At 71.1% G+C, this 45,670-nt stretch carries 42 protein-coding genes and 1 pseudogene (1 of these 43 running past the window's edge); 24 read left to right on the top strand and 19 right to left on the bottom strand.

Annotation, left to right across the window (positions count from 1 at the left end; all coding sequences use genetic code 11):
* From XM48_RS12290 to XM48_RS12280, 3 genes are all read right to left on the bottom strand, one after another.
* On the bottom strand, positions 1 to 575 hold a 575-nt coding region (locus XM48_RS12290), incomplete at its 3' end, for an NAD(P)H-hydrate dehydratase (protein WP_304413617.1).
* Positions 572 to 2,335, bottom strand: a complete 1,764-nt coding sequence (locus XM48_RS12285; RefSeq protein ID WP_046456110.1) for a phospho-sugar mutase — start codon at positions 2,333 to 2,335, stop codon at positions 572 to 574. The genes XM48_RS12290 and XM48_RS12285, both read right to left, overlap by 4 nt.
* A gap of 200 nt (positions 2,336 to 2,535) precedes the next feature.
* Entirely contained in the window at positions 2,536 to 3,522 is a 987-nt protein-coding gene (locus XM48_RS12280) for a LacI family DNA-binding transcriptional regulator (protein ID WP_046456109.1), read from the bottom strand.
* Between the two features lie 144 nt (positions 3,523 to 3,666).
* On the opposite strand from XM48_RS12280, the gene XM48_RS12275 reads away from it, so the two are divergent.
* From XM48_RS12275 to XM48_RS12255, 5 genes are all read left to right on the top strand, one after another.
* Entirely contained in the window at positions 3,667 to 5,355 is a 1,689-nt protein-coding gene (locus XM48_RS12275; RefSeq protein ID WP_046456108.1) for an amidohydrolase, read from the top strand.
* Between the two features lie 65 nt (positions 5,356 to 5,420).
* Complete coding sequence (locus XM48_RS12270) at positions 5,421 to 6,326, top strand: ABC transporter substrate-binding protein (RefSeq protein ID WP_046456107.1); 906 nt, start codon at positions 5,421 to 5,423, stop codon at positions 6,324 to 6,326.
* Between the two features lie 21 nt (positions 6,327 to 6,347).
* Complete coding sequence (locus tag XM48_RS12265; RefSeq protein WP_084821162.1) at positions 6,348 to 7,322, top strand: amino acid ABC transporter permease; 975 nt, start codon at positions 6,348 to 6,350, stop codon at positions 7,320 to 7,322.
* Positions 7,319 to 8,083 carry an amino acid ABC transporter ATP-binding protein gene (locus XM48_RS12260; RefSeq protein ID WP_046456106.1) on the top strand — a complete coding sequence of 255 codons (765 nt, stop codon included), beginning with the start codon at positions 7,319 to 7,321 and terminating at the stop codon, positions 8,081 to 8,083. The genes XM48_RS12265 and XM48_RS12260 overlap by 4 nt, the downstream gene beginning before the upstream one ends.
* A 190-nt stretch (positions 8,084 to 8,273) precedes the next feature.
* Positions 8,274 to 8,657 (top strand): hypothetical protein, encoded by a 384-nt coding sequence (locus XM48_RS12255; RefSeq protein ID WP_084821161.1) that lies wholly within the window; start codon positions 8,274 to 8,276, stop codon positions 8,655 to 8,657.
* Between the two features lie 39 nt (positions 8,658 to 8,696).
* Here XM48_RS12255 and XM48_RS12250 read toward each other — a convergent pair whose 3' ends face one another.
* Positions 8,697 to 9,242, bottom strand: a complete 546-nt coding sequence (locus XM48_RS12250; protein ID WP_197074203.1) for an Lrp/AsnC family transcriptional regulator — start codon at positions 9,240 to 9,242, stop codon at positions 8,697 to 8,699.
* Between the two features lie 174 nt (positions 9,243 to 9,416).
* Here XM48_RS12250 and XM48_RS12245 point away from each other — a divergent pair, with 174 nt between their 5' ends.
* Genes XM48_RS12245 through XM48_RS12225 form a run of 5 tightly spaced genes read left to right on the top strand, consistent with a single transcriptional unit; the run spans position 9,417 to position 14,586 of the window.
* Positions 9,417 to 10,988, top strand: a complete 1,572-nt coding sequence (locus XM48_RS12245) for an ABC transporter substrate-binding protein (protein WP_046456104.1) — start codon at positions 9,417 to 9,419, stop codon at positions 10,986 to 10,988.
* Entirely contained in the window at positions 10,972 to 12,057 is a 1,086-nt protein-coding gene (locus XM48_RS12240; protein WP_231580876.1) for an ABC transporter permease, read from the top strand. The genes XM48_RS12245 and XM48_RS12240 overlap by 17 nt, the downstream gene beginning before the upstream one ends.
* Complete coding sequence (locus XM48_RS12235) at positions 12,054 to 12,965, top strand: ABC transporter permease (RefSeq protein ID WP_046456103.1); 912 nt, start codon at positions 12,054 to 12,056, stop codon at positions 12,963 to 12,965. The genes XM48_RS12240 and XM48_RS12235 overlap by 4 nt, the downstream gene beginning before the upstream one ends.
* The gene (locus tag XM48_RS12230) at positions 12,962 to 13,798 is read left to right on the top strand and encodes an ABC transporter ATP-binding protein (protein ID WP_046456102.1); all 837 of its coding nucleotides are present in this window, start codon (positions 12,962 to 12,964) and stop codon (positions 13,796 to 13,798) included. The genes XM48_RS12235 and XM48_RS12230 overlap by 4 nt, the downstream gene beginning before the upstream one ends.
* On the top strand, positions 13,795 to 14,586 hold the full coding sequence (locus XM48_RS12225; RefSeq protein ID WP_046456101.1) for an ABC transporter ATP-binding protein: 792 nt from the start codon (positions 13,795 to 13,797) through the stop codon (positions 14,584 to 14,586). The genes XM48_RS12230 and XM48_RS12225 overlap by 4 nt, the downstream gene beginning before the upstream one ends.
* A gap of 35 nt (positions 14,587 to 14,621) precedes the next feature.
* On the opposite strand, the gene XM48_RS12220 is transcribed toward XM48_RS12225, so the two are convergent.
* Entirely contained in the window at positions 14,622 to 15,872 is a 1,251-nt protein-coding gene (locus tag XM48_RS12220; protein WP_046456100.1) for an aldolase, read from the bottom strand.
* Positions 15,873 to 15,901: 29 nt separating this feature from the next.
* On the bottom strand, positions 15,902 to 16,636 hold the full coding sequence (locus tag XM48_RS12215; protein WP_046456099.1) for an aspartate/glutamate racemase family protein: 735 nt from the start codon (positions 16,634 to 16,636) through the stop codon (positions 15,902 to 15,904).
* 137 nt (positions 16,637 to 16,773) lie between these two features.
* Here XM48_RS12215 and XM48_RS12210 point away from each other — a divergent pair, with 137 nt between their 5' ends.
* Both XM48_RS12210 and allB read left to right on the top strand, forming a co-directional pair.
* On the top strand, positions 16,774 to 17,601 hold the full coding sequence (locus XM48_RS12210; RefSeq protein ID WP_046456126.1) for a bifunctional allantoicase/(S)-ureidoglycine aminohydrolase: 828 nt from the start codon (positions 16,774 to 16,776) through the stop codon (positions 17,599 to 17,601).
* Positions 17,598 to 18,941 (top strand): allantoinase AllB, encoded by a 1,344-nt coding sequence (gene allB, locus XM48_RS12205; RefSeq protein ID WP_084821160.1) that lies wholly within the window; start codon positions 17,598 to 17,600, stop codon positions 18,939 to 18,941. The genes XM48_RS12210 and allB overlap by 4 nt, the downstream gene beginning before the upstream one ends.
* A 45-nt stretch (positions 18,942 to 18,986) precedes the next feature.
* On the opposite strand, the gene XM48_RS12200 is transcribed toward allB, so the two are convergent.
* Complete coding sequence (locus XM48_RS12200; RefSeq protein WP_046456098.1) at positions 18,987 to 19,262, bottom strand: metal-sensitive transcriptional regulator; 276 nt, start codon at positions 19,260 to 19,262, stop codon at positions 18,987 to 18,989.
* 101 nt (positions 19,263 to 19,363) lie between these two features.
* Between XM48_RS12200 and XM48_RS12195 the strand changes: the two genes are divergently transcribed.
* A complete protein-coding gene (locus XM48_RS12195) occupies positions 19,364 to 19,549 on the top strand; it encodes a hypothetical protein (protein WP_046456124.1) in 186 nt (61 codons plus the stop codon).
* A complete protein-coding gene (locus XM48_RS12190) occupies positions 19,546 to 21,288 on the top strand; it encodes an FAD-dependent oxidoreductase (RefSeq protein ID WP_084821159.1) in 1,743 nt (580 codons plus the stop codon). Before XM48_RS12195 ends, XM48_RS12190 begins: the two co-directional genes overlap by 4 nt.
* Here XM48_RS12190 and XM48_RS12185 read toward each other — a convergent pair.
* From XM48_RS12185 to XM48_RS12175, 3 genes and pseudogenes are all read right to left on the bottom strand, one after another.
* Entirely contained in the window at positions 21,285 to 22,625 is a 1,341-nt protein-coding gene (locus XM48_RS12185; RefSeq protein ID WP_046456097.1) for an NAD(P)/FAD-dependent oxidoreductase, read from the bottom strand. The genes XM48_RS12190 and XM48_RS12185 overlap by 4 nt on opposite strands.
* A pseudogene (locus tag XM48_RS12180) lies at positions 22,622 to 23,938 on the bottom strand (flavin monoamine oxidase family protein); the annotation flags it as partial. The gene XM48_RS12185 and the pseudogene XM48_RS12180, both read right to left, overlap by 4 nt.
* A gap of 35 nt (positions 23,939 to 23,973) precedes the next feature.
* Positions 23,974 to 25,389, bottom strand: a complete 1,416-nt coding sequence (locus tag XM48_RS12175; RefSeq protein WP_046456095.1) for an MFS transporter — start codon at positions 25,387 to 25,389, stop codon at positions 23,974 to 23,976.
* 258 nt (positions 25,390 to 25,647) lie between these two features.
* Between XM48_RS12175 and XM48_RS12170 the strand changes: the two genes are divergently transcribed.
* From XM48_RS12170 to XM48_RS12130, 9 genes are all read left to right on the top strand, one after another.
* Complete coding sequence (locus XM48_RS12170) at positions 25,648 to 26,223, top strand: cupin domain-containing protein (protein ID WP_046456094.1); 576 nt, start codon at positions 25,648 to 25,650, stop codon at positions 26,221 to 26,223.
* A gap of 61 nt (positions 26,224 to 26,284) precedes the next feature.
* On the top strand, positions 26,285 to 27,409 hold the full coding sequence (locus XM48_RS12165; protein ID WP_046456093.1) for an ABC transporter substrate-binding protein: 1,125 nt from the start codon (positions 26,285 to 26,287) through the stop codon (positions 27,407 to 27,409).
* Positions 27,410 to 27,419: 10 nt separating this feature from the next.
* The gene (locus XM48_RS12160; RefSeq protein ID WP_052961492.1) at positions 27,420 to 28,304 is read left to right on the top strand and encodes an ABC transporter permease; all 885 of its coding nucleotides are present in this window, start codon (positions 27,420 to 27,422) and stop codon (positions 28,302 to 28,304) included.
* The gene (locus tag XM48_RS12155; RefSeq protein WP_084821157.1) at positions 28,301 to 29,107 is read left to right on the top strand and encodes an ABC transporter permease; all 807 of its coding nucleotides are present in this window, start codon (positions 28,301 to 28,303) and stop codon (positions 29,105 to 29,107) included. Before XM48_RS12160 ends, XM48_RS12155 begins: the two co-directional genes overlap by 4 nt.
* Complete coding sequence (locus tag XM48_RS12150) at positions 29,091 to 30,140, top strand: ABC transporter ATP-binding protein (protein ID WP_046456092.1); 1,050 nt, start codon at positions 29,091 to 29,093, stop codon at positions 30,138 to 30,140. Before XM48_RS12155 ends, XM48_RS12150 begins: the two co-directional genes overlap by 17 nt.
* Before the next feature lie 43 nt (positions 30,141 to 30,183).
* A complete protein-coding gene (locus XM48_RS12145) occupies positions 30,184 to 31,557 on the top strand; it encodes an FAD-binding oxidoreductase (protein ID WP_046456091.1) in 1,374 nt (457 codons plus the stop codon).
* A 14-nt stretch (positions 31,558 to 31,571) separates the two neighbouring features.
* Entirely contained in the window at positions 31,572 to 31,928 is a 357-nt protein-coding gene (locus XM48_RS12140) for a cupin domain-containing protein (RefSeq protein ID WP_046456090.1), read from the top strand.
* Positions 31,929 to 31,940: 12 nt separating this feature from the next.
* Positions 31,941 to 33,119 (top strand): FAD-binding oxidoreductase, encoded by a 1,179-nt coding sequence (locus tag XM48_RS12135; RefSeq protein WP_046456089.1) that lies wholly within the window; start codon positions 31,941 to 31,943, stop codon positions 33,117 to 33,119.
* Between the two features lie 101 nt (positions 33,120 to 33,220).
* On the top strand, positions 33,221 to 34,858 hold the full coding sequence (locus tag XM48_RS12130; protein ID WP_046456088.1) for an amidohydrolase: 1,638 nt from the start codon (positions 33,221 to 33,223) through the stop codon (positions 34,856 to 34,858).
* Positions 34,859 to 34,910: 52 nt separating this feature from the next.
* Here XM48_RS12130 and XM48_RS12125 read toward each other — a convergent pair whose 3' ends face one another.
* The 7 genes from XM48_RS12125 to XM48_RS12095 form a co-directional block, all read right to left on the bottom strand.
* A complete protein-coding gene (locus tag XM48_RS12125) occupies positions 34,911 to 35,885 on the bottom strand; it encodes a carbohydrate kinase family protein (RefSeq protein WP_197074202.1) in 975 nt (324 codons plus the stop codon).
* Positions 35,882 to 36,391, bottom strand: coding sequence for an ureidoglycolate lyase (locus XM48_RS17070; RefSeq protein ID WP_052961491.1), 510 nt, complete (start codon positions 36,389 to 36,391; stop codon positions 35,882 to 35,884). Before XM48_RS17070 ends, XM48_RS12125 begins: the two co-directional genes overlap by 4 nt.
* Entirely contained in the window at positions 36,388 to 37,149 is a 762-nt protein-coding gene (locus XM48_RS12115; protein WP_046456119.1) for a BtpA/SgcQ family protein, read from the bottom strand. Before XM48_RS12115 ends, XM48_RS17070 begins: the two co-directional genes overlap by 4 nt.
* A gap of 5 nt (positions 37,150 to 37,154) precedes the next feature.
* Positions 37,155 to 37,853 carry an amino acid ABC transporter permease gene (locus XM48_RS12110; RefSeq protein WP_046456086.1) on the bottom strand — a complete coding sequence of 233 codons (699 nt, stop codon included), beginning with the start codon at positions 37,851 to 37,853 and terminating at the stop codon, positions 37,155 to 37,157.
* 51 nt (positions 37,854 to 37,904) lie between these two features.
* Positions 37,905 to 38,762: a transporter substrate-binding domain-containing protein gene (locus XM48_RS12105; RefSeq protein WP_046456085.1), complete on the bottom strand. Its 858-nt coding sequence runs from the start codon at positions 38,760 to 38,762 to the stop codon at positions 37,905 to 37,907.
* A gap of 80 nt (positions 38,763 to 38,842) precedes the next feature.
* Entirely contained in the window at positions 38,843 to 40,042 is a 1,200-nt protein-coding gene (locus XM48_RS12100; protein ID WP_046456084.1) for a TIM barrel protein, read from the bottom strand.
* Positions 40,032 to 40,817, bottom strand: coding sequence for an amino acid ABC transporter ATP-binding protein (locus tag XM48_RS12095; protein ID WP_046456083.1), 786 nt, complete (start codon positions 40,815 to 40,817; stop codon positions 40,032 to 40,034). The genes XM48_RS12100 and XM48_RS12095 overlap by 11 nt, the downstream gene beginning before the upstream one ends.
* Positions 40,818 to 41,055: 238 nt before the next feature.
* On the opposite strand from XM48_RS12095, the gene XM48_RS12090 reads away from it, so the two are divergent.
* On the top strand, positions 41,056 to 41,937 hold the full coding sequence (locus tag XM48_RS12090; protein ID WP_046456082.1) for an Lrp/AsnC family transcriptional regulator: 882 nt from the start codon (positions 41,056 to 41,058) through the stop codon (positions 41,935 to 41,937).
* Positions 41,938 to 41,947: 10 nt separating this feature from the next.
* Here XM48_RS12090 and XM48_RS12085 read toward each other — a convergent pair whose 3' ends face one another.
* Both XM48_RS12085 and XM48_RS12080 read right to left on the bottom strand, forming a co-directional pair.
* Positions 41,948 to 43,411, bottom strand: coding sequence for a SulP family inorganic anion transporter (locus XM48_RS12085; protein WP_046456081.1), 1,464 nt, complete (start codon positions 43,409 to 43,411; stop codon positions 41,948 to 41,950).
* 9 nt (positions 43,412 to 43,420) lie between these two features.
* Positions 43,421 to 45,670, bottom strand: partial view of an aminotransferase class I/II-fold pyridoxal phosphate-dependent enzyme gene (locus XM48_RS12080; RefSeq protein ID WP_046456080.1) — the 3' portion only. Its footprint extends 447 nt past the window's final position; only the last 2,250 of its 2,697 coding nucleotides appear in the window; its start codon lies beyond the right edge, outside the window; its stop codon occupies positions 43,421 to 43,423.

Raw genomic sequence — 45,670 nt, 5'->3', positions numbered from 1 at the left:
AGCAGCACGGCGGCGCCGAGCTCGGTTGCGAGGGCGACGGCGGCCTCGCCGCGTCGCGCGATGCCGCCCGGCGAGCCGTCGTCCGGGAGCGGGGCGCCGCGGTGCAGTCGTTCGAACTCTCCGAGGTGCGGAGTGAGGATCAGCGGGCCCGTCTCGCCGGCGACGCGTGCGACGAGATCGAGCGCCCCTGCGTCGACGACGGCCGGGGTGCCGCTGCGCAGCAGCGCGACGACCCCGGCCTCTTCGGCGGCCGTGCGCGTGCTCGGATCGGTGCCCGATCCGAGCAGCCAGGCGTCGCAGCGTCCCGCGCCGAGCACGGTCTCGGGGTGCCGGGCGAGCACGGCCGCGGCCGGTGCCGGCAGATCCCGAGGCGCGTCCTCGAGCGGCGGGACGTACCGGACCATGCCGATGCCGGTGCGCCACGCGGCCGAGACGCCGATCACGGCGGCGCCGGGATACTGCGCCGAACCCGTGCGCGCGGCGAGCACGCCGCGCCGGTACTTGTGGTCCTCGGGCGATGGACGCCGGAGCCAGGCCGCCGCGCGGTCGGGCGACCAGCGCTCGAGCGTGCTCACGCCGACTCCGCCTGCAATCCGTCGAGGTGCTCGCGGATCGCGGCCTCGAGGCGCCGCAGGCGCTTCTCGGCCTTGCGCCGTCGATCGGCCACGGATCCCTTGCCCGACCGCGCATCGAGGTAGATCTTGAGCTTCGGCTCGGTCCCGCTCGGCCGGATCATGATCCGGGACCCTCCGGCGAGGTCGAAGCGGAGCACGTTCGCCGGGACCTCGGCCGCACCGGGCGCGCGGAGGTCGATGAAGCGCTTCACCTCGACGCCGTCGAACGCGGTCGGCGGATCCTGCCGGATCAGTTCGGCGAGCCGCTCCACCCGGTCGATGCCGTCGAGCCGCACCACGACCTGCGCGCTCGCGAAGTGGCCGAACCGCTCCGACGCCTCGTCGAGGCGATCCCACACGGTGCGTCCCTCCGCGGCGAGCTCGCGCACCATCGCGATCGCGTCGGCGCTCGCCTGGATCCCGTCCTTGTCGCGGACGACCCCGGGGAACGGCAGGTACCCCAGCGCCTCCTCGTAACCGAACACCAGGTCGGGCACGCGGGACACCCACTTGAACCCCGACAGCGTCTCGACGATGCCGAGCCCGTGCGCCCGAGCCACGGCGCCGAGCGCCGGCGAGGAGACGATCGTGTTCGCGAGCGCACCCGAGACGGGGAGGTCGTCGCGCTCGGCCTCGCGCAGCCGTCGTTCGGCGGCGCGCCAGCCGAGCAGCAGGCCGAGCTCGTTGCCGCTGAGGCGGCGGTAGGCGCCCCCGTTCGCCGGATCCGGGGCCGCGAGGCCCAATCGGTCGGCGTCGGGGTCGTGCGCGACGATCAGGTCGGCGCCGACGTCGCTCGCGAGCGCGTAGGCGAAGTCGAGCGCGCCCTCCTCCTCGGGGTTCGGGAACGCGAGGGTCGGGAACTCGCCGTCGGGGCGGTCCTGCTCGGGCACCGGCACCACGTGCGGGAGGCCCGCCGCCGAGAACACGCGGCGACCGAGCTCGGCGCCGACGCCGTGCATGGCGGTGTAGACGACCGTGAGCGAAGCGGTGAGGTCGGACTCGGCCTCGGGTGCGATCCCCGCGACGACCGCGGCCGCGGTCTCGCGCACGTACGCGTCGGCGAGCCCCGGTCCGGCGATCGTGATCCCGGTGCCGCGGGCGATCTCCGAGAACGGTCGTTCGGCGGCGACCGCGATGCGGGCCGCGATCTCGGCGTCGACGGGCGGCGCGATCTGGGATCCGCCGTCGGCGTCGCCGAGGTAGACCTTGTAGCCGTTGTCGCGCGGCGGGTTGTGGCTGGCGGTGATCATCACGCCGGCCGACGCGCCGAGGTGGCGCACGGCGAACGCGGTGAGCGGGGTGGGCCCGGCCTCCGGCAGCAGCGTGACGCGGATCCCCGCGCCCGCGAGCACCTCGGCGGTGTCCCGCGCGAACACCTCGGAGCCCACGCGGCCGTCGTAGCCGACCACCGCGGTGGGCGGGCTCGTCGTCTCGCCGCGCGTCGCGCGGTCGCGCAGATACGCGGCGAAACCGGCGCTCGTCTGCGAGACGACGACCCGGTTCATCCGTCGGGGTCCGGCGCCGAGCTCGGCGCGCAGTCCCGCGGTGCCGAAGCCCAGGCGGCCGTCGAAGCGGTCGCGCAGCTCGGCGCGCGCGGCGTCGTCGCCGGCCTCGACCGCGTCGGCCAGGGCCTCGGCCTCGGCGCGGGTCTCGGGATCGGGATCCTGGGCCGCCCAGGCGCGCGCATCCGCGCAGAGCTGAGCGTCGGTGGTCTCGGTCATCACTGCCCCTTCCGCGTTTCCCCCAGCGGTCGATGCTTCACGCTAGCACCCGCGCGGCGGCGGTCCCGGCGCGTCGCGGGGGTGTTCGGGGTCTCGGGCGGATGCTCTGCGTCGAGCGGCGGCAAACGCATGGAATCGGGCCCGATTCGGTGGGTTTGCCGCCACTCGACGCAACTTGCCGCCGCTCTGCGTCGATTTGGTCAGCCCGAGGCCCGCTCCACGAGGGGCGAGGGCACGGTGCGCCGGATCGGTTGCTCGGGCCGCTCCGCGTCGAGCATCTCGAGCAGCAGCTCGGCGCAGGCGCGGCCGAACTCGCGGGGCTGCAGGTCGACGGCGGTGATGGACGGGGTGTGGAACTCCATGAGCGGGCTGTCGACGCCCGAGATGAGTCGGACATCGGTGCCGACGCGCTTGCCGAGGGACCGCAGGATCCCGGCGATGCGCACCGCGATGCCGTCGCCGGCGGTGAGTACTGCGTCGCATCCCGAGGTCTCGTCGAAGAAGCCGGCGAGGGAGCGCAGGATCTCCTCGTTCGAGTCGTGGAACCCGACCTCGGCGATGCGCGGTTCGAGGCCGTGCTCGGCGCACCAGGCCAGGTAGGAGGCCTCGAGCTCCAGGGTCCACTCCGAGACCCGTTCGATCTGGATCATGCCGGGTCGCTTCGCGCCGCCCGCGAGGAACCGGTCGAAGACGGTGCGCACGAGCTCCCCGTTGGGGGACTCGACGATGCCCCAGGGGTCGCCGAAGCCGCGCGGGGGACGGTCGCCGGTGACGACCGGCAGGTCCTGGGCGAGGATCTCGGCGACGCCGGGGTCGTCGGAGTGCGGCTCGATCATGAGGTAGCCGTCGACGGCTGGGAAGGTGTCGAGGCGCGCGCCGTGGGCCGCGTTGGGCAGCACGAGCAGGGGGATCCCGCTGCGGTGCAGGGCCTCGGCGACGCCGTTGGTGGCCTCGGTGTAGTAACCGAAGTGCACGGCGGAGTTGGGCAGGTAGAGGCCGATGGCGCCGGCGCGGGAACTGCGCAGGGCGCGGCCCGCGGGGTTGGGGCGGTAGCCGAGCCGGTGGGCGGCCTCGAGCACGCGGTCGCGGGTCGCGGCCGAGACGCCGGGCTTGCCGTTCATCGCGAGGGAGGCCGCCGCCGTCGAGACGCCGACCTCTCGCGCGACGTCGGCGAGGGTGGTGGTCATCTGCGTGCTCCTCGTTCGGCGGCTTGCGGGCTGTTCGACTCCAATGCTATCTTCCACTCAAACGATTAACCTAAAACGATTGAGCGATGATGCTCGGCCGTCCGGCCCCGCAGCAACGCCTCGATCCCGACGAAGCGGGAACCCATGCAGCAGCTCACGATCGCCTTCACCGGCGGCGAGGTCTTCGACGGCAGCGGCGCCGAGCCGGTGCGCACCGACGTCGGAGTGATCGGCGACCGGATCGCGGCCGTGGGCATCGACGAGGTGGCGGCACTGATCGGCCCGGAGACCCGCGTGGTCGACCTGAGTGGCGGGCTGCTGCTGCCCGGCCTCGTCGACTCGCACGTGCACCCCGTCGAGGGCGGCCTCGAGCGCCTCGGCTGCGACCTCTCGGACGGATGGACGCGCGAGGACTACCTCGCGACGGTGCGGGCCTACGTCGAGGCGAACCCCGAGGCTCCCTGGATCCTCGGCGGTGGCTGGCAGATGGCCGCATTCCCCGGCGGATTCCCGCTGGCCGCCGACCTCGACGCGATCTGCTCCGACCGGCCGATGGCGATCTCGAACCGTGACCACCACAGCACCTGGGTGAACACCGCGGCGCTCCGGCTCGCGGGGATCACCCGCGACACCCCGGATCCCGCCGACGGCACCATCGAGCGCGATGCGGACGGCGAGCCGACGGGCACGCTGCACGAGGGCGCCCGAATGCTGGTGCTCGGACTCGCTCCCGAGCCGACGCACGCCGACATGTACGCGGCGCTCATGTCTGCGCAGGAATACCTGCACGCCTTCGGGATCACCGGCTGGCAGGACGCGCTGATCGGCGACTACGGAAACCACAGCGCGCAGGAGGTGCACGTCTACCGCGAGGCCATCGAGCGCGACGAGCTGCACGCCCGCGTCAACGGAGCCCTCTGGTGGGACCGCACCCGGGGCGAGGAGCAGATCCCCGAACTCGAGGCCGTGCGCCGCGAGTTCCAGGGGGATCGCTTCCGCATCACGACGATCAAGATCATGCAGGACGGCGTGGTCGAGAACAAGACCGCAGCCGTCAGCGTCCCCTACCTCCCGGCCGGCTGCGCGTGCGGCGATGCGGGGGACACCGGCATCTCCTTCGTCGAGCCCGAACTGCTGAACCGGATCGTGACGCGCTTCGACGCCGACGGTCTGCAGGCCCACTTCCACGCCATCGGCGACCGCGGGGTCTCCGAGTGCCTCGATGCGGTCGCCGCGGCGCGCGCCGCGAACGGCGACACGGGGGCGACGCACCACATCGCGCACCTGCAGATGGTGCACCCCGACGATGTGACCCGCTTCGGAGCGCTGCGCGTCGCCGCGAACATGCAGGCGCTCTGGGCGTCGTACGACCCGCAGATGGTCGACCTCAACGTGCCGCTCATCGGCGAGGATCGCACCGAGTGGCAGTACCCCTTCCGCAGCATTGCGGAGGCCGAGGGGCAGCTCGTCGCCGGGTCCGACTGGCCCGTGACCACCGCGGACCCCTGGCTCGGGATCCACGTGGCCGTGAACCGGCAGCACCCCGAGGGGCACCCCGACCGCAACGAGCGCGTGTTCGTGCCCGCCGAGCGCCTCGGCCTCGGCGAGGCGCTCCGCGCCTACACGCGCGGCGGCGCCGAGATCAACGGATGGGAGCACGAGGTCGGCACGATCGCCCCGGGCTTCGCCGCCGACCTGACCGTGGTCGACCGCAATCCCTTCGTCGCCCCCGTTTCCGAGATCGCGCGCACCCGCACGGTCGAGACCTTCTCGCGCGGTCGATCCGTGTTCCGCGCGACCGATGCGGCCGGATCGCCCGACCCGGCCGCATAGACCGCGGGCTCCGGCCCGACCCAGACCACCACCCCACTTCCGCACACCACGCAAAGGAGCCCCCCATGTCGCTGAAGCGCACCCTCGCCCTCGCCGCCGTCACGGCGGTCGCCATCACGAGCCTCGCGGCCTGCGCGCCGCAGGTCGACGACAAGAAGAGCGGCGACCAGACCGGCGTCGACCTCACCAAGATCACGGTGAACAAGGACGCGGCCGAGAAGGTCCCGGCCGAGGTCTCGAAGGCCGGCAAGATCATCATCGGCGTCGACCCGACCTACGCGCCGAACGAGTTCAAGGACAAGAACGGCAAGCCGATCGGCTGGGAGGTCGATCTCATGAACGCCGCGGCGAAGAAGCTCGGGCTCGAGACCGAGTACCGCGTCGCCAAGTTCGACAACATCGTGCCGAGCATCCTCGGCGAGAAGTACGACCTCGGCATCGGCGGCTACTACGACTCGAAGATGCGCCAGGAGACGATGGACATCATCGACTTCTTCAAGGCAGGCAACCAGTTCGCCTCGCCGAAGGACAAGCCCATCACCGAGGAGCTGCAGGTCTGCGGCATGAAGGTCGGTGCCCAGAACGGCGGCTCCGCGATCCTCGACTACCTGCCCACCGTGCAGAAGAAGTGCGACGCCGCGGGCAAGGGCAAGATCGAGATCCTCGGCTACGACACCCAGGACGAGCAGACCGCGGCGCTGACCCTCGGCCGCGCCGACGCGATGGTCTCGGACTCGCCCGTCACGAGCTACGCCGTGAAGCTCAGCAAGGGCAAGCTCATCGGTTCGCCCATCTACGACGAGGTGCTCTCGGGCGCGATCGTCAAGAAGGATCGCGGCGAGTTCGCCGAGGCCCTGCGCGCCGCCGTCCAGGATCTGTCGGACGACGGCACCTACTCGAAGCTCCTGCAGTACTGGGGCGTCGAGCAGGGCGCGATCGACAAGATCACCATCAACGCCGCCACCAAGTAGCCGTCAGGAGTCTCCGTCACCATGAGAGCATCCGCTCCCGACCTCGGGATCCCGCCCGAGGTGCGCATCCGCGCCGCGCGCGCGAAGCACCCGTGGCGCACGGTCGTCGCCGTGGTCCTGCTGCTGGCCGTCGTCGCCGTCATCATCGACGCGGCCGGCCGCGAGGCCTACGACTGGAACGCGTTCCGCACCTACCTGTTCGATCCGCGGATCGTGCAGTCGGCGGGCATCACCCTGCAGCTCACCGCCTACTCCATGATCGTCGCGATCGCCCTCGGCGTGCTGCTCGCGGTCATGCGGCAGAGCCCGAACCGGGTGTTCGTCGCCGTCGCCTGGGCGTTCATCTGGATCTTCCGCGGCACCCCGGTGTACGTGCAGCTCGTCTTCTGGGGCCTGTTCACCACGATCTACAAGACCGTGACCGTGGGGCTCCCGACCCAGCAGCCCTGGTTCTCCTTCGGCACCGCCGACCTGCTCGACGTGTTCTGGATCGCGGTGCTCGGCCTCGCCCTGAACGAGGCCGCGTACATGGCCGAGATCGTGCGCGCGGGCCTGCTCGCCGTGGATCCCGGCCAGACGGAGGCCGCGACGGCGCTCGGCATGAGCTGGGGGCAGAACATGCGCAAGGTCGTGCTGCCGCAGGCCATGCGCGTGATCATCCCGCCGACCGGCAACGAGATCATCGGCATGCTGAAGACCACATCGCTGGTCACGGCCGTACCCTACAGCTTCGACCTCTACACCCGTTCCCGCGACATCTCGTCGGAGACGCTGAACCCGATCCCGCTGCTGCTCGTGGCATCGGTCTGGTACATCGCGTTCACCTCGATCATGATGGTCGGCCAGTACTTCCTGGAACGCAGGTTCTCGCGGGGCCACGTGCGCCGCGTGAGCCGCGGGCCGAAGGGGCCGCGCGCGGGCAAGGGCGTGACGAAGGTGATCAGCGTCGTGCCGGCGTTCGGCGCCGACACGGGCGACAACGGGAGAGTCTCATGAGCGAGTTCATGGTCGAGGCCGACCAGGTCCACAAGGCCTACGGGCACAACCACGTGCTGCGCGGGGTGTCGATGCAGGTGCGACCGGGTGAGGTCAGCTGCCTGCTCGGCCCGTCGGGCTCGGGCAAGTCGACGTTCTTGCGCTGCATCAACCACCTCGAAAGCATCGAGGGCGGCAGCATCCGCGTCGACGGCGAGCTGATCGGGTTCCGGGAGCGCGGCGGGAAGCTGCACGAGCTGCCCGCCAAGGAGGCGGCCGCGCAGCGCCGCGACATCGGCATGGTGTTCCAACGCTTCAACCTCTTCCCGCACATGACGGCGCTCGAGAACATCGCGTGCTCGCCGATCACGGTGAAGGGCGAGAAGCCGCAGGCGGCCCAGGCGCACGCCCGCGAGCTGCTCGAACAAGTGGGGCTCTCGGAGAAGGCCGCCGCGTATCCGAGCGAGCTCTCGGGCGGGCAGCAGCAGCGCGTCGCCATCGCCCGTGCGCTCGCGATGCGTCCGAAGCTCATGCTGTTCGACGAGCCGACCTCCGCGCTCGACCCCGAGCTCGTGGGCGAGGTGCTCGAGGTCATGAAGCAGCTCGCGCGCAGCGGCATGACCATGATCGTGGTGACCCACGAGATCGGCTTCGCCCGTGAGGTGGCCGACACGGTCACCTTCATGGACGAGGGCGTCGTGGTCGAGCAGGGATCGCCGCACGAGGTGCTCGTGGATCCGCGCGAGGCGCGCACGAGGGACTTCCTCTCGAAGGTGCTGTGACCGCGTGCGGTCCCGGTCCGGGGGAGCCGGATCGGGACCGCGCGGCCGGGGCCGAGCGCTCCGCCGGCCGGCTTCCCCCGAAACCCGTCCGGCGGGGCGCCCGGGCCCGGCCGCGCTCCCGGCGGTGCGGATCCACTAGCGTGGGAGCGCCCGCGCGACGGCCGCGCGGCGCACGGCACGAGGGGACGCCATGATCCGGGAGCACATCGAGATCGTCGAGAGCGCGATCGAGGGGGAGCGCGTCGCGGTTCCGCTCGACGGAATCGTGTTCGAGATGCTGCACTCGACGACGAGCTCGGTCGCCGCCGAACCGACGCGCTTCTCGTACTTCGAGAACGCGGGAGTGGTCTGGGGCGACTACGCCGGCGACACCGTGGTCGAGGGGCGCTTCGCCGGCGTTCGCGAGGGCGATATCGTGCGGCTCTCGTACAACCACCGCTCGGTCTCGGGCACGCTGACGCACGGCAACGCCGTGACGGTCGTCTCGCGCACGGGCGACGGGGCGCTGCGCCTCACCGAGTTCTACGGCTCGGCCGCGGGGCCCGAGACGAGTGTCTGCGTCGAGGTGCGCTGAACCTCCGCGGTCCGGACCGGCTCCGCTGAGCCCGTCCGCTCACTCCTGCGCGCCGCCGTGGCGCGCGCGGATGAACCGGGTCATGCCGGCGACCTGCCCGTCGAACTCCTCGGACGCGGCGGAGGCCTGCGCCGGGGCCGTCGGGAGCGCCGCGAGGGTGCTCGCCTCGTCCATGAGGAACACCGTCTCGGTCGACTTGATCGACGGCCACTGCGCGAGGCGCAGCGAGACGAGGCCGTGGATCCCCGCGACGTCGGCCGCGCGCACCAGCAGCATGGCGTCGTGCTGCCCGGTGGTGACTGCGAAGTACTCGAGCTCCTCGACCTCCGCGAGCGCCTCGCGGAACTCGGTCCAGCGCGCCTGCTCGAGCGTGACGAAGACGAGCGCGGAGATGCCGAGCCCGACGGCTCGCGGGTCGATGTCGGCGCGGAATCCGGTGATGATCCCGGCCTGGATGAGGCGCTCGAAGCGCTGGTAGGCGTTGGACCGCGAGATGCCGAGCTGCTCGGCGAGCGCGTTGACCGAGAGCCGTCCGTCCTGGCGCAGCAGATCGATCATGCGGCGGTGGGTGTCGTCGAGCTTCACTCTGTCCCTCCTTTGGGATCCGTGCATTCATCATCCTGGACGAATTGGTGAAATACGGCAGGGTGACCGAAACGTTACGTGCGATCCGGCGGATCGGGTAGCACGAAACGGCGGCTTCACAGCATAATTCCACTCAGGTCCGTTCGCGGACCGTTCGATCATCAAGGAGATCCGATGAAGCATTCTCTGTCCCGCGTCCTCCTCGGCGCGACGGCGGTCGCCGCGACGGCGCTCGCGCTCACCGGCTGCGCCGGCGGCCCGAACTCCGGCGGCGGTGCGAGCGGCAAGTCGCTCGTGGTCGACGCCTCGTTCGACCTCAAGACCGCGGACCCGAACCGCGAGTACGAGACCACCGGCTCGATCGTGGCGAAGGCGCTCTACCAGACGCTCCTCACCTTCAACGGCAGCGACGTCACCAAGCCGGTCGACGGCCTCGCCAGCTACGAGATGAACGCCGACAACACGGTCATGACCCTCACCATGAAGGGCGGGGCGAAGTTCTCCGACGGTTCCGACGTGACCGTCGACGACGCCGTCTTCTCGCTGCAGCGCGTGCAGGGCGTGAAGGGCAACCCGTCGTTCCTGCTCGACGGCATCAAGGTCGAGAAGACCGGCGACAAGACGCTGACCCTCACCTCGGCGAAGCCGAACCCGGCGCTGCCCTTCATCCTTCCGAACCCGGCGCTGTCGGTCGTCAACCAGAAGGTCGTCGCCAAGAACGGGGGCACCAACGACGCGAACGACAAGGCGGAGGCCTTCCTGAACGGCGAGTCCGCGGGATCCGGCCCCTACACGCTCGAGTCGTTCGACTCGGCCAAGCAGGTCGTATTCAAGGCGAACCCCAACTACCAGGGCGACAAGCCGGCCTACAGCCGCGTCGTGCTGCGCAACGTCGAGGGCCCCACGCAGAAGCTCAACGTCGAGAAGGGCGAGTCGCAGGTCGCGCTCGACCTCAACCCCGACCAGGTCGCCGAGCTCTCGGGCTCGAAGGTCAAGGTCGAGAGCAACGCCTCGCGCTACATGATCTTCCTGCTGCTCAACCAGGATCCCGCCGTCAACAAGCTGACGAGCAACCCGGACTTCCTCAAGGCGTTCAAGCTCGGCGTCGACTACGACAAGATCGTCGACCTCGCGGGCAAGGGATCCGTGCGCCCCGGCGGCGTCGTGCCCTCGCTCTTCGACGGCTCGCTGAAGGCCGCCGACGGCAACCAGCGCGACGTCGCGGCGGCGAAGGCCGCGCTCGCGAAGTCGGGCTACGCGGGCGAGAAGATCACCCTGAACTTCCCGAACGACATCACCGTGCAGGGCCTCTCGCTGCAGAACGTCGCCGAGAGCGTCCAGGCGCAGCTCGCCGAGGTCGGCATCACGGTGCAGCTCGCCCCCGCCCCCGTGGCGACCGAGCTCGACGCCTACCGCAACGGCAAGGAGACCGTCGGCCTCTGGTACTGGGGCCCGGACTTCCCGGACCCCTCGAACTACCTCGTGTTCTCGCCCGGCGAGCTCGTGGGCCTGCGCGCCGGCTGGAAGGCCGGAGCCGATGACGCGGTGACGAAGACCGCCACGGCAGCGGCAGCGGCCACCGGCACGGATCGCGCCGCGGCGTACGGCGATTGGCAGAAGCAGCTCAACGCGAGCGGCCCCTTCATCCCGCTGCTGCAGCCCGCCCAGAACGTGGTCATGGCGCCCAGCGTCTCCTCGGTGACGACCAACCCGGTCTGGACCGTCGACCTTGCCCTCATCAAGTAGCCAGACGCGAGCGATCGCCACGGCCGAACGTAGCGCACGAGCGGGCCTCCACCCGTTCGTGCGCTACGTCGCCGTGCGGCTCGTGGTGACCGTCCTGCTGATGTTCGGCGTCACGGTCGTCACCTTCACGCTCACGAACCTCGTCCCCGCCGACCCGGTGCAGGCCGCGCTCGGCGAGCAGGCGGCAGCCAACCCCGAGATCGTCGCGAAGTTCCGCGCCGAGCAGGGGCTCGACCAGCCGATCCCGATGCAGTACCTGCGCTACGTCGGCAACATCTTCCAGGGCGACCTGGGCACCTCGGTGCAGAGCCACCAGCCCGTCGCGAAGGAGCTGGGGGCCGCGTTCCCGGCGACGATCGAGCTCGCGCTCGCCGCGATCGTGTTCTCGGCGATCATCGGCATCGGGCTCGGCCTGTGGGCCGCGCTCAAGCGCCGCACCCTCGTCGACCAGGTGATCCGCGTCGTGAGCCTCATCGGCCTCTCCTGGCCGACGTTCTGGCTCGCGCTCGTCGCGTACTACCTCTTCTTCTTCCTGCTCGGGATCCTGCCCGGCTCGGGTCGTCTCGAGCCCGCGAGCATCCCGCCGCCGCAGGTGACCGGCATGTACACGATCGACGCGCTGCTCGCGGGCGATCTCTGGACCTTCTGGGACGCGCTGCGGCACCTGATCCTGCCCGCCTCCGTGCTCGCGCTCTACACGATCGGCCTGCTGACGCGCTTCTCGCGCTCCGCGGTGCTCGAGGTGATGGACATGGAGTACGTGAAGGCGGCGCGCGCGAAGGGCCTGCCCCGCCGCACGGTGATCTTCGGATACATCCTGCGCGGAGCCTTCGTGCCGATCCTGACCGTGCTCGGCCTCGCCTTCGGCTCGCTGCTCTCGGGCACCGTGCTCGTCGAGCAGGTGTACTCGTGGCACGGCCTCGGCCAGTACTCCTTCGCCGCCGCGACGAAGCTCGACCTGCCCGCCATCATGGGCGTCGGTCTGATCGTCGGTGTCGTCTACATCGGACTGAACTTCGTCGTCGACCTGCTGTACGGCGTCGTCGACCCGAGAGTGAGGGTGGCATGAGCACCGAAGCTCCCCAGGCGCCCGGCGCCGCCGAGGTGCTGCGCCGCGAGGCGCCGCGCAGCCGCAGGTTCCGCATCAACCCGTCGTTCCGCACGCCGCTCGCGATCACGGGCATCGTGATCGCCGTCGGCTGGCTGCTGATCGCGCTGCTCGCACCCGTGATCGCCCCGGCGGATCCACTGGCGCAGGCGTTCCCGCGGCTCCAGCCGCCGAGCGCCGAGCACTGGTTCGGCACCGACCAGGTCGGCCGCGACGTGCTGTCGCGCGTGCTCCACGGCTCCCGCGTCTCGCTGCCGCTGTCGCTTGCGCTCGTCGCCGCGGCCATGGTGCTGGGCGGCGTGCTCGGCGCCGTCGCCGGCTACTTCGGCAAGGCGGTCGACGAGGTCATCATGCGGCTCTCGGACCTGGTGTTCGCGTTCCCGACGATCATTCTCGCGATGGTCATCACCGCGGCACTCGGCCCGAACCTCACGAACGCCGTCATCGCGATGCTGATCGTGTCGTGGCCGGCGTACGCGCGCGTCACCCGCTCGCTCGTGGTGAGCGCCCGCGGCCAGGAGTACGTGGTCGCCGGGCGCCTGCTCGGCGCGGGACCGTTCACCACGCTGCGCCGCGACATCCTGCCGAACGTGCTCGCGCCGGTCTTCGTGCTGGCCACGCTCGACGTCGGCACCGCCATGCTGCTGCTCTCGGGCCTGTCGTTCCTGGGGCTCGGCGCCGTGCCGCCGACGCCCGACTGGGGCGCCATGGTCGCGGGCGGCATCGAGCAGTTCTCGGCGTGGTGGATCTCCGCGTTCCCGGGCCTCGCGATCTTCACGGTCGTGATGGCGTTCAACTTCATCGGCGACTCGCTGCGCGATTCGCTGGACCCGCACACGCGGGATGCCGTGCAGGGGAGGGCCGTATGAGCGGCGGACTGCAGATCCGCGACCTGACGGTCACGTTCGGGTCGGAACGCGATCCGAAACCGGTCGTGCGCGGGATCGATCTCGATCTCGAGCCGGGGCGCATCACGGGCCTCGCCGGCGAGTCCGGCTCGGGCAAGTCGATGACGGGCCTCGCGATGTGCGGGCTGCTGCCCGGCGGCGCCCGCACGGGCGGCCGGATCGAGTTCGACGGGCGCAACCTGCTCGAGCTCGACGAGCGCGCGCTCACGAAGTACCGGGGCAACCGGATCGCGATGGTGTTCCAGGACCCGACGGCGAGCCTGCATCCGATGCTGTCGATCGGCCGCCAGCTGACCGACCACCTGCGGGTGCACGCGGGCATCGACAAGCGCACGGCGCGCGAGCGGGCGATCCGCACGCTCGAGCTCGTGCGGGTGCCGGATCCCGAGACCGCGATCAAGAAGTATCCGCACCAGTTCTCGGGCGGGCAGCTGCAGCGCATCTCGATCGCGATGGCGATCATCTGCGAACCCGAGATCCTCATCGCCGACGAACCGACCACGGCGTTGGACGTCACGGTGCAGGCCGGCGTGCTGCGGCTGCTGAAGCAGCTCTGCGACGACCTGGGGCTCGCGGTCATGCTCGTGACGCACGACCTCGGCGTCATGTCGAGCCTGGCGGACCGCATCTCGGTGATGCGCGAGGGCGTGATCCTCGAGGAGGGGCCGCGCTTCGACGTGCTGCGCCGCCCGCGCGAGGCCTACACCCGAGGCCTCATCGAGGCCCTGCCCAACCATCTGCCGTTCCTCGATGAGGACGGGCAGCCGATCGCGGGAAGCGAGGCCGCACGATGACCGAGCCACTGCTGTCGATCCAGGATCTGACCGTCCGATACCGCCTGCCGGGCGGTGGCACGCTGACCGCCGTGAACGACGTCTCGATCGACATCGCGCCGTCGAGCGTAGTCGGCCTCGTGGGGGAGTCGGGCTGCGGCAAGTCGACCCTCGCCCGCTCGGTCTGCGGGCTCGAGCCCATCGCCCACGGCAGCATCCGCTTCGGCGGCGCCGCGGTCGGCAAGCTCGGCATGCGCCGGCGGCCGAGCGAGCTCATGGGCATCCAGATGGTGTTCCAGAACCCCTACGCCTCGCTCAACCCGCGGCGCACGGTCGGCAGCCAGATCGAGGACGGTCTGCGCGCCAACCCCGAGTCGACCAGCTGGAGCGTGGCGGATCTGCTGAGCGAGGTGGAACTGCCCGCCGATGTCGGCAGCCGGTTCCCGCACCAGTTCTCGGGCGGCCAGCGGCAGCGCATCGCGATCGCGCGCGCGATCGCCGCCGGGCCGAAGCTCCTCATCGGCGATGAGCCGATCGCGTCGCTCGACGCGAGCCTGCAGGCGAAGGTCGCGGCGCTCATGCGGCGCCTGGCCCTCGAGTCCGGCGCCTCGCTGCTGTTCATCAGCCACGACCTCGCGGTCGTGCGCACCATCGCCGACGAGGTCGCCGTGATGAACAAGGGCGTGATCGTCGAACGCGGGCCGTCCGAGCAGGTCTGGTCCGATCCGCGGGAGCCTTACACCCAGCGGCTGCTCGCCGCGATCCCCGCCGTCGACGGCATGGGCACGCTGCCCGGGATCGAGGAGTAGGAGGATCCGGGCGCGCGCACGCGCGCCCGGATCCGCTACCGACGCAGTCGCACGAGGGTCTCGCGGTCGATCTCGCCGAGCTCCGACTCCGCGATCGCACCGCACTCCAGCCCGCGGACGACGGTGTCTGCGAGCGCTGCCGCCGTGGCCGGCTCGTCCAGATACTCGGTCGGTTCGCCGACTCCGGCGTAGGCGGCGAGCCGGCGCACGGTGACGTCGAGCCCGTCGCGGTAGAACGCGTAGGTCGCGAGGAAACGGGTGGGGAGCTGGCCGGGGTGCAGATCCCAGCCCTGGGAGAATCCGCGCTCGAGCGAGCGCTGCACGAGCCGGGCGTGCAGCCGCCAGCCCGCGTGCACCCGATCGCGGTCGCCGACGGGCAGTACGTTCGTCGAGCCGTCGGACAGCTCGACGCCGGTGCCCGCCGCCGCGACCTGCATCACGGCCTTCGCGTGGTCCGCGGCCGGATGCTCCATCGACTGGTATCGCCCCACGATCCCGCACGAGGCCGAGTAGTCGTAGGTGCCGTAGTGCAAGGCCGTGCACCGGCCTGCCGACGCATGGATCAGGCGGGCGACGAGCGCCGTGCCGTCGGCGGCGAGGATCGACTGCGGCGTCTCGACCTGGATCTCGAAGCGCAGGACGCCCGGTTCGAGGTCGTGCTCGACCTCCAGCGCGCCGAGCACGGTCACGAGCGCGGAGACCTGCTCGACCGCGGTCACCTTGGGCAGCGTCACGACGAAGCGCCGGTCGACGGCGCCGGCCTCCGCGAGGGCCCCGACGAACAGTCCGAGGGTGCGCACGCCGCGGGCACGGGTCGCCGCCTCGAAGCACTTGAAGCGGATCCCGGCGCGCATCGGCTTCGGGCCGTCGCCCGCGAGCAGCGCGGCGAGAGCCGAGGCGGCCGCGATCGCCGCGGCGTCCTCCTCCGCGTCGGGGCGCGGCCCGTAGCCGTCCTCGAAGTCGATCCGCAGGTCCTCGATGGGCTCCGCGGCGAGCTTGCGCCGGACCCGGGGCAGCAGCTCGTCGACGGTCTCGATCGGCAGGCCGACGACCCCGGCGAGGCCCGCCGCATCATCGCCGTTCGCGTCGAGGATCCGGGCCGCTTCGGCGCCCCACTCGGCGACCGTCGACGCCGAGAACCGGTCCGCCGGCACGTAGACGGTGTGGATCGGCTGCCGTTCGGCTCGCCGGCCGGGATACTGCTCGGCGAGCCGTCGGTCGACCGCCGCGAGCTCGCGGTCGAGGTCCTGGGTGAGCCGCGCGATCAACGCCGACTGCTGGTGCATGTTCCGTCCTCGTTTCGTCTCGGATGCGCTCAGCGCACCGCCGGCCCGCTCACCGGCCAACCCGGTGTCGGTTTGGTGCGGTTCGGTGCGGCGTACGCGCCGGCCTTGCTCGTCCGCTTGTCCTGGCGCACGAGGGACTCGCAGAGGGTGACGGCCGCGGCGACGCCGTCGACCACCGGCACCCCGGTGCGCTCCTCGAGCAGGGCGTCGAGCCCGGCGAAGCCGGCGCAGCCCAGCACCAGCACGTCGGCGCCCGCCGCGAGCAGCGGCCGGGCGGCCTCGGCGAGCGCGTCTGCCGTCGCCGCGACGTCGTGGGCCGCGTCGACGACGGGCACGTCCGACGCGCGCACGCCCGCGCAGCGGGAGGCGAGGCCGAGCCCGTCGAGGCTCTGCTCGATGGATCCGATGGTGCTCGACAGCGTGGTCACGACGCCGAAGCGGTGCCCGATGAGCGCGGCGGTGATGGCGGCGGCCTCGGTGATGTCGACGACGGGGACGTCGAGCAGCTGGCGCGCGCCCTCGCGGCCGTGCTCGCCGAAGCCCGCCATGATCACCGCGTCGAAGTGCTCCGGCCAGGTGGACAGGAGGTCGAGTACCGCGGCGGCCGAGATGAAGCTCTCGTAGTACCCCTCCGCGGAGGCGACGCCCCAGCTCGGGGTGGCGCCGACGACCACGGTACCGGGGGCGGCGATGGCCTGAGCGGCAGCCTCGATCTCGCGCGTGACGGACCCTGAGGTGTTGCAGTTGACGGCCAGCAGTTTCATGTCGCTCCTTCGCGAGACGGTTCCGTTTCGAATCGTACCCTAAATGTCAGACGATAAGACGTATGACATATGATCGGTGAGCATTCTCCGCGCGGCTCATCGTGGCGCGCGCGTTCCGACCGATCGAAGGAGATCAGATGACCAGCTATCGCGTGCCGGATACGGCGCTTCCCAGTCAGCGCGCACTGCTCACCGACCGCGCCGTCGTGACCGAGGCGTACACGGTGATCCCGCGCGGAGTGCTGCGTGACATCGTGACGAGCGTGCTCCCCGAGTGGACCGGCACCCGCACCTGGGTGATCAACCGTCCGGTCGCGGGCGGCGCCACCACCTTCGCCCAGTACCTCGTCGAGGTCGCCCCCGGCGGCGGCTCCGAGCAGCCCGAGCCCGAGCCCGAAGTGCAGTCCTTCGTCTTCGTGATGGCCGGCGGCCTGACCGTGCGCTTCGGTGACGAGACCCACGTGCTCGAGCCCGGCGGCTTCGCCTACCTGCCCCCGGGCGCGGACTGGTCGGTCCGCAACGCGGGCGAGGAGCTCGCCTGGTTCAGCTGGATCCGCAAGCACCACGAGCCGCTCGCCGGCCACGAGCCCCGCGCGCGCTTCGGCAACGAGCGCGACATCGAGCCCGATGCGATGCCGGACACGGACGGGACGTGGCGCACGACCCGGATGCTGCCGACCGACGATCTCGCGTACGACATGCACTGCAACGTGGTCACCTTCGAGCCCGGTGCCTCGATCCCGTTCGCGGAGACCCACATCATGGAGCACGGCCTGCTGATGCTCGAGGGCAAGGCCGTCTACCACCTGAACGGGGACTGGGTCGAGGTGGAGGCCGGGGACTACCTGTCGCTCCGAGCCTTCTGCCCGCAGGCCTGCTATGCGGGCGGCCCCGGCCAGTTCCGCTACCTGCTGTACAAGGATGTCAACCGCCAGGTGCGGCTCACCCCGGGCGGCGGCAGGTGAGCCGGGCGGTCGAGCCCGCGACGTCCGCGCCCGTCGCGTCGATCGCGGCGGAGCACACCTGGCTCGGCGACCGCTTCGCCCCGGCCACCGTCCGGATCGCAGGCGGGATCATCGCCGCGGTGGACCCGTTCGACGCGTCCGCGGAGCTCGTGCTCCCGGCGGACGCGATCCTGCTCCCCGCGCTGATCGACAGCCACGTCCACCTGAACGACCCCGGCCGGGTCGAGTGGGAGGGCTTCGAGACCGGGACCGCGGCCGCGGCGGCCGGCGGCATCGGGACCGTCGTCGACATGCCGTTGAACAGCGTGCCCGTCACGACCACCCTCGACGCCATCGCCGCCAAGCGGGCGGCCGCCGAAGGGCGGCTCGCGGTCGACGTCGCGCTCTGGGGCGGAGCCGTGCCCGAGAACCTCGGCGCGCTCGAGCCGCTCATCGGCGGCGGCCTGCGGGGCGTGAAGTGCTTCCTCGCACCGTCCGGGATCGACGAGTTCGGTCACCTCGACGCCGCGCAGCTCGAAGCGGCGCTCTCGGAGCTCGCGGGCTTCGACGGCCTCCTGCTCGTGCATGCGGAGGACGAGGAGTATCTCGGCGACGCCGTCGGCGCCCGCCGTTATGCGGACTTCCTCGCGTCGCGCCCGGCGGCGAGCGAGCGCACCGCGATCCTGCGCCTCATCGAGGCCGCGCGGCGCACGGGCGGTCGCGCCCACATCGTGCACCTCGCCGATGCCGGCGCGCTCGACGCGATCCGTGCGGCGAAGGCCGACGGTGTGCGGCTCACCGTCGAGACCTGCCCGCACTACCTGACCCTCGCCGCCGAGGACATCCCCGATGCTGCGCCCGTGTTCAAGTGCTGCCCGCCGATCCGCGAGCGCGCGAACCAGGATCTGCTCTGGGGCGGCGTGCTCGACGGCACCATCGACGCGATCGTGAGCGACCACTCGCCGTCGACGCCCGAGCTGAAGCGGCAGGGCGACGGCGACTGGGGGCTCGCCTGGGGCGGGATCTCGGGCGTCGAGACGGGCTTCTCGTCGGTCTGGGCGGAGGCCTCGCGACGCGGGGTGGCGCTCGAGGCGATCCTGCCGCTCATGACGACCGGTCCGGCGGGGATCGCCGGCATCGGAGACCGGGGCCGGATCGCGGAGGGGCTGCGGGCCGACTTCGCGGTGGTGCGTCCCGACGAGACCCGCACGCTCGACGCCGAGGAGCTGCACGTGCGCAACCGGATGTCGCCGTGGGACGGGGCCGAGCTCCGGGGCGTCGTCGATGCGACCTACCTCGGCGGCGCACCCGTCTACCGCCGCGGCGAGGGCGTGCTCTCGCGGACCGGGCGGGTGATCTGAGGCGCGGCTTCCGGCACCGAGCCGGGTTCCGCGGCCTTTGCCCGCTCAGGCGAGCGAGAGGAAGAGCTTCTCGAGCTCGGCGACATCGAGCTCGGACTCGCCCTCCGGCGCTTCGAGACACTCGCGCAGCGCGGTCGCGACGATGAGGAAGCCCGCGCGGTCGAGCGCCTTCGAGACCGCGGAGAGCTGCTGCACGACGTCGCGGCAGCTCGCCTCGTCCTCCACCGCCGAGATGACGGCGTCGAGCTGACCGCGGGCCCGGCGCAGGCGGTTCGCGATCTTGCGCTGCGTCTCGGGATCCCCGTGCTCCGTGCTGCTCATCGTGCTCCGTTCGTCGCGTGGGTCGAAAGCGCTTCCCAGGATACCCCATAGGGTATTGTGTCAGAATACCCCCGAGGGTATTCGAGCGAATGGAGTGGACGATGTGCAGACCCACCGCGTGCAAGGTGTGCGGCAAGACGACGTGGGCCGGATGCGGCCAGCACGTGCAGCAGGTGAAGGCGTCGGTGCCGGCGTCCCAGTGGTGCTCGGGGTCCCACTCCCGCGCCGAGATGGACGCCGCCGCAGCGGAGCGGGGCGGGTTCCTCGCCCGACTGTTCGGCCGATGAGCGCGGTGGACGAATCGACCGCGGCGCTCGGGACGCGGGACGCGGGCGACGCGCGACCGCGGCGGATCCTGATCGTGGGCGGCGTCGCCGCCGGGATGAGCGCCGCCGCACGCGCCCGTCGGCTCGACGAGCACGCGGAGATCATCGTGCTGGAGCGCGGCGAGCACGTCTCCTTCGCGAACTGCGGGCTGCCCTACTACGTCAGCGGCGAGATCGCCGACGAGTCGGCGCTGCTCGTGCAGACCCCCGAGTCGTTGCGGGCCGTGCTGAACCTCGACGTGCGTCCGAGGCACGAGGTGATCGGCCTCGACCCGGCCGCGCGCGAGGTCGTCGTGCGCACTCCCGCGGGGGACGAGGTGCTCACCTACGACGAGCTGCTGCTCGCGCCCGGCACGATCGCCGTCCGCCCCGAGATCCCCGGGATCGATTCGGTGCGCGTGGGCACGCTGCGCACGGTGGGCGATGCGGTCGCACTGCGCGAGCTGGTCGAATCGGAATTCCCGGCCGACGGCGTGCGTCGCGCGGTCGTCCTCGGCGCGGGCTTCATCGGTGTGGAAGCGGCCGAGGCGCTGCGCGCGCGGGCCCTGGAAGTCGAGCTGGTGCAGCGGGGACCGCACGTGCTCGCGCCGCTCGAACCCGAGATCGCGGCGCCCGTCGCCGCGGAGCTCGCGCGGATCGGCGTCCGCGTGCGCACGGGAGTCGAGGCGGTCGGGATCGAGCCCGGCGTCGAACGCGACACCGTCCTGCTGTCCGACGGCGCGCGCCTTCCCGCCGACACGATCCTGCTCGCTGCCGGTGCGCGCCCCGACACCGCGGTGTTCGAGGCCGCCGGGATCCTCTGCGAGGACGGCGCGATCGTCGTCGACGAGCGCGGGCGGACCTCCGCCCCGCACGTCTCCGCGGCCGGAGACGCGGTCCGCTCGACCGATCCGGTCACCGGGATCCGCCGCTCGGTGCTGCTCGCGGGCCCCGCGAACCGGGCGGGGCGCCAGATCGCCGATCACCTGCTGCGCCCGGAGCTCGCGCGCCCGATCCCGGCGCCGCTCGGCACCGCGGTGATCCGCGTCGGGTCCCTCACCGCCGCGCTCACCGGCGCCAATCGGCGGGCGCTCGACCGCGCGGGCATCGATTTCGCCACCCTGCACCTGCACCCGAATCAGCACGCCGGCTATTTCCCCGGCGCCGCGCAGATGTCGCTGCTCGTGCACGTCCGTCGCGGCGACGGGCTGGTGCTGGGCGCCCAGGGCGTCGGCCCCGACGGGGTCGACAAACGGATCGACGTGCTCGCCACCGCGATCCGGGCGGGGATGACCGCGGGCGACCTGGTGGACCTCGACCTCGCGTACTCGCCCGTGCACGGCAGTGCGAAGGATCCGGTCAACCTCGCCGGGATGGTCGGGTCGAACGTCGTCGACGGCACGCTCGAGCTCTGGTACGCCGAGCACTGGGCGGAACTCCGCGACGGCGCGCTCGTGCTCGACGTCCGCAGCCCGGGGGAGTTCGCCGCGGGGCACCTGCCGGGTGCGCTGAACGTGCCGCACACCGAGCTGCGTGAGCGGCTCGGCGAGGTCCGGGCGGCGGCCGCCGACCGTCCCGTGCTCGCGCTCTGCGGCTCCGGTGTCCGCTCGCACATCGCCCACCGCCTGCTCGCGCAGGAGGGTTTCGACTCGGCGTCGCTCTCCGGCGGCATGCTCACCGCGCGCGCGGTGCTCGGGGACGCGGTGCTCGTGCGGTCCTAGCTCGGAGCGAGCTCCTCGGCGATCCGCTTCGCCTCGCGCAGCCCGCTCTCGATCGCGCCGTCGACGAAGCCGCCCCAGAGGTTCGCGTTGTCGGTGGTGGCGAAGCGCACGAGCCCGTGCGGTTCGCGCAGCTCCGCCAGATCGCGGGTGAGCTGGCCGGGCCGGTGGGTCATCCAGGTGTTGCGTGACAGGGGATCCTTCATCCAGTCGTGCGCGGCGACCTTGAGCACCTCGAGGTCGCCGCGGAACGCGCCGACGGCGGCCTGTACGTCGGCGACGCTCGTGACGTCGAGCTGGGTGTGGTCGGGGCCGAAGCCGACGAGGATCGAGTACTCGCCCTGCTCGTCGGTGCCGAAGTACTCGCTCTTCAGCACGGACAGCGGGTGGCGCTGGCTCGCGTAGGCGAAGAAGCGCGGCACGGCGCCGCGCACCTTGACCCACACCTTGGTGCCCTGCGACGCGACCGTCTCGTCGGCCGCGCGGTGCCAGACCTCGGGCAGCACCGGTTCGAAGGCGATGCCCCGGATCGCGTTGATGGGCAGCGTCGAGACGACGCGGCGGGCGCGCAGCGTCGCACCGTCCGCGGTCGTGACGGAGACGAGACCGGCGTCGGGATCCTGCGCGACCGATGCGACGGTGGTGCCGAGTCGGATTTCGCCCGGCACGTCCTCGGCGATGAGCCGGGTCCACTCCGACATGCCGCCGACCACGCGGTACGTGGCCGAGGCCTCGTGCATGAGCTGCCAGCGCCCGCCCGTCGCGGCCACCCAGCGCATCGCGCTCGATAGGCCGACCTGGTCGAGCCGGGCGTTCACGTGCCCCACCCACACCGACTCGTTCGCGCTGCGCGCCTCGGGATCGAGGCCGAGCGCGTCGAAGCGATCCTGGATCGAGAGCGCGTCGAGCTCCCGGATCCCGCCGACCGTCGGCTCCACGCCGCGCGGGATCGCCGATCGCACGTCGTCGATGAGCTGCTGCTGGCCCGCGTCGATCACAGCCATGAACTCGGCGAGCGACCCGCGTCGGGGCGCGTCACCCGCTCCGAGCCAGAAGGCCTCCTCGACGGCGGGGCTGCGCACGATGTCCCGCTGGTACCGGGTCATCTCGGCCCAGGTGTGCGGCTGCACCCAGTGCACCCACGTGCCGCCGAGCTCGAGGTCGTGGCCCATGCGACGGTCGGTCCAGGTGCGGCCGCCGACGCGGTCGCGCGCCTCGAGCACGATCACGTCGAGCCCGGCCCGGCCGAGCTCGCGCGCGGCGACGAGGCCGGCGAAGCCGGCGCCGATCACGACGACGTCGGCGTCGACCTCGGGGGCGCCGGTGCCGTCGACGGTCATGCTCCGGCCCCCGATCCGGCCGATCCCGAACCCGCCGCGAACTCGCGTTCGAGCGCGGCGACGGCGCGATAGCCCGAGGCGACGGCACCCGAGAGCGACTGCGCGAGCCCGGTGTGCTCGCCCGCGATCGCGACCCGACCGGCGCTGCGCTCGAACGCGGTCGCATCGTCCGCGTGCCAGTCGAGGCTCGGGGCGCTGTAGGAGCCGCGGGCCCACGGGTCGTCGGCCCAGGTGGTCAGCAGGGGGTCGCCGTCGATGGCGAGCTCCGGCCGCATCTCGCGCAGCGCGCGCACCCAACCCTCAGGCCCGTCGGTCACGCCGAGCGCACCGAGGGCCGCCGGGCCGCCCGCGAAGCAGGAGAGCGCGGGGATCCGGTGCTCGCCGTCGACCGAGAGGGACCGCCACGACCACCAGGTGTGGTCGGGGTTCTGCAGCGCGATGTCGTCGTCGACGCGGCTGAACGGCACGCCGAGCTTGGCGGCGACGCCCATGAAGCGGTGGCCGAGCGCTCGTTGCTGCGCCTCGGACAGCTCGAAGCCGAGCTCGAGGTCGCGCAGCACCGGCAGCGGCACCGACAGCACGGCCGCGTCGGCGTCGAGCCGGGTGCCGTCGCGCAGTTCGACCTGCACGCCCGTCGCCGACTGATCGATGCGCGCGATCGGGTGCTCCAGGCGGACCCGGTCGCCGAGGCGTCGCGCGATCTCGATCGAGAGCGACTGGTTGCCGCCGACGAAGCGGCCGCCGTCCTCGACGTAGCCGCCCTCGGTCGCCGACTCGTGCAGCAGCACCGCCTCGGCGCTGACCAGGTTCGGGTCGGCCGCGGCCGAGGTGGTCGTGCGCCGGTACACCGGATCCAGCCGGTAGTCCGCGCCGAGCGCCTCGGCGAAGGCCGCCTCGAGCGACACGTTCCGCGCACCGTCCGCGATCATCCGCGCGAGGGTCTCGCGGACCCGGTCGCCAGTCGCTCCGAGCTCCTCGAACGAGATCACGCGCCCGTTCACCGTGCGCCGGCCGTAGCGCACGTTGTGCGACATGATCGGCACGCCGAGTTCGGCCGACAGGCGGCGGATCGGGAACTCCGTCGGGAAGATGTACTCGCCGCCGCGCTCGGTCACCTGGCCGTTGCCGAGCCGTTGCGACCAGGTGCGGCCGCCCACCCGGTCCCGTGCCTCGAGCACGGTGACCTCGTGCCCGGACTTGCTGAGCTCCCAAGCCGCAGTGAGGCCCGACAGGCCGGCTCCGACGACGATGATCCGCACGTGATTCTCCCTTGAACGAACGCGAGCGATTCGTTCATCGTAGGGGGAGCGGGCTCGCCGCCGGAAGGGGCGAGCCCGCTGGGGCCGCGCTAGGCCTCGATGTCGATGTTCTTCGTCTCGGGCGTCAGGATGAGCGAGACGAGGGTGAGCACCGCGGCTCCCGTGAGGTACAGGCCGACGAGCACCGGGCTGCCGTCGGCGAGCCCCCACAGCCACACCGCGACGAGCGGCGCCAGTGCGGCACCCAGGATCGACGACACGTTGTAGGCGATCGCCGAGCCCGTGTAGCGCACGTTGGTCGGGAACATCTCGGGCAGGAACGCGCCCATGGGGCCGAAGGTGAGGCCCATCAGGGTGAAGCCGAGCGCCAGGAAGAAGATCACGGTCGCGGTGCCTCCGCCGAGCAGCGGCACGAAGGTGAAGCCGAACAGCGCGATCGCGGCGGTCACCCAGATCAGGGTGCGGCGGCGACCGTAGCGGTCGGCCAGCGGTCCCGAGACGAGCGTGAAGATGCCGAAGAAGATCACGCCGAACACGAGCATCAGGATGAAGTCGTTGTACGAGTAGCCGAGGCCCGGCACGTACGACGCCGCATCGAACGGGGTGCCGGCCTTCTCGGCGGCGGCCTTCGCGGCGTCGCGGCCGGGGCGGGTGCCCAGCGTCAGCGTGAACGAGGTCATCAGGTAGAACAGCACGTAGGTGGCGAGCATCGCGAAGGTGCCGAGGATCAGTGCCTTCCAGTGCCGGGTGAACGCCTCCGCGAGCGGCATGCGCTTCACCTGACCGGTCTCGCGGGTGCGCTCGAACGCGTTCGACTCGACGAGGCGCAGGCGGACCCAGAGGCCGACGATCACCATGAGCGCCGAGAACAGGAACGGCACGCGCCAGCCCCACTGCAGGAACGCCTCGGAGGCGATGCCCGGCTTATCGGGATCGGCGAGTCCGAGGTTGATGGCGTAGAACAGCATGTTCGCGATGATGAAGCCGATGGGCGCGCCGAGCTGCGGGAAGGTGCCGTACCAGGCGCGCTTGCCCTCGGGCGCGTTCTCGGTGGCGACGAGCGCCGCCCCGGACCACTCGCCGCCGAGGGCGAAGCCCTGGGCGAGACGGAGGATCAGCAGCAGGACCGCCGCCCACACGCCGATGTTCTCGTGGGTCGGCAGCAGGCCGATCAGGAACGTGGCGATGCCCATGGTCAGGAGCGAGGCGACGAGCGTGGTCTTGCGCCCGAGCCGGTCGCCGAGGTGACCGAAGACGACCGCGCCGATGGGGCGGGCGAGCATCGCGGCGCCGAACGTCGCGAAGGAGGCGACGAGCGCGGTCGTCTCGTTTCCGGTGGGGAAGAAGAGCACCGGGAAGACGAGCACGGCCGCGGTCGCGTAGACGTAGAAGTCGTAGAACTCGATGGTGGTGCCGATGAGGCTGGCGAGGATCACCTGCGCCGGCTTGTTGCGGGGCTGCGACGACGCGGTCGCGGAGGCTGCTGGGGGATTCGTGGCTGACACGGAACGGCTTTCACTGAGGGACGGGACGGACGGTGCACGGACTGTGCAACCGAGCCGTGGGTGTGCTCAGTGCGCAACTTCGGGCCGATCCCGCTTGTGGCGGGACCCCGAACAGCCTACGCCCGTCCGTTTCGAGCGCTTGCGCTTCGGGCGAGTCGACTGTACGGTGAACGAAACATCACTGAACACAGTGTTCAGTGAGATGGCGATCCGGGTTCAGTCCAGCGGTCGCGGAGCTGAACGGTTCGAAGGAGAACCATGACGGATCACGAAGACGACCTCGGACCGAGAGTCGCATCCTTCCGCGAGCTGCGGGGCATGAGCCTGCGCGCGCTCGCCGCCGCGGCGGGCGTGAGCACCAGCTTCCTGAGCCAGCTCGAGAACGGGCGCACCAACGCGAGCGTCGCCTCGCTGCGCAAGATCGCCGGCGCGCTCGGCGTCTCGCCCGCCGAGCTGCTCGACGAGCGCGCCGCCCACACGCGCGGCGTGCTCCGCGCGGCTCGCCGTCCCCGGCTCGAGGGCGCGCTCGGCGTCGAGAAGTTCGTGCTCTCGCTGCCGCCGCTGCGCAACCTCGAGGTCTACGCGGGAGAGTTCGCCCCCGGCGCGAGCACGGGGGCGCACCCCTACACGCACGGCAACGCGCAGGAGATGTTCGTCGTCATCGAGGGCACCGTCGTGTTCGAGCTCGGCGGTGAGCGCTTCGAGATGTCGCGCGACGATTCGATCGAGTTCCTGAGCTCGGTGCCGCACCGCATCGTGAACGAGTCCGAGGCCGAGGCCCGGGTCATCTGGATCAACAGCCCGCCGACGCCCGATGAGGCGCACGGCGCATAACCCGACCGCGCCCGCGAGGGCCGGCCGACCACCCCTGATCATCAACGGAGAGGATCACACCATGTCATCACCCAAGCGGATGCGACGCGCGGTCGCGTCGTCCCTCGCGCTGCTCGGCGCGGGCGCACTGCTCGTCGGCTGCGCCTCGGGCGGAACCGCGCCCAAGGCCGACCTCGGCAGCGGGCCCGCCAAGGCCGGAACGGTCAAGGAGGGCGCACTGCAGGGCTCGACCGTGACCTTCGTCTCGTGGGGCGGCGTGTTCCAGAAGGGGCAGATGGACGCGGCGGGCAAGCCCTTCGCGAAGGCCTCGGGCGCCACCGTGCTCGAGGACGGCCCCACCGAGTACGCGAAGGTGAAGGCGCAGGTCGACAACAACGCGGTCACGTGGGACGTCGTCGACACCGACATCATCTGGGCGCAGAAGCAGTGCGGCGACAAAGGCCTGCTGATGCCGATCGACAAGAAGATCATCGACACCTCGAAGGTGCCCGACGGGCTCGTCGGCGACTGCTACGTGCCCGCCATGCAGTACGGCTACGTGATCCTCTACAACGCGAAGAAGTACCCCACCGCGCCGACCGGGTGGAAGGACTTCTTCGACACCCAGAAGTTCCCGGGCAAGCGCGCCATCGCCGGCTTCGAGGACGTGGGCCCCGGCATCTACGAGGGCGCCCTGCTCGCCGACGGCGTCGCCCCCGACAAGCTCTACCCGCTCGACATGGATCGCGCGTACAAGAGCATCGACGGGATCCGCAGCAGCCTCATCTACTGGAAGACGGGCGCGGAGTCGCAGCAGATGATCGAGTCGGGCGAGGCCGACATGGCGCTCGTCTGGTCGGGCCGCGGCTACGCCGCAGTGAAGAACGGCGCCGACTACAAGCCGATCTGGAACCAGGCGCTGCAGATCACCGAGGCGCTCGGCGTGCCGAAGAACGCGAAGAACCCGGACGCCGCGTTCGCGTTCATCAACTACTACCTCGGCAAGGAGCAGCAGGAGAAGCTGACCGAGCTCACCTCGTACTCGCCGGTCAACACCGAGGCGGAGCCGAAGCTCGACGCGCTCGGCAAGGAGTACCTGACCACGGCGCCCGAGATCGCGAAGCAGATGGTCCCGACCGACGCGAAGTGGTGGGCCGAGAACTACGACTCCGAGCTCGAGCGCTGGACGAAGTGGCTGCAGGGCTGATCGGTTCATCGTGACGACCACGAACATCCCGGTGGTGCGCGCCGCGAACACCTCGCGGCGCGCACCGGTCCGGGCGCTCCTGCTCCTGCTGCCGGCGTACGCGCTGCTGCTCGGCGTCTTCGCCTACCCCGTGTTCGAGAGCATGTGGCGCAGCGTCAGCGACCCGCAGCCCGGCCTCGACAACTACGTCTGGGCCTTCGAGAACTCCCAGAACATCGGGATCCTGCTGCGCACCTTCGGCAACGCCGCGCTGGCGACCGTCATCTGCCTGCTGCTCGCGTACCCGTACGCCTTCCTCATGACCGTGGTGGGCCCTCGCGCACGCGCCTGGCTCGTGGTGATCGCGCTGATCCCGTTCTGGACCTCGCTCATGATCCGCACCTTCGCGTGGATCGTGCTGCTGCAGGACTCCGGCGTGGTGAACAGCTTCCTCGAACTGCTGAACCTCGGCCCGGTCAAGCTGCTGCGCAGCAACACCGGCGTGCTCATCGGCCTCAGCCAGGTGCTCATGCCGTTCATGGTGCTGCCGCTCTACGCGGTGATGAGCGGGATCGACGGCCGGCTCGTGACCGCGGCCCGCTCGCTCGGCGCCCGGCCGTCGGTGGCCTTCTTCCGGGTGTTCCTGCCGCTGTCGCTCCCCGGCATCGCCGCGGGCGCGCTGATGGTGTTCATCCAGGCGCTCGGCTTCTACGTCACACCCGCGCTGCTGGGCTCGCCATCCGACAGCATGCTCGCCCAGGCGATCTACGCGCAGGTGAGCAGCCTGCTCCAGTGGGGCCGCGGCGGTGCGCTCGGCGTGATCCTGCTCGTATCGACCTTCGTGCTGCTCGGCCTCGTCGGCCTGGTGGCGCGCGGGGCGAAGAAGCGCGGCCTCGCGGTGGAGGTGTTCTCATGATCCGTGTCACTCCGCTCACGCGCGGGATCCTGTGGGCGTTCAGCATCCTCGTCGCGGTCTGGCTGATCGCGCCGACCCTCGTGGTGATCCCACTGAGCTTCACCGGGAAGGCATCGTTCGTGTTCCCGCCCGAGAGCTGGTCGCTGCGCTGGTACGAGTCGTTCTTCTCGAACCCGGCGTGGACCTCGGCGCTCGGCAACTCGCTGCTGATCGGCCTGCTGGTCGCGCTGCTCGCGACCGTGCTCGGCCTGCTCGCCGCGCTCGGCCTGCGGGCGCTCACCAGCAAGCGGGCGTCGTCGACGCTGCGGATCGGGCTGCTGGCACCCATGGTGGTGCCGGGCATCGTCGTGGCGATCGGCCTCTACTCCGTGTTCCTGAAGCTCGGCCTCGTCGGCACGCTCGTCGGCTTCGTGCTCGCGCACACGGTGCTCGCGCTGCCGTTCACGGTCATCGCGATCACGGCGGGCTTCGCCGGCTTCGACGACCGGCTCGAGCTCGCGGCGCTGAGCCTCGGCGCGAGCCGGCTCAAGACCTTCTTCTCGGTGACGCTGCCGAACATCATCCCCGGACTCGTCTCGGGCGCGCTGTTCGCGTTCGTCACCTCGTTCGACGAGGTCATGCTGTCCCTCTTCATCAAGAGCCCCTACCTCAACACCCTCCCCGTCCTCATGTACGCGAGCGTGACTCGCGACACCGATCCGACGCTCGCGGCCGCCGCGACCGTCATCCTCGTGCTCATCACGACGCTCGTCATCGTGGCGCTCGTGCTCACCGGAAGGAAGAACCGTGGCCGAAGGGCGTAACCAGACCGGTGCCGAGATCCTGCTCGCGGGCGTCTCGAAGCACTACCCGAAATCGATCGCGCTCGACGACGTCTCGTTGCAGGTGGAGCCGGGCGAGTTCATGACCTTCCTCGGGCCGTCGGGCTCGGGCAAGACCACGACGCTCAACCTGATCGCCGGGTTCACCGACCTCACCGCTGGGTACGTCGAGATCGACGGCAAGCGCATGGACGACGTGCCGGTGCACAAGCGCGACCTGGGCATCGTGTTCCAGCACTACGCGCTGTTCCCGCACCTCAGCGTGCTCGACAACGTCACCTTCCCGCTGCGGCAGCGCAAGGTGGCGAAGCAGGAGGCCGAGGCCCGGGCGCGTGCGGCGCTGCTCACCGCCGGGCTCTCCGGCTACGAGGATCGCGCGCCGAAGGAGCTCTCGGGCGGGCAGCAGCAGCGCGTCGCCCTGGCGCGGGCGCTGGTGTTCGAGCCGAAGGTGCTGCTGCTCGACGAGCCGCTCGGCGCGCTCGATAAGCAGCTGCGCGAGCGGCTGCAGCTCGAGCTGCGGCGCGTGCACCGCGAGGTCGGCCGCACCTTCGTGTTCGTGACCCACGACCAGGAGGAGGCGCTCACGCTGTCCGACCGCATCGCGGTGTTCAACAACGGACGGATCGAGCAGGTCGGCACCTCGAAGCAGCTCTACGAGACCCCGGCGTCGCTGTTCGTCGCGGGCTTCATCGGCGAGTCGACCAAGGTGCTGAGCGACGACGGCCGCACGATCACCGTCGTCCGTCCCGAGCACGGGGAGCTCTTCTCCCGCGACACCGAGGTCGGCGCTGGGCGCCCCGCGATCCCCGTCTCGATCCGCCAGGCGATCTACCTCGGTTCCGGCTGGAAGTACGAGGTCGTGCTGCCCGACGGCTCGACCGGCGTCGTCCGCGGTCCGCGCGCGCTCGACTGGCTCTCGGGCGACGAGCAGTCGGCCTGGCTCAGCTGGGACCCCGCGCGCGCCTCGGTGTTCGACGCCGAACCCGGCGCGACGGCGGACGCCGTCGCCGCCTAATCCACCCACCCCTCACCACATCTCGCAAGGAAGCTCGATACCCATGATCAACGGCAACGTCTCCCACTGGTGGCAGCAGGTCGGCACCCCGAAGCAGCGCCCCGAGCTGCCGGGCGATCTGACCGCCGACGTCGCCATCGTCGGCGCCGGATACACCGGACTCTGGACCGCCTATTACCTGAAGCAGCAGCGTCCCGAGCTGCGCGTCGTCGTGGTCGAGCAGCGTCACGCCGGCTACGGCGCGTCCGGGCGCAACGGCGGATGGCTCACCTCGGCCATGACCGGCGGGCGGGCGCAGTACGTGCCGACGCACGGTCGAGACGCGGCCGAGCGGTTCCAGCGCGCGATGAACGAGACCGTCGACGAGGTGATCCGGGTGGCCGCGGCCGAGGGGATCGACGCCGATATCAAGAAGGGCGGCGAGTTCAACGTCGCCTACACGCCGGCGCAGGAGGCGCGGATCCGTGCGTTCGCGGCCTCGGAGCAGTCGTGGAGTTCGACCGATCTCGAGCTGCTGGAGGCGCCCGAGGCGCGGGCGAAGATCAACGTCGCCGGCACCCGGGCGGCGGTCTGGCACCCGCACGCGGCCCGGATCCAGCCGGCGAAGCTCGCTTCGGGCCTCGCCGATGCGGTCGAGCGCCTGGGCGTCGAGATCTACGAGCGCACCCGCGTCGTCGAGATCGAACCGCATCGCCTGCGCACCACGCACGGCACGGTCTCCGCCGACTACATCGTGCGCGCGACGGAGGGCTTCACCGCGGGGCTCAAGGGGCTCAAACGGCTCTGGCTGCCGATGAACTCGTCGCTCATCGCGACCGAGCCCCTGGCCCCGGAGGTGTGGGACGAACTGCGTTGGAGCGAGGGCGAGGTGCTCGGCGACTTCGCGCACGTCTACATGTACGCGCAGCGCACCGCCGACGACCGGATCGCCATCGGCGGCCGCGGCGTGCCCTACAAGTACGGCTCGCAGACCGACACCGACGGGCAGACCGCGCTCAGCACGGTCGACACCCTGAGCGAGATCCTGCACCGCTTCTTCCCGGCGACGCGCGGCGCGAGCATCGACCACGTGTGGTCTGGCGTGCTCGGCGTGCCCCGCGACTGGGCGGCGACCGTCGGACTCGATCGCGAGACGGGCATCGCCTGGGGCGGCGGCTACGTCGGCACGGGCGTCACTTCGACGAACCTCGCCGGCCGCACCATCGCCGACCTGATCCTCGGGAACGACACCGAGATCACAGGTCTGCCGTGGGTGAACCACAAGGTCCGCAAGTGGGAGCCCGAGCCGCTGCGCTGGATCGCGACCAAGGGCCTCTACACGGCCTACGGGATCGCGGACCGCTCCGAGCTCGGCGGCCGCGAGAAGACCTCGCCGATCGCCCACATCGCCGACGTGATCACCGGCCGCGGCCACTGACCGGGAAGGACCCCATGAACGACACCATCCGCACCGTCGCCGTGCACGGCACCGACTCGCTCGACCTCGGGCCGCACGCGCCCAAGCCGACCGCCCTGACCGACGGGCTCACCGAGGCGGGCCTGACCGTCTGGGCGCAGGGCCCCATCGAGACCGGGCTCTGGGAGTGCCTGCCCGGCGACTTCACCGCCTTCCGCGACGGCTACACCGAGATCTGCACGATCCTCTCGGGCCGCGTCACCGTCGAGGCCGACGGTGAGGCTCCCGCGGAGTTCGGCCCGGGCGACATCATGGTGATGCCGTCGGGCTGGCGCGGCACCTGGCGGGTGCACGAGCCGCTGCGCAAGCACTTCACGATCATCACCGACTGAACGGAACGAGCCATGTCCACGGGACGCGAACGCGCGATCGTCGTCGGCGGCGGGGCCTGGGGGCTCCCCGCCGCGCTGCGGCTGCAGGATCTCGGCTGGCAGGTCACCCTGCTCGAGCGTTTCGAGCCGGGCGGCCCGTTCGCCTCGAACGGCGGCAGCTCGCGGCTCTGGCGGCTGTCGGACACGCAGGTGTGGCGGGCCCGGGCCATGCTCGGCACCCTCGGAGCGATGGAGCGGTTGGGGGATCGGCTCGGCGAGCCGGTCTTCCGCCGCACCGGTCTGCTCTGGCGCGATGACGAGTCGCTCCCGGCCGTGGCCGAGTCGCTCGCCTCGATCGGCCAGCCCGTCGAACGGATCGGAGCCGACCGCGTCGGGGAGGTCTTCACCGGCCTCCGGCCCGACGGCCGTGACGCGCTCCTCGTGGAACAGGCCGGGATCGTGCACGCCGACCGCCTGCTCGGCGGCGCGCTGCGGGCGTTCGTCGCCGCGGGCGGCGAGTACCTGCCGGACAGCCGTGTAGTGCGGATCGAACCGGGTGCCACGAGCGCACGGGCGATCCTCGCCGACGGCACCGCGCACGAGGCCGAGCAACTGCTGCTCGCCGCCGGGCCGGGCACGGCCGAGCTGCTGCCCGGACTCGGGCTGCGACTGCCGCTCACTCCCTACATCGAGCAGGTCGTGTACCTCGGCGATCCCGCGCTCACCCCGCCGGCCCCCGATCTGCCCGGGCTGGTGGACTGCCCGATCGGCGATGCGCCCGGCATCTACGCGATGCCGAACGGCTCAGCCGGATACAAGGTCGGCCTCGACCAGCCGCTCCGCAGCCTCGCGGGCGGCACCCTCGGCGACGACCTCGACCGCACCCCGGTGCCCGAGCGCACCGAGACGATCCGGGCCAGGATCGAGCGCGACCTCACAGCGATCCCGCCGACGGTGCTCGGCGCCCAGGTGTGCACCTGGACCGACTCGGGCGATGGCGACTTCGCGGTCGGGCGCACCCATCCCACCGTCGTGCTCGCCTGCGGCGACTCGGGCGAGGGCTTCAAGTACGCCGCGTTCATGGGGGAGTACCTCGCCGACCTCGTCGTCGGAGGTGCGGGCGACCCCGAGTTCCAGGCACACTGGGATCCGCGCCGCTTCGACGACGACCCGACGCCCCGTGCGCACTTCGCCGCCATCGGGCGGCACTGAGAACGGTCATCCTGCGCGAGGCACGAGTCGCAGGATCTCCGCGAGGGAGCACCGTTCGCCCTTCGCGCAGCACGACAGAGCATTGGAAAGAGGACCACACCATGACCGACACCCGCGGAGGCGACCTCGCCCTGGTCGGAGCGCGACTGCGCACCAACACGCACACCGACGCCGACGCCACCGCGATCCTCGTGCGCGAAGGTCGCATCGCGCTGATCGGCGACGACGCCGCGGTGCGCGCCGAGGCCGACGCCGCGGGGATCCCCGTTCGCGACCTCGACGGCGCCGTGGTGACCCCCGGCCTCTTCGACTCCCACACCCATCCGCACTGGGCGGCCGAGGTGACCGCGGGGCTCGACCTCGGCGGACTCGAGACGGTCGAGCAGCTGCGCGAGGCGATCGCCGCCGAGCACGCGCGGCTGCCCGACGGCGCCTGGCTGCGCGGCTGGAACCTCGAGTACGAGGCGTTCGAGCACACCGGCCTGCGCGGCGAGCTGCTCGCCGACGCGGCGCCGGGCCGCCCGGTCGCGCTCATCTGCTACGACCTGCACACGGGTCTCGCGACCGCCCCGGCCCTCCACGCCGCGGGCATCACGGGCGCGCGCGAGTTCGACGATGCGAGCGAGATCGTGGTCGACGAGGACGGCACCCCGACCGGCGAGCTGCGCGAACCCACCGCCTACAACCTGCTCTTCGACGCGGCGCAGAAGGCGTCGCACGACGACGAGCGCGACGCGCTGCGCGACATGTTCCGCAGGCTCGCGGCCGTCGGGCTCACGGGCGGCGCGATCATGGACGGCAAGGACCGCACGGTCGAGCTGCTGGCCGAGCTCGAGGAGCGCGGCGAGCTGGATCACCGCCTCACCGTGCACCACTGGCACGCGGTGGGCGACACCGACGAGGACGTGGCACGGACCATCGCCGGCAAGGACCGGGCGGGCCGTCTCTGGCGCAACGACGGGATCAAGCTGTTCAGCGATGGCGTGATCGACACCGGCACCGCCTGGCTGCACACGGTCGATGCGTGCGGCGACGGCCGGGTGCCGTTCTGGCCGTCGTGGGACCGCTACGCCGAGGTGGTGCGCGCCTACCACGACGCCGGCATGCTCATCGCGACCCACGCGGTCGGCGACTACGCCGTGAGCCGGGTGCTCGACGTGTACGCGACGCTGCCCGAGCGCGACGGCCTGCCGTTCCACTCGATCGAGCACCTGGAAGTGCTCGCCGACGAGGACGTGGAGCAGCTGCGCGGATTCAACGCCGGCCGCGGCGATGCGGGCGTCACCGCCTCGATGCAGCCGCTGCACATGCAGTGGCGCGCGGCGGACCACAGCGACAACTGGGCCGCCCGGCTCGGCGAGGGGCGCGCCGAGACCGGGTACCGGGTGCGCAGCGTGCTCGACACCGGCGTGCGCCTGACCCTCGGATCCGACTGGCCCGTGGCGCAGTACGACCCGCGGCTCGGCATGGCCTGGGCGCGCGGACGGCACACGCCGGGCGATCCGCAGGCGGCTGTGTTCGAGCCCGAGCAGCGGCTCACGGGCGAGGAGGCGCTGCTGGCCTACACGCTGTGGCCCGCGCTCGCCCGCGGCCACGAGGATCGCGGAGTGCTCGCGGTCGGCGCCGTCGCCGATCTCACGGTGTGGGCGCAGGATCCGGTCGAGGTCTCGCCCGACGAGCTCCCCGAGCTGCCGATCCGCCTGACGGCGGTCGACGGGCGTGTGGTGTTCGCGGGGTAGCGGAACGAGCGGTGGGGTCCGGCCCCGGGTCGGACCCCACCGCAGTCCGAAGTCAGGAAGCCGGCGCCGCCGCCCGAGCGAACTCCTCGACGAAGCGCTCGATATCGTCCTCGGTCGCGATGCCGCCGTTCGGGCCCATGCGCATCACCGAGCGGGACGCCGCAGCCACGGCGAAGCCGGCCGCCCGCCGCAGAGGCCAGCCGGCACCGAGCCCGTAGACGAGAGACCCCCCGAGCGTGTCGCCGGCGCCGGTGACGTCCGCGACCGGAACGGCGTACCCCGGCACCTCGAACGTCTCGGACGCCGTGTGCACGATCGCTCCGGCCGCCGCCCGGGAATGGAGCAGCACCTCGACCTCGTGCGTGACCAGCCAGGCGCGCACCTCCGCCTCCGACGCTCCGTCGCCGAACGACGCCTCGAAGCCGCGGTCGTTCATCATGACGACGTGCGCGCCCCGGATCAGAGCGATGTCGCCCTCCGCGAGACCGCCGACGTCCAGATCGAACACGACCCGGCGCCCGGCAGCTCGCAGCTCCCGCAGCACCCCGGCCGCGTCGAGCGCGCCCAGCCGCAGGCGCTGAGCCCGGTCGAGCGTCGTGTAGAGGTAGCCGGGCCTGGCGAGATCCGCGAGAGCGTCCTCCGGCAGCCGCATGGGCCGCTCGTCGACGTCGGGCGTCATCACGACGTGCTCGCCGTCGACGAGGAAGATGAGGTTGCGCTGGTCGCCGATCTCCTCATCGAAGAGCATGTGGGGGACTGAGACGCGATTCTCGGCGAGATCCGCGAGGATCCGATCCGTCAGGTCCCCTCGATTCAGCAGCGAGATGAACTCGGTGCGTCCGCCGAAGCCCGCGTGCACCCGTGCCGCGTTCGCGATGCTGCCGCCCATGTAGACGGCGAGCGTGTCGATGATGGTCTTGTCGCCAGGCATGACCCATGTGTCGGCCGCGAAGTACTCGTCGACCGCCACATCGCCGATGAAGACGGCAGGCGCATCCACCGTGCCCGTTGCACGTGCCGGACTCATGCCGCTACCCCCACACTCACTGGTCCGCCCGCGAGCGGGGTCCACGGAGAGGATCCCGAATCGACGCAGGACGCGAGCCAGTAGTACGAGGTGGGGCCGTCGGCCCCGCGGCACGCGTCGTGCCATGTCCCCGGGGCGAGCACGACCGCGGCGCCCGGAGGGATCAGGAAGGCGCGCACGTCGTCGGACGCGGGGGCGGTCGCCGCACTCGCCTCAGCCACCGCGAGCACGATGGCGCGCCCAGCGGGGAGCAGCGCCTCCTCGACATTCGCGTGGCGCTCCATCACCGTGCTGACGAAGGGGGCGCCGGGCGCGGAGGTCATCCCGAGACTCGGGGTCTCGCGGGTGATCGGCCGCTCATCGTAGGCGTCCGTCCAGTCGGAACCCGCGGTGCGTACCAGCTCCGGTGCGATCCCGTCGAACGCGACGATCCTGCCGTAGGGGGCGAAGGACTCCGCGGTCAGGGCCTCGGCCGTGATCGTCCGGACCGGTGCTTCGGCGCTCACCGCGCGCTCCGCACGGCGGCCACCGCGTCCATGAGCCGTGCCACGTGGGCGGCGTCGACCACGCCGGTGTCGCGGTAGGTGTCCTTCAGGAAGCTGCCGACGATCGCGCCGTCGGCCGAGCGGAGCTGCTCGGCGGCGTTCGCGTCGGTCACGCCCGCGCCCACCACGAGCGGGAACCCGGACGGGAGGGCGGCTCGGAACCGCTCGATCTTCGACACGGCGGTCTCCATGCCGGTGCCGTCGCCCGTGACGACGATCGCGTCGGAGCGCTGCGCGCCGAGTGCGAGGTCCTCGGCCTCGGTGCGCCCGGAGCGGACCGGCTGGTACTTGAACCGGACGCCGCCGAGCACGAGCGCCCGGCTGGACGAGCGGCGCTCCGCGAGCCGAGCCGCATACTCATCGTCGTCAGCGGGCTCGAGGTGGCCGGCGACCGAGTCGAGCTGCACGAAGCCGACCGGGAATTCCTCGGCGAGGGCGAACGCCAGCTCGTGGTCGCGCAGCACGTTCAGGCCGATCACGGTCGTCGGCGCGTCGGCGCAGACGGCTTCGAGTGCGCGCCGCACGTCGTCCGAGTCGCCGAAGTAGTTCTCGACGATCACCGCGTCGACGCCGCCGTCGGCGAGGATGCTCGCCTCGGCGCGTGCACGGGCCACCTTCTCGACGGGGCCGTCGCCGCCGAGGTGGAGCATCGCGAGCACCGGCTTCGGCGTCGGGAAGAGCCCGCGCCAGCGGTCGAGGGCGGTCGGGTGCTGATTCATGTCGTTCACCGGGCGATCCGGCCTTTCTTCGAGGTCCACCGGAAGCGCTTCTCGAGCACGCTCTGGAGGATCATGATGAGCGAGACGACGACCAGGTAGTAGATGATCGCGACCGCGTAGTACTCGGCGTAGCGGTAGGTCGCCTGCACGCCGATCGTCGCCACGCGCAGCAGCTCCTGCAGCGAGATCACGCTCGCGATCGCGGTGAGCTTGACGAGGGCGACGAGCTCGTTACCGAGCGGGGGAAGCGCGATCCGGGTGGCCTGCGGCACGATGACCTTGAAGAAGGCCTGCACCGGGGTCATGCCGAGCGCGCGGGCCGCGAGCCGCTGCCCGTCGTCGACCGACATCAGCGCCGAGCGGAGCATCTCGGCGACGTAGGCCGCCTCGCTGATGCCGAGCGCGAGGATCGCCGCGATGAACGGGTTGTACCAGTCGCTGCGGAGCGCCGGGATCAGCTGCGGAAGGGCGTTCCAGCAGATGAGCAGGAGCAGCATGGAGGGCAGCGCGCGGAAGAACCACAGGTAGGTGTTCGCCGACGCGAGCGCCACCCGGCTCTTGGACGACTTCATGAGGGCGATGGCGAGCCCGATCGCGACGGCCAGCACGAGGCTGCCGAGGGCGACCAGCACCGCGACCACGGCGCCCTGCAGGTAGACCGGGGAGATCAGCTGCTCCCAGAAGATGGACGGATCAAAGCTCATTTCAACCTCATTCGATGGGTGCCCCGCGCCGGAGCGCGGGGCACCGGTCGGCTACAGCGCCTTCGTGTCGACCTTCGCGACGTCGTCGGGGTTCAGGCCGTACTTCTCGGCGAGCTTCGCGAGCGTGCCGTTCTCGATCAGGGTGTGGATCGCCTGCTCGACCTCGGGCGAGAGCTTGCTGCCCTTGTTCGTGAACGCGCCGAACCAGTAGCTCGAGGGGAAGAGGCCGGGCACGGCCTTCAGATCGTCGTTCTTCTTGGCGAGCGTCGCCGCCAGCACGGTGGTGTCCGCGAGGCCGTCGAGCTTGCCGCTGCGGATGGCCGGCACGGCGTCGACCGATCCCGGATATCCGGTGACCTCGATCGCCTTCTTCCCGGCGGCGGTGCACGTGTCGCTGACTTCCTTGACGTGCGCCTCGTCCTCGGTGCCGGTCTGCGCGGCGAGCCTCAACCCGCAGAGATCGAGCGGATCCTTCACCCGCCCCGCGACGCTGCTCCGCAGCACGACCTCGGTACCGGTGCGCAGCACGGGCACCGCGTCGGCCACCTGGACGCGCTTCTCGTTGACGTAGGCGCCCGACCAGACGAGGTCGCACTTGCCCGACTGCAGCCCCGGGATCAGACCGTCGAAGTCCATCACGTTGACCTTGGTCTCGACGCCGAGGAGCTTGCCGACCTCGCGCGCGGCGTCGACGTCCCAGCCGATGACCTTCCCGCTCGTGCCGTTCTCGTAGTACTCGAGCGGTTCGTAGCTCAGTGCGACGCAGTCGTTGAGCACGCCGGCCTCGTGCAGGCCCGCTGGGCCGCCCTTCGAGCCGTCGGTCGGGGCGTCCGAGCTGCAGGCCGTGAGGGACGCAGCCAGGATCGCTGCGGCGCCGATGCCGGCCAGGATCTTCGCGCGGTGTCGCATGGGGATCTCCTTCGATTCCGTGTTCGTGTGTGGTGCGGGATGAAACGGGTGGTGCCTGATGAGGGTGGGCGGCGCCGGAGTCAGACGGCGCTCGCGGGCGCGTCCGACCAGAGCCGGGCGCGCTGGCGATCCAGCTCGGCCCAGACGTCCGGCGCGTTCTTCAGCTCGTGCAGGAGCATGAGCGGGTGCCGGTCGGCGAGGGCGGCGATGACCCGGCGGACTTCGGCCGGATCGAGGACGCCGTCGCCCAGGCAGACGTGGTTGTCGTAGTGGTCGAGCACGATGCGGAGTCCCGCGTCGGCGCGCTCCTCCACGGTCCCCTCGATGGCGTACTCGGGAGCGAGCAGGCCGTTGCGGAAGTACTCGACCTCCTTCGCCGGGCAGTCGGAGAGGTGCAGCGCCGAGACCCGGTCGACGAGCCGCTCGTCGAGCACGTTCAGCGCGATCCACTCCGCGGACAGGGCCCGGATATCGCCTCCGGCCTTCCGCTCCAGCTCCCGCATCGCGGGCGTCAGCTCGACGTCGGGGAGCAGGAAGGATCCGGCGCCGCCGCGCAGCCCGGTGGCGTGCAGGAGGTGGTTGAGGTCCCAGCCCAGGCGCAGGCGGTCCGACGGATCGTGCACCTCCGCGAACACCTGGGCGAAGTCGTCCGCCGTCTGCGCGCCGAACTCAAGTCCCCAGCCGGCGTTCTCCAGCTCGATCACGGGGGAGGCGGCGTCGATGAGGCCGTGCTGCTCGAGCACGCGGAGGAATCGCTGGGTGAGCACGATCATGGCGTCGAGCACCGCTCGTCGGTCGACCGAGAACGCCCAGGCGCCGTCGACGGGCATGTAGTCGATCAGGTGGAACACGTAGGCGTCCGCGCCGAGATCGCGGGCGAGCGCGTACTCGTCGCGCCACCGGCCGAACATGTGGTCACCGGTGAGGTCGCCGAAGTACTCGCGGACCTTCTCGCTGCCCTCGAACCGTTCGACGAGCTCCCCGTAGCCCACGTCCGCGACGAAGGGAGTCGGGGCCGCCCAGTAGGAGGAGTGGACGCGCCGCACCCGGGCGGCGCGGAGCGCGGCGAGCAGACGCTCGCGATCCTCGGAGGACGCCGCGAGGGGCTCGGTGCGCGGAGCCAGGTCGGCCATGAACACCTCGGCGCCCCGGACGCTGCGATCTGCGATCGCCGGGCCGGCTGCCTCGAGGTCGTCGGCCCGGCAGGTGACGTACTCGCGCACGTCGGCGATCGTCGGGGTCGGAACGGGAACAGCCGCGTGGTTCTGATCAGTGGACATGACGGAGGAACTCCTTGGTGCGCTCGCTCTGCGGATTCTCGAAGAAGCCCTCGGGCTCCTGCTGCTCGACGATGACGCCGTCGTCGAACAGGACGACCTCGTCGGCGACCCGGCGCGCGAAGCGCGTCTCGTGGGTCACGACGAGCATGGTCATCCCGTCGCGGGCCAGGCCCTCCATCACGCGGAGCACCTCGCCGACGAGTTCCGGGTCGAGCGCGCTGGTGGGCTCGTCGAAGAGCATGAGCTTCGGCTCCATCACCAGGGCGCGGGCGATGGCGACGCGCTGCTGCTGCCCGCCGGAGAGCTCCGAGGGGTACTTGCCGGCGTGGGCGCCGAGGCCGACCCGCTCGAGCATCATCACGGCGCGCTCCTCGGCCTCGCGGTGCGGCACGCGCTGCACCGTGGTCAGCCCGCTCATCACGTTCCGCGTCGCGTTCAGGTGCGGGAAGAGGTTGAACTGCTGGAACACCATGCCGACGGACTGCCGCTGCTTCGCGAGGATCCGCTCGGGTGCCGGGCGTTCGGACCCGGGCCCGCCGACGGTGCCCAGCCGCTGGCCATCGATCTCGATGGTCCCCTGGTCGGCGCGTTCCAGCAGATTGATGAGGCGGAGCGTCGTGGACTTGCCCGAACCGCTCGGACCGAGCATGGCCTTGACCTGCCCGGGACGGATCGAGAGATCGACGCCGCGCAGCACGGACCGATCTCCGTAGCTCTTGTGCAGGTTGCGCGCATCGAGCAGCGGCGTTGCTGCTGGCGCTGCGGGTGTGTCCACGGGCCCTCCTTCGGGTGACTCGCGCAGCGCTGGGACGGTGCGCAGGGACGACAGTAGCGGGAAGCGGAGAGCGGTGCGAGCGCAGAAATGCGGATGATCGCGCCCATTTCAAGCATTTTTGACCGAATCGAGCATTCTCGATGTTTCGATGATGATCAGATCGGGCTCGCTTGTGCAAAACTGATCGCGCGGCGATGCAAGATTCTGTATAACGAATCGGTGACGAGAAAGTGGCGGCATGGACTTCGACGGAGCACTGATCGATGCACTGCGCGACAACGGACGGCTGCCGGTCAGCGAGATCGCGCGTCGGCTCGACGTCCCGCGGCGTCGGGTCCAGGAACGGATGCGCACGCTGCTGGACAGCGGGGCGATGCGGATCGTGGCGAACGTGCATCCGGCACTGCTCGGGATCCACACCTTCTGCGACGTGATGATCTGGGTCGACGGTGCGACCGCTCCGGTGCTCGAGGCGCTCCACCGCTTCCGCGAGGCGACCTTCATCACCGCGGTCGCGGGCAATTGCGACGTGGTCGTCGAGGTGGGGGCGGAGAGCCGGGCGCATCTCGATGAGCTGCTGGCCCGGATCCGCGCAGTGCCCGGAGTGCGTGAGACCGCGAACTCCCAGTTCGTCCGGATCTTCAAGAGCAGGTTCGAGACGGCGAGCGAACTCACCGAGACCGTCTTCCCCTCGCCCGACGGGACCGACGCGCGGATCATCGCTCTACTGCGCGAAGACGGGCGGATGCCGTATCGCGAGCTCGGAAGCGAGGTCGGGCTCTCGGTCGGTGCGGTGCGCGCGCGGCTGGCACGGCTCACGCAGAGCGGCATGCTGCGGGTCACTTGCGAGCTCGATGATCCGGGCCCGGCGCGCCGGATGCAGATGGGCGCGAGCCTCCGGCTGAGCGGCGAGAACCCGGAACTGATCGACGCGCTGCGGGCGATGCCCGCCGTCGAGTTCGGCGCGGTCGCGGTCGGCCAGTTCGACATCGTGATGACCATCTCGGGCCCCACGCTCCGCTCCCTGCACTCCGCCCTCGACGGGATCCGAGCCCTCGACGGGGTCAGCACCGTGACCTCGTGGATGCACCTGGACGTGGTGCGCGAGAGCTACGAGTGACGCGCCGGGATCAGCTCGCGCCGAGCCCGCCGCTCAGCCGGGCGTGGAAGTCGTTCGAGATCGGATTCATTCCGACGATCTCGACGGTCGTGCCGCGGTGGCCGTACTTGGTGACCACGGCGTCGAGCGCGGCGACGCTCGACGCGTCCCACACGTGCGAGCGGCTGAGGTCGACGACGACGCGCGCCGGATCCTCGGCGTACGCGAACTGGGTCGTGAGGTCGTTGCTCGACGCGAAGAACAGCTCGCCCGTCACGGTGTAGCGCGCCTGAGGCAGCCCGTCGACCTCGGTGAGCTCGCGCTCGACCGAGACGACGCGGGCCACGCGCCGCACGAACAGCACCGACGCGACGAACACCCCGGCGACCACGCCGATCGCGAGGTTGTGGGTCGCGAGCACGACGACCACGGTCGCCACCATCACCAGGGTCTCGCTGAGCGGCATGCGCTTCAGTGTCGACGGGCGCACCGAGTGCCAGTCGAAGGTGCTCGCAGATACGACGATCATGACGGCGACGAGCGCGGCCATCGGGATCACGGCCACCACGTCGCCGAGCGCGACGACCAGGATCAGGAGGAAGGCGCCCGCGAGGAACGTCGAGATGCGGGTGCGGGCTCCCGACACCTTCACGTTGATCATCGTCTGCCCGACGACGGCGCAGCCGCCCATGCCTCCGAAGAGGCCCGAGACGATGTTGGCGACGCCCTGCCCCCAGGACTCGCGGGTCTTGTTCGAGTGCGTGTCGGTGATGTCGTCGACGAGCTTCGCGGTGAGGAGCGACTCCATGAGCCCCACGAGGGCCATGCCCAGGGCGAACGGTGCGATGGTGGTGAACGTCTCCCAGGTCAGCGGCACGTTCGGCACGAACAGTTCGGGCAGGCTGCGCGGCAGCTCGCCCTGATCGCCCACGGTCGGCACGTTGATCGCGAACACGACGACCAGCACGGTGATGACGACGACGGTCACCAGCGGGGCGGGCACGACCCGCGTGATCCGCGGCAGCAGGATCAGGATCGCGAGGCCGCCCGCGACGAGCGGGTAGACCATCCACGGCACCCCGATGAGCTGCGGGAACTGGGCGGCGAAGACGAGGATCGCGAGCGCGTTGACGAAACCGACCATGACGCTGCGCGGGATGAACCGCATCAGCTTCGCGACGCCGAGCGCGCCGAGCACGATCTGGAACACGCCTGCGAGCAGCACCGTGGCGATGAAGTAGTCGAAGCCGTATTGACGGGCCACGGGCGCGATCACGAGGGCGACGGCGCCGGTGGCCGCGCTGATCATCGCCGGCCGGCCGCCCACGAACGCGATGGTGACCGCCATGATGAACGACGAGAACAGGCCGACCTTGGGGTCCACGCCCGCGATGATCGAGAACGAGATCGCCTCGGGGATCAGCGCCAGCGCGACGACGAGTCCCGCGAGCACTTCCCGGGTGAGGAGGCGTGGGGACTTCAGGGCAGCGAGCACCGGGGAAGCCTAGCGGATGACGCGGTAGCCCTTCGCCGGGTCGAAGCCGTGGATCTCGCGGGTGTCGAGCGCGGCCATGAAGTCGAGCACCTCGGCCGTGATCACCTGGCCGGGGACGAGGACGGGGAACCCGGGCGGGTAGGGCGTCACGAACCCGGCGGACACCGGCTCCTCGCCGCGGCCGACGCGCTCGCGCAGCTCCTCCGGCGTGACGTACTCGATCAGCTGGCGGCGCTGCCCGTCGGTGAACGCGGAACGCAGGTCGCCGTCCGGCAGCCCGGAACCGTGCGCATACGCCGGCGCGAACGCGCTGAAGTCGGGCAGCGGCGGCATCTCCTCCGCGTCGGACGCGACGGGCGGCAGACCGTGGGCGACGCGATCCCGCTCGAACCGTTGCGCGAGCTTCACGAGCACCTCGATGAGGTACGCGATCGCGCTGCGCGAGGTGCCGATGTTGGTCATGAACAGCACGGTGTTGCGGCTCGTCTTGTTGACCTGGATCCCGTACTGGTCCATGAGGTACTGGTGCTTGAACGTGTCGCCGTCGACGCCCGTGCGCGTGATCTCGATGGTGACCCGGCTCGGGTCCACGACGAACTCGTCGTCGTCCCAGGCCCGCCACATCTCGGCCAGCCCGTCGCGCAGCGGCATCGGCCTGCTGCTCTCGCGGTAGTCGGCGGGGACGAGGTCGTGGGCGGTCAGCACCCGGAAGGTGCGGCGCAGCAGCGGGTGCCGCGCGACGGCCTGCGCGAGGCTCGTCGCGAGGTCGAGCTGGCGCTGCACCAGTTCGAAGCCCTCGAGCTCCACCTGGCGCCGGCCGAGGTCGAGCGAGGCGAGGATCTGGTAGTTCGGCGAGGTCGAGGTGTGGGTCATGAACGCCTCGTGGAACGCGTACTCGGCCTCGAGCGCCCAGTCCTGGTCGTACACGTGGATCATGGATCCCTGTCGCAGCGCGGTCAGCGTCTTGTGGGTCGACTGGGTGGCGTACACGCGGATCCGGGCGTCGGGCGCGGGCAGCAGCCGTTCTGACAGCCAGGCCGCGTCGTCGCGCGGCGCGCCGGTCTCGGGATCGAAGAGGCGCGCGCGCTGCTCCTCGTACGCGGACGCGTGCGCCGCGGAGCGGAGCCGGCCCTCGAGCCGCTTCGCCGCGGCCATCGCGGTGCGGCGCCGGGTCACGGGGTGGAACGCCGCGAACGCGAACCAGGCCTCGTCCCAGAGGAACACGAGGTCGGGCTTGATCGCGAGGCACTCGGCCATCACACGCTCGGGGTCGTAGACGATGCCGTCGAAGGTGCAGTTCGTCAGCGTGATCATGTGGACCTCGTCGAGCCGGCCCGCGGCCCGGTAGTCGAGGAGCAGCTGCTTGATCCGGCTGAGCGGAACAGCGCCGTAGAACGCGAAGTCGTTGAGCGGGTACGCCTCGAGGTAGGCGGTGCGCCCGCCCGTGAGCATGAGGGCGTGGTGGTGGGACTTGTGGCAGTTGCGGTCGACGAGCACCACGTCGTCGGGCTCGACGAGCGCCTGGTGCACGATCTTGTTCGCGGTCGAGGTGCCGTTGGTCACGAGGAAGGTGCGGTGCGCGCCGAACGCGCGGGCCGCGAGATCCTGCGCCTTCTTGATCGCGCCCGTCGGCGCGAGCAGCGAATCGAGCCCGCCCGAAGTGGCCGAGGTCTCGGCGAGCAGCAGGTTCATGCCGTAGAAATCGGCGAGATCGCGGATCCACTTCGAACTGACGACCGAGCCGCCGCGGCCGACCGGGAGCGCGTGGAACACGCCGACCGGACGGCGGGCATGATCCTGGATCGCCGAGAAGAACGGGGTGTCGTAGAGGTGGGAGACGCGGCGCAGCAGCGAGAGGTGGAGCTCGAGCTGATCCTCCCGGCGGAACACGCGGCGGAACCGGTGCGTGAGCGCGCCCGCGAGGTCCTCGATGTGGGCGCCCGCGACGAGGTACAGGTCGACCTCCGGTCGCAGCGCGGCGAGCGTGTCGGCGAGCTGCATGACCCGGTGCACCGAGGCGAGCGCGCTCCGCGAGGACGCGGGTGCCGCCCCCGGCTGCTGCTGATGCGCCAGCTCGATCGAGTCGCGCAGGTCGCGGCTCAGCGCCTGGCGGCTGCGGTCGCTGAACCCGGGGCGCACGATGCAGGCGAGGATGTTGGGGTTGGTGAGCAGCGCGGCGATGGCGTCGTCGGCGGACGGCACGATCACGAAGTCGTAGATGAACGCGTCGGCGCTGGTGCGCAGTCGCTGGGCCTCGGC

Origin of the sequence: Leucobacter sp. Ag1 (assembly GCF_000980875.1) — a bacterium.
Taxonomy (GTDB): Bacteria; Actinomycetota; Actinomycetes; order Actinomycetales; family Microbacteriaceae; genus Leucobacter; species Leucobacter iarius.
This window is presented reverse-complemented; position numbering and strand designations above follow the sequence as displayed.

Bases quoted from the DNA above. Each gene is read 5' to 3' on its own strand.
- XM48_RS12230 (WP_046456102.1), top strand. From the start codon at position 12,962: ATGAGCGGCGGACTGCAGATCCGCGACCTGACGGTCACGTTCGGGTCG.
- XM48_RS12245 (WP_046456104.1), top strand. From the start codon at position 9,417: ATGAAGCATTCTCTGTCCCGCGTCCTCCTCGGCGCGACGGCGGTCGCC.
- XM48_RS12110 (WP_046456086.1), bottom strand. From the start codon at position 37,853: ATGAGCTTTGATCCGTCCATCTTCTGGGAGCAGCTGATCTCCCCGGTC.
- XM48_RS12220 (WP_046456100.1), bottom strand. From the start codon at position 15,872: ATGCACCAGCAGTCGGCGTTGATCGCGCGGCTCACCCAGGACCTCGAC.
- XM48_RS12145 (WP_046456091.1), top strand. From the start codon at position 30,184: ATGATCAACGGCAACGTCTCCCACTGGTGGCAGCAGGTCGGCACCCCG.
- XM48_RS12170 (WP_046456094.1), top strand. From the start codon at position 25,648: ATGACGGATCACGAAGACGACCTCGGACCGAGAGTCGCATCCTTCCGC.
- XM48_RS12210 (WP_046456126.1), top strand. From the start codon at position 16,774: ATGACCAGCTATCGCGTGCCGGATACGGCGCTTCCCAGTCAGCGCGCA.
- XM48_RS12255 (WP_084821161.1), top strand. From the start codon at position 8,274: ATGATCCGGGAGCACATCGAGATCGTCGAGAGCGCGATCGAGGGGGAG.
- XM48_RS12130 (WP_046456088.1), top strand. From the start codon at position 33,221: ATGACCGACACCCGCGGAGGCGACCTCGCCCTGGTCGGAGCGCGACTG.
- XM48_RS12125 (WP_197074202.1), bottom strand. From the start codon at position 35,885: ATGAGTCCGGCACGTGCAACGGGCACGGTGGATGCGCCTGCCGTCTTC.
- XM48_RS12155 (WP_084821157.1), top strand. From the start codon at position 28,301: ATGATCCGTGTCACTCCGCTCACGCGCGGGATCCTGTGGGCGTTCAGC.
- XM48_RS12200 (WP_046456098.1), bottom strand. From the start codon at position 19,262: ATGAGCAGCACGGAGCACGGGGATCCCGAGACGCAGCGCAAGATCGCG.
- XM48_RS12165 (WP_046456093.1), top strand. From the start codon at position 26,285: ATGTCATCACCCAAGCGGATGCGACGCGCGGTCGCGTCGTCCCTCGCG.
- XM48_RS12270 (WP_046456107.1), top strand. From the start codon at position 5,421: ATGTCGCTGAAGCGCACCCTCGCCCTCGCCGCCGTCACGGCGGTCGCC.
- XM48_RS12285 (WP_046456110.1), bottom strand. From the start codon at position 2,335: ATGACCGAGACCACCGACGCTCAGCTCTGCGCGGATGCGCGCGCCTGG.
- XM48_RS12185 (WP_046456097.1), bottom strand. From the start codon at position 22,625: ATGACCGTCGACGGCACCGGCGCCCCCGAGGTCGACGCCGACGTCGTC.
- XM48_RS12280 (WP_046456109.1), bottom strand. From the start codon at position 3,522: ATGACCACCACCCTCGCCGACGTCGCGCGAGAGGTCGGCGTCTCGACG.
- XM48_RS12140 (WP_046456090.1), top strand. From the start codon at position 31,572: ATGAACGACACCATCCGCACCGTCGCCGTGCACGGCACCGACTCGCTC.
- XM48_RS12195 (WP_046456124.1), top strand. From the start codon at position 19,364: ATGTGCAGACCCACCGCGTGCAAGGTGTGCGGCAAGACGACGTGGGCC.
- XM48_RS12115 (WP_046456119.1), bottom strand. From the start codon at position 37,149: ATGAATCAGCACCCGACCGCCCTCGACCGCTGGCGCGGGCTCTTCCCG.
- XM48_RS12135 (WP_046456089.1), top strand. From the start codon at position 31,941: ATGTCCACGGGACGCGAACGCGCGATCGTCGTCGGCGGCGGGGCCTGG.
- XM48_RS12260 (WP_046456106.1), top strand. From the start codon at position 7,319: ATGAGCGAGTTCATGGTCGAGGCCGACCAGGTCCACAAGGCCTACGGG.
- XM48_RS12275 (WP_046456108.1), top strand. From the start codon at position 3,667: ATGCAGCAGCTCACGATCGCCTTCACCGGCGGCGAGGTCTTCGACGGC.
- XM48_RS12100 (WP_046456084.1), bottom strand. From the start codon at position 40,042: ATGTCCACTGATCAGAACCACGCGGCTGTTCCCGTTCCGACCCCGACG.
- XM48_RS12105 (WP_046456085.1), bottom strand. From the start codon at position 38,762: ATGCGACACCGCGCGAAGATCCTGGCCGGCATCGGCGCCGCAGCGATC.
- XM48_RS12265 (WP_084821162.1), top strand. From the start codon at position 6,348: ATGAGAGCATCCGCTCCCGACCTCGGGATCCCGCCCGAGGTGCGCATC.
- XM48_RS12090 (WP_046456082.1), top strand. From the start codon at position 41,056: ATGGACTTCGACGGAGCACTGATCGATGCACTGCGCGACAACGGACGG.
- XM48_RS12190 (WP_084821159.1), top strand. From the start codon at position 19,546: ATGAGCGCGGTGGACGAATCGACCGCGGCGCTCGGGACGCGGGACGCG.
- XM48_RS12225 (WP_046456101.1), top strand. From the start codon at position 13,795: ATGACCGAGCCACTGCTGTCGATCCAGGATCTGACCGTCCGATACCGC.
- XM48_RS12215 (WP_046456099.1), bottom strand. From the start codon at position 16,636: ATGAAACTGCTGGCCGTCAACTGCAACACCTCAGGGTCCGTCACGCGC.
- XM48_RS12235 (WP_046456103.1), top strand. From the start codon at position 12,054: ATGAGCACCGAAGCTCCCCAGGCGCCCGGCGCCGCCGAGGTGCTGCGC.